Origin of the sequence: Luteibacter sp. (genome assembly GCF_009912395.1) — a bacterium.
Lineage (GTDB): Bacteria > Pseudomonadota > Gammaproteobacteria > Xanthomonadales > Rhodanobacteraceae > Luteibacter.
Map to the genome: position 1 here is coordinate 1 of NZ_WNDO01000020.1, position 56,922 is coordinate 56,922.

51 protein-coding genes and 1 tRNA gene (1 of these 52 only partly in view) are annotated in these 56,922 nt (G+C 66.2%); 21 read left to right on the forward strand and 31 right to left on the reverse strand.

Translation table 11 applies throughout. From position 1 onward, the window contains the following. The first annotated feature begins 941 nt into the window (after positions 1–941). Positions 942–2,552, forward strand: a complete 1,611-nt coding sequence (locus tag GAK28_RS16975) for an ABC-F family ATP-binding cassette domain-containing protein (protein ID WP_291781799.1) — start codon at positions 942–944, stop codon at positions 2,550–2,552. A 9-nt stretch (positions 2,553–2,561) separates the two neighbouring features. Here GAK28_RS16975 and GAK28_RS16980 read toward each other — a convergent pair whose 3' ends face one another. The 6 genes from GAK28_RS16980 to GAK28_RS17005 all read right to left on the reverse strand — a co-directional run bounded on the left by GAK28_RS16980 (position 2,562) and on the right by GAK28_RS17005 (position 12,540). Further along, on the reverse strand, positions 2,562–4,394 hold the full coding sequence (locus GAK28_RS16980) for a beta-galactosidase family protein (RefSeq protein ID WP_291781803.1): 1,833 nt from the start codon (positions 4,392–4,394) through the stop codon (positions 2,562–2,564). A gap of 10 nt (positions 4,395–4,404) precedes the next feature. Then, positions 4,405–7,401 carry a TonB-dependent receptor gene (locus GAK28_RS16985; RefSeq protein ID WP_291781806.1) on the reverse strand — a complete coding sequence of 999 codons (2,997 nt, stop codon included), beginning with the start codon at positions 7,399–7,401 and terminating at the stop codon, positions 4,405–4,407. Positions 7,402–7,531: 130 nt separating this feature from the next. Continuing rightward, positions 7,532–9,442 (reverse strand): enterotoxin, encoded by a 1,911-nt coding sequence (locus GAK28_RS16990; protein WP_291781809.1) that lies wholly within the window; start codon positions 9,440–9,442, stop codon positions 7,532–7,534. Between the two features lie 70 nt (positions 9,443–9,512). Further along, positions 9,513–10,436 carry a 1-phosphofructokinase family hexose kinase gene (locus GAK28_RS16995; protein WP_291781812.1) on the reverse strand — a complete coding sequence of 308 codons (924 nt, stop codon included), beginning with the start codon at positions 10,434–10,436 and terminating at the stop codon, positions 9,513–9,515. Continuing rightward, on the reverse strand, positions 10,433–11,362 hold the full coding sequence (locus GAK28_RS17000) for a carbohydrate kinase family protein (RefSeq protein WP_291781815.1): 930 nt from the start codon (positions 11,360–11,362) through the stop codon (positions 10,433–10,435). Before GAK28_RS17000 ends, GAK28_RS16995 begins: the two co-directional genes overlap by 4 nt. Then, on the reverse strand, positions 11,359–12,540 hold the full coding sequence (locus GAK28_RS17005; protein WP_291781818.1) for an SIS domain-containing protein: 1,182 nt from the start codon (positions 12,538–12,540) through the stop codon (positions 11,359–11,361). Before GAK28_RS17005 ends, GAK28_RS17000 begins: the two co-directional genes overlap by 4 nt. 77 nt (positions 12,541–12,617) lie before the next feature. Between GAK28_RS17005 and GAK28_RS17010 the strand changes: the two genes are divergently transcribed. From GAK28_RS17010 to agaR, 3 genes are read left to right on the forward strand one after another with little or no spacing between them, the layout of a single operon-like run. Continuing rightward, complete coding sequence (locus tag GAK28_RS17010) at positions 12,618–13,523, forward strand: fructose-bisphosphate aldolase (protein WP_291781820.1); 906 nt, start codon at positions 12,618–12,620, stop codon at positions 13,521–13,523. A gap of 10 nt (positions 13,524–13,533) precedes the next feature. After that, entirely contained in the window at positions 13,534–14,760 is a 1,227-nt protein-coding gene (locus GAK28_RS17015) for an amidohydrolase family protein (protein ID WP_291781823.1), read from the forward strand. A gap of 9 nt (positions 14,761–14,769) precedes the next feature. Next, positions 14,770–15,573 (forward strand): transcriptional repressor AgaR, encoded by an 804-nt coding sequence (gene agaR, locus GAK28_RS17020; protein WP_291781825.1) that lies wholly within the window; start codon positions 14,770–14,772, stop codon positions 15,571–15,573. 152 nt (positions 15,574–15,725) lie between these two features. Here the strand turns inward: agaR and GAK28_RS17025 are convergent, their stop codons facing one another. Together GAK28_RS17025 and GAK28_RS17030 are read right to left on the reverse strand one after the other, a co-directional pair. Beyond that, positions 15,726–17,126 (reverse strand): PAS domain S-box protein, encoded by a 1,401-nt coding sequence (locus GAK28_RS17025; RefSeq protein WP_291781829.1) that lies wholly within the window; start codon positions 17,124–17,126, stop codon positions 15,726–15,728. A 71-nt stretch (positions 17,127–17,197) separates the two neighbouring features. After that, complete coding sequence (locus GAK28_RS17030; RefSeq protein WP_291781832.1) at positions 17,198–18,112, reverse strand: LysR family transcriptional regulator; 915 nt, start codon at positions 18,110–18,112, stop codon at positions 17,198–17,200. Positions 18,113–18,226: 114 nt separating this feature from the next. Here GAK28_RS17030 and GAK28_RS17035 point away from each other — a divergent pair, with 114 nt between their 5' ends. Continuing rightward, the gene (locus tag GAK28_RS17035) at positions 18,227–19,462 is read left to right on the forward strand and encodes an MFS transporter (RefSeq protein ID WP_291781836.1); all 1,236 of its coding nucleotides are present in this window, start codon (positions 18,227–18,229) and stop codon (positions 19,460–19,462) included. Here GAK28_RS17035 and GAK28_RS17040 read toward each other — a convergent pair. Beyond that, positions 19,455–19,862, reverse strand: coding sequence for a hypothetical protein (locus GAK28_RS17040; protein WP_291781839.1), 408 nt, complete (start codon positions 19,860–19,862; stop codon positions 19,455–19,457). The two genes, GAK28_RS17035 and GAK28_RS17040, sit on opposite strands and share 8 nt — an antisense overlap. A 131-nt stretch (positions 19,863–19,993) precedes the next feature. Between GAK28_RS17040 and GAK28_RS17045 the strand changes: the two genes are divergently transcribed. Together GAK28_RS17045 and GAK28_RS17050 are read left to right on the forward strand one after the other, a co-directional pair. Beyond that, entirely contained in the window at positions 19,994–20,746 is a 753-nt protein-coding gene (locus GAK28_RS17045; RefSeq protein ID WP_291781842.1) for an AraC family transcriptional regulator, read from the forward strand. A gap of 60 nt (positions 20,747–20,806) precedes the next feature. Then, positions 20,807–21,739 (forward strand): DMT family transporter, encoded by a 933-nt coding sequence (locus tag GAK28_RS17050; RefSeq protein ID WP_291781845.1) that lies wholly within the window; start codon positions 20,807–20,809, stop codon positions 21,737–21,739. 59 nt (positions 21,740–21,798) lie between these two features. Here the strand turns inward: GAK28_RS17050 and GAK28_RS17055 are convergent, their stop codons facing one another. From GAK28_RS17055 to GAK28_RS17095, 9 genes are all read right to left on the reverse strand, one after another. Continuing rightward, positions 21,799–22,464, reverse strand: coding sequence for a DUF1345 domain-containing protein (locus GAK28_RS17055; RefSeq protein WP_291781849.1), 666 nt, complete (start codon positions 22,462–22,464; stop codon positions 21,799–21,801). A gap of 102 nt (positions 22,465–22,566) precedes the next feature. Next, positions 22,567–23,586, reverse strand: coding sequence for a tRNA pseudouridine(13) synthase TruD (gene truD / locus GAK28_RS17060; protein ID WP_291781851.1), 1,020 nt, complete (start codon positions 23,584–23,586; stop codon positions 22,567–22,569). Between the two features lie 11 nt (positions 23,587–23,597). Beyond that, entirely contained in the window at positions 23,598–25,007 is a 1,410-nt protein-coding gene (gene mgtE, locus GAK28_RS17065; protein WP_291781854.1) for a magnesium transporter, read from the reverse strand. Then, positions 25,004–25,480 carry a 2-C-methyl-D-erythritol 2,4-cyclodiphosphate synthase gene (ispF, locus tag GAK28_RS17070; protein ID WP_291781856.1) on the reverse strand — a complete coding sequence of 159 codons (477 nt, stop codon included), beginning with the start codon at positions 25,478–25,480 and terminating at the stop codon, positions 25,004–25,006. Before ispF ends, mgtE begins: the two co-directional genes overlap by 4 nt. Next, entirely contained in the window at positions 25,477–26,166 is a 690-nt protein-coding gene (gene ispD / locus GAK28_RS17075) for a 2-C-methyl-D-erythritol 4-phosphate cytidylyltransferase (protein WP_291781859.1), read from the reverse strand. Before ispD ends, ispF begins: the two co-directional genes overlap by 4 nt. Continuing rightward, positions 26,166–26,492 carry a cell division protein FtsB gene (gene ftsB / locus GAK28_RS17080; RefSeq protein WP_291782058.1) on the reverse strand — a complete coding sequence of 109 codons (327 nt, stop codon included), beginning with the start codon at positions 26,490–26,492 and terminating at the stop codon, positions 26,166–26,168. Before ftsB ends, ispD begins: the two co-directional genes overlap by 1 nt. Before the next feature lie 23 nt (positions 26,493–26,515). Further along, complete coding sequence (gene eno / locus GAK28_RS17085; protein WP_291781861.1) at positions 26,516–27,814, reverse strand: phosphopyruvate hydratase; 1,299 nt, start codon at positions 27,812–27,814, stop codon at positions 26,516–26,518. Positions 27,815–27,949: 135 nt separating this feature from the next. After that, complete coding sequence (gene kdsA, locus GAK28_RS17090) at positions 27,950–28,780, reverse strand: 3-deoxy-8-phosphooctulonate synthase (RefSeq protein ID WP_291781863.1); 831 nt, start codon at positions 28,778–28,780, stop codon at positions 27,950–27,952. After that, positions 28,777–30,456, reverse strand: a complete 1,680-nt coding sequence (locus GAK28_RS17095; RefSeq protein WP_291781867.1) for a CTP synthase — start codon at positions 30,454–30,456, stop codon at positions 28,777–28,779. Before GAK28_RS17095 ends, kdsA begins: the two co-directional genes overlap by 4 nt. Positions 30,457–30,565: 109 nt before the next feature. Between GAK28_RS17095 and GAK28_RS17100 the strand changes: the two genes are divergently transcribed. Then, a complete protein-coding gene (locus tag GAK28_RS17100) occupies positions 30,566–32,371 on the forward strand; it encodes an aminopeptidase P family protein (protein WP_291781871.1) in 1,806 nt (601 codons plus the stop codon). A gap of 189 nt (positions 32,372–32,560) precedes the next feature. Next, entirely contained in the window at positions 32,561–34,450 is a 1,890-nt protein-coding gene (gene parE, locus GAK28_RS17105) for a DNA topoisomerase IV subunit B (RefSeq protein ID WP_291781873.1), read from the forward strand. 103 nt (positions 34,451–34,553) lie between these two features. On the opposite strand, the gene GAK28_RS17110 is transcribed toward parE, so the two are convergent. From GAK28_RS17110 to pcnB, 8 genes are all read right to left on the reverse strand, one after another. After that, entirely contained in the window at positions 34,554–35,390 is an 837-nt protein-coding gene (locus GAK28_RS17110) for an alpha/beta fold hydrolase (protein ID WP_291781876.1), read from the reverse strand. Next, positions 35,387–35,806, reverse strand: coding sequence for a helix-turn-helix domain-containing protein (locus GAK28_RS17115; RefSeq protein WP_291781879.1), 420 nt, complete (start codon positions 35,804–35,806; stop codon positions 35,387–35,389). The genes GAK28_RS17110 and GAK28_RS17115 overlap by 4 nt, the downstream gene beginning before the upstream one ends. A 192-nt stretch (positions 35,807–35,998) precedes the next feature. Continuing rightward, entirely contained in the window at positions 35,999–37,633 is a 1,635-nt protein-coding gene (pgi, locus tag GAK28_RS17120) for a glucose-6-phosphate isomerase (RefSeq protein ID WP_291781882.1), read from the reverse strand. Positions 37,634–37,876: 243 nt separating this feature from the next. Next, the gene (panD, locus tag GAK28_RS17125; RefSeq protein ID WP_166950004.1) at positions 37,877–38,257 is read right to left on the reverse strand and encodes an aspartate 1-decarboxylase; all 381 of its coding nucleotides are present in this window, start codon (positions 38,255–38,257) and stop codon (positions 37,877–37,879) included. 138 nt (positions 38,258–38,395) lie between these two features. After that, positions 38,396–39,241 carry a pantoate--beta-alanine ligase gene (gene panC / locus GAK28_RS17130; RefSeq protein ID WP_291781889.1) on the reverse strand — a complete coding sequence of 282 codons (846 nt, stop codon included), beginning with the start codon at positions 39,239–39,241 and terminating at the stop codon, positions 38,396–38,398. A 20-nt stretch (positions 39,242–39,261) separates the two neighbouring features. Continuing rightward, a complete protein-coding gene (panB, locus tag GAK28_RS17135; protein WP_291782060.1) occupies positions 39,262–40,050 on the reverse strand; it encodes a 3-methyl-2-oxobutanoate hydroxymethyltransferase in 789 nt (262 codons plus the stop codon). Between the two features lie 115 nt (positions 40,051–40,165). Further along, on the reverse strand, positions 40,166–40,651 hold the full coding sequence (folK, locus tag GAK28_RS17140; protein WP_291781892.1) for a 2-amino-4-hydroxy-6-hydroxymethyldihydropteridine diphosphokinase: 486 nt from the start codon (positions 40,649–40,651) through the stop codon (positions 40,166–40,168). Beyond that, complete coding sequence (gene pcnB / locus GAK28_RS17145; protein WP_291782062.1) at positions 40,648–42,006, reverse strand: polynucleotide adenylyltransferase PcnB; 1,359 nt, start codon at positions 42,004–42,006, stop codon at positions 40,648–40,650. Before pcnB ends, folK begins: the two co-directional genes overlap by 4 nt. A gap of 182 nt (positions 42,007–42,188) precedes the next feature. On the opposite strand from pcnB, the gene GAK28_RS17150 reads away from it, so the two are divergent. Continuing rightward, a tRNA-Glu gene (locus GAK28_RS17150) sits at positions 42,189–42,264 on the forward strand. Between the two features lie 26 nt (positions 42,265–42,290). Continuing rightward, positions 42,291–42,614: a ferredoxin FdxA gene (gene fdxA, locus GAK28_RS17155; RefSeq protein ID WP_291781895.1), complete on the forward strand. Its 324-nt coding sequence runs from the start codon at positions 42,291–42,293 to the stop codon at positions 42,612–42,614. A gap of 116 nt (positions 42,615–42,730) precedes the next feature. On the opposite strand, the gene GAK28_RS17160 is transcribed toward fdxA, so the two are convergent. Together GAK28_RS17160 and dapA are read right to left on the reverse strand one after the other, a co-directional pair. Next, positions 42,731–43,318 (reverse strand): hypothetical protein, encoded by a 588-nt coding sequence (locus GAK28_RS17160; protein WP_291781898.1) that lies wholly within the window; start codon positions 43,316–43,318, stop codon positions 42,731–42,733. Positions 43,319–43,356: 38 nt separating this feature from the next. After that, positions 43,357–44,250, reverse strand: coding sequence for a 4-hydroxy-tetrahydrodipicolinate synthase (gene dapA / locus GAK28_RS17165; RefSeq protein WP_291781901.1), 894 nt, complete (start codon positions 44,248–44,250; stop codon positions 43,357–43,359). Positions 44,251–44,412: 162 nt separating this feature from the next. On the opposite strand from dapA, the gene GAK28_RS17170 reads away from it, so the two are divergent. The 6 genes from GAK28_RS17170 to GAK28_RS17195 all read left to right on the forward strand — a co-directional run bounded on the left by GAK28_RS17170 (position 44,413) and on the right by GAK28_RS17195 (position 49,560). Then, complete coding sequence (locus tag GAK28_RS17170; protein WP_291781903.1) at positions 44,413–44,988, forward strand: glycine cleavage system protein R; 576 nt, start codon at positions 44,413–44,415, stop codon at positions 44,986–44,988. A 22-nt stretch (positions 44,989–45,010) separates the two neighbouring features. Beyond that, positions 45,011–45,472, forward strand: coding sequence for a peroxiredoxin (locus tag GAK28_RS17175; RefSeq protein WP_291781906.1), 462 nt, complete (start codon positions 45,011–45,013; stop codon positions 45,470–45,472). Between the two features lie 82 nt (positions 45,473–45,554). After that, on the forward strand, positions 45,555–46,937 hold the full coding sequence (locus GAK28_RS17180) for a PhoH family protein (RefSeq protein WP_291781909.1): 1,383 nt from the start codon (positions 45,555–45,557) through the stop codon (positions 46,935–46,937). A 60-nt stretch (positions 46,938–46,997) separates the two neighbouring features. Continuing rightward, positions 46,998–47,288 (forward strand): GIY-YIG nuclease family protein, encoded by a 291-nt coding sequence (locus tag GAK28_RS17185; RefSeq protein WP_291781912.1) that lies wholly within the window; start codon positions 46,998–47,000, stop codon positions 47,286–47,288. A 470-nt stretch (positions 47,289–47,758) separates the two neighbouring features. Further along, positions 47,759–48,532, forward strand: a complete 774-nt coding sequence (gene thiD / locus GAK28_RS17190) for a bifunctional hydroxymethylpyrimidine kinase/phosphomethylpyrimidine kinase (protein WP_291781915.1) — start codon at positions 47,759–47,761, stop codon at positions 48,530–48,532. 101 nt (positions 48,533–48,633) lie between these two features. Further along, complete coding sequence (locus GAK28_RS17195) at positions 48,634–49,560, forward strand: aspartyl/asparaginyl beta-hydroxylase domain-containing protein (protein ID WP_291782063.1); 927 nt, start codon at positions 48,634–48,636, stop codon at positions 49,558–49,560. A 121-nt stretch (positions 49,561–49,681) separates the two neighbouring features. Here the strand turns inward: GAK28_RS17195 and GAK28_RS17200 are convergent, their stop codons facing one another. The 3 genes from GAK28_RS17200 to grxC form a co-directional block, all read right to left on the reverse strand. Further along, positions 49,682–50,704: an isocitrate dehydrogenase gene (locus tag GAK28_RS17200; protein ID WP_291781917.1), complete on the reverse strand. Its 1,023-nt coding sequence runs from the start codon at positions 50,702–50,704 to the stop codon at positions 49,682–49,684. Positions 50,705–50,830: 126 nt separating this feature from the next. Further along, on the reverse strand, positions 50,831–51,223 hold the full coding sequence (locus GAK28_RS17205) for a carboxymuconolactone decarboxylase family protein (protein WP_291781920.1): 393 nt from the start codon (positions 51,221–51,223) through the stop codon (positions 50,831–50,833). Then, complete coding sequence (grxC, locus tag GAK28_RS17210) at positions 51,223–51,492, reverse strand: glutaredoxin 3 (RefSeq protein WP_291781923.1); 270 nt, start codon at positions 51,490–51,492, stop codon at positions 51,223–51,225. The genes GAK28_RS17205 and grxC overlap by 1 nt, the downstream gene beginning before the upstream one ends. 162 nt (positions 51,493–51,654) lie before the next feature. On the opposite strand from grxC, the gene GAK28_RS17215 reads away from it, so the two are divergent. The 4 genes from GAK28_RS17215 to ppk1 form a co-directional block, all read left to right on the forward strand. After that, on the forward strand, positions 51,655–53,283 hold the full coding sequence (locus GAK28_RS17215) for a M48 family metalloprotease (protein WP_291781926.1): 1,629 nt from the start codon (positions 51,655–51,657) through the stop codon (positions 53,281–53,283). A gap of 106 nt (positions 53,284–53,389) precedes the next feature. Beyond that, complete coding sequence (gene phoB, locus GAK28_RS17220) at positions 53,390–54,079, forward strand: phosphate regulon transcriptional regulator PhoB (protein ID WP_166949978.1); 690 nt, start codon at positions 53,390–53,392, stop codon at positions 54,077–54,079. Between the two features lie 233 nt (positions 54,080–54,312). Continuing rightward, the gene (gene phoR, locus GAK28_RS17225) at positions 54,313–55,425 is read left to right on the forward strand and encodes a phosphate regulon sensor histidine kinase PhoR (RefSeq protein WP_291782066.1); all 1,113 of its coding nucleotides are present in this window, start codon (positions 54,313–54,315) and stop codon (positions 55,423–55,425) included. A 104-nt stretch (positions 55,426–55,529) separates the two neighbouring features. Next, positions 55,530–56,922, forward strand: partial view of a polyphosphate kinase 1 gene (gene ppk1 / locus GAK28_RS17230; RefSeq protein WP_291781933.1) — the 5' portion only. It continues 683 nt past the right edge of the window; 1,393 of the gene's 2,076 nt are visible here — the first part of the coding sequence; the start codon lies at positions 55,530–55,532; its stop codon lies beyond the right edge, outside the window.

Sequence of the window (56,922 nt, forward strand, 5' to 3'; positions counted from 1 at the left end):
CGTTTAGCCGCGTCCGGAAGGGCTCCGGGACGTCCGTGGACCGCGTGGGTCGGGCGGTGGGTGTGAGAATGCCTTAGACTTTGGCTTAGCCATCGTCAACTCCTATGGTTGATTGCTGGTTAGCGGGTCAGAGGTGGTGGTACACCTCTGGCCCGCGCTTCTTACCGCTTACGAGCGATGGTTGTTTGCCGACACGTGACACGAACCCGCAAACAACGCGTGCACGGTAGCAAATTACGTGCGTGCTTGCATATGGAAGGATTCTGAAAAACGCTGCGCGCTTGCGCGCGATCACACGTTATCGATGACCTGGCCCGCTACGCGGGATCGCGCGCAAGCGCGCTCCTACAAGTCACCTCACCGTCGTTCCTGCGCACGCAGGAACCTAGCACCTCGGTTCACCAGCAACATGACGACGCTGCATCGGCCTTTACGTAGGTAACGCACTCGCGACAACCCATCGCATCGCGCTGGATTCCAGCGCCTCGGTTCACCAGCAACACGTCGACGCTTCATCGGCTTTTACGTAGGTGACGTACTCGCGACAACCCACTGCATCGCCCTGGGTTCCAGCGTGCGCTGGAACGACGTGAGGGGGTTTGTAGGTTGCCTCGCTGTTTGCGCGCCCTCCACGTCGCGGGCAGGTTGGCCCTTGGGGCCGCCTGAGCAGAGGGCCGTGTAACGGCCCGCTCCGAAGGACTGCGCCGAAGGCCCCAAGGGCCAATCCGCCCGGGGCACAACGTAACGTCCGAGCGCAAAGCGGCGAACGCCGCTAAACACACGAGCCGCGCAGCGGCTAACCGCATCCCCCTCCCGTGGTACCATCGCGCCATCATCCTTCCCATAGAGGTACTCGTCCAATGCGCCAGTGATGCCGCCGTTACCAACGGCCAGGAAGTCCGCCCCCACGGGCGTCTTTTCGCATCCCTGGAATTCATCGCATGACGACTACTCTTCTGACGCTCGATAGCGTCTCGTATGTCTTGCCGGACGGCCGCGCACTGTTCTCCGGACTCGACTTCTCCTTCGACACCACACCCACGGGCCTCGTCGGACGCAATGGCGTAGGCAAGAGCGTGCTCGCACGCTTGCTGGCCGGCCAACTCACGCCAGCGGGTGGCCGCGTCGTGGCGCACGGCGTGGTGCACTACCTTGCACAGGACATCCCTCGCGATGTCGGACTTACCGTGGCGGATATCGCGGGACAGGGCGATATCGTCCGTGCGCTCGCTCGCATCGAAGCAGGAAGCAGTGATCCCAACGACTTCGACACCGTAGGAGATCGATGGGACGTGGCGCGTCGTCTCGGCGACGAACTGGCACGGCATGGACTCGATTATCTGGATGGCGCCACAGCAGCCTCGTCGCTGAGTGGTGGCGAAGCCACACGTGTCGCCCTGGTGGGTGCATTCCTGTCTGACGTGGACATGCTGATTCTGGATGAGCCCAGTAACCATCTCGATCACGCTTCCCGGCAGGCGCTTGTAGAACGGCTCATGGCATGGGATCGGGGCCTGATCGTCGTCAGTCATGATCGCGCCCTACTCCGTCGCATGGAGCGCATCGTCGAATTGTCCGAGCAAGGGTTACGTGCTTACGGCGGCAACTACGATGATTACGCGCAAGCTCGCGACGCGGAGCGCGACGCCGCAGCGAACCAGTTGGCCCAACGCAAGGCAGAGCGGCGACGCGAGGAACGGTTATTGCGAGAGCGCACTGAACGCGCCGAACGTCGACAGGCGCGCGGTGCCCGTGAGGGACGCGAAGCCAACCAGGCGCCAATCTTGCTCGGTCGGCGCAAAGAGGGGGCGGAAAACTCCGCTGCGCGTTTGCGCGAACAGAACGAGCGCAGCCGCGAAACGCTGGATCAGCGTGTACGTGATGCCGCCATGCGCGTGGACCGACGCCCTGCCCTGCATATGGCGACGTCGTCCACCGGTGAAGGGCCGCAACGCGTGGCGCTTCTGGATAACGTGGTCTTGCCTTATGTAAGGGGTGACGCGCGTGCGATCTCGTTGACCATCCTCGCCGGACAGCGCATCGGCGTCGTAGGCTCGAACGGCTCAGGGAAGTCCACCCTGCTACGTGTGCTGGCCGGGATGCTTGCGCCCTTGCAGGGTGAGCGCCACGTGCCCGTGCCGGTCGCATGGCTCGATCAACGACTGGAAGGCCTCGATCCGGCGCGATCCCTTGTCGATACCATGACGGACGATCAGCCGGGCATCGACGAAGGCGCGTTGCGCAGCCGGCTCGCCCTGATGGGGCTCGACGCGCACGCGGCCATCTCACCCAGCGGATCGCTCAGCGGCGGCCAGCGCCTCGCCGCCTGTCTCGCACGGGGCATCCTCGCCGATCCTCCTGTGCGGCTCCTGCTACTGGACGAACCGGGCAACCACCTCGATCTTCCCGCCCTCGAAGCGCTGGAAGACATGCTGCGCCACTACGACGGAAGCCTCGTCGTGGTCTCCCACGACGAGGTGTTCCTGGAGCGGATCGCGCTGACCCACCGCCTGGAGGTCAGCCCGGATGGCTGGACGCTGGAGCCCTGCTGAAGGCTAGCGTCAGCGCGTGGAGAACACCGGATCGCGCAATCCAGCCAGCTTGCCGGCCGATTTTTCGCCCATCTCCAGCACAACTACGTCGTGACGTCCCTTGCGCAGCCATTCGGCGGGCACGAACAGGGTCTGCTGGGGGCCGATGTTCCAGTAGCGACCAAGGTGGTGGCCATTGATCCAGACGTGGCCCTGCGACCAGCCGCGCATGTCGATGAAGCTACCGCCGGCAACCTTGTCCAGTGCGAAGCCACCGCGCAGGAAGCGCGGGCCCTTCGCGTCGAGGCCGGGGTGGAACGGCAGGGTCGACAGATCGTTCAGGGGTAGCGGATAGACCTGCCACTGCGAGAGCACGTCCTTGCCGATACTCACTTCGTGACGCAGGCCCTTGTACTCGTCGGGCACGGCCGAACCGAAGTTGACGCGGCCCATGTTCTCGACGAGCAGGTCGAGGGTATCGCCCTGCTTCAGCGGCGTGGCTAGGGTGCGCTGCCCCAACCGCCGATCGAGCGTGCCGCGCGGCTGGCCGTCGACCAGGACCGTGGCGAAATCGCGTACTGCGCCGACATTGAGGTCGCCCTTCACGTCGGCGTCGAGACGCTTGCAATAAAGGATCAGGCCGTAGTTCTGGTCGAAGGCTTCCATCGGCCGGACACGCACCGACGCCTGCGGCTTCGACAAGGCGGGCAGCGCGTCCAGCAGCGAAACCGACGCGTCGAGATTGAACGTCGGGATCGCCATCGTCGGCGAGGACGCGGGCAGCTTCGGCAGCGTCTCGCCGGGACTCAGGTGGGCACCAATGAGTTTGCGCAAGGCCATGTACTTTGGCGTGAGGCGCCCGGCTTCGTCGATCGGTGCATCGTAGTCGTAGCTGGTGGTTACCGGCTTGTAGACGTGGTCTTCCTCGTTGGCCCCGGCCATCCAGCCGAAGTTGGTGCCGCCATCGACCATGTACAGGTTGAACGACACCTTGTTGTCGATGAACCAGCCCACCGCGCTTGTCGCCACCGCCGTGGTACGTGTCTGGTGCGGCTCGCCCCAGCGGTCGTACCAGCCGGACCAGTATTCGCCGGTCATCTTCGGGTAGCCCTTCAGGTACGGCGCCGATTCGTCGAAGGCTTCCTTCGCGTCGGCGGCATCGCCATCGAAGTTGATCACCGGCAGCAGGCCCGGCAGGGTGCCGGGCTCCATGCGACCGGGGCCCGGTCCATTGGACATGAACAGGGGTACGTCGAAACCGGCGTCGACGATCTGCTTGTGGATCGCTTCGAGGTAGTCGCGATCCTCGCCATAGGAGCCGTATTCGTTTTCGACCTGCACCATCACGATGTTGCCGCCGTGACTGGAGAGCAGCGGCTCGAGCTCCTTGTGCAGGCGCTTGAACCAGGCGTCGGTGGCGGCGAGGAAACGCGGATCGTAGCTGCGCACGCGAAGTCCCGGCGTGCGCAGGAGCCACGCCGGGAAGCCGCCGAAATTCCACTCGGCGTACACATACGGGCCCGGACGCAGGATCACGTCGAGGCCTTCTTCCTTCGCGATGCGCACGAAGGATGCGATGTCGCCGTCGCCCGAGAAGTCGAACTTCCCGGGCTCGGGCTCGTTGACGTTCCAGAAGGCGTAGGTGGTGATCGTATTGAGGCCCATCGCCTTGGCCTTGCGCAGTCGATCGCGCCAGGCCTCGTGCGGTATCCGGGGGTAATGCATCTCTCCCGAACGGACCAGCCAGGGCTTGCCGTCCCTGACGAAATGGTCGCCATCGATCGCCAGCGGCGACCCGGCCCACGACGGCATCGCCAACGCCATGGCGACGCCGGCCAATACGCTCACTACCCTACCCTTCATCGATCACCCCTTAATAGTCGTACGTGACGGAAAAACGGACGTAACGAGGGTCCTGCAGCACCAGAGGCGTAGGGTACAACGGATTGGGGGAGGCGGTGGCGTCCAGGTAGTAGTGCGGGTTGATGTTGAGGGCGACCTGGTTGTTGGTAACGTTAAAGATATCCAGGTGGAACCCAAGCTTGTTGCCCGCGAAGGCCGGCGCATACTTCACGCCAAGGTCGAGCTGGCGCTGCCAGGGCATGTTGCCCGTGGAGCCCGGAGGCGCCGGGCGGCCATTGCAGAAGTGGTAGTTGGAGTTGTAGCCCGCCGGGTCCTCGTTGTTCGGCCCGAACAGACCCAGGCACACGGCCGGGCTGCCGGAGATCAGCGCGAGGTTCGCCGAGACCAGCCATTCCGGTGTCACCTGGTAATAGCCATACAATTTCAACTGGTGCTTGTGGTTGTTGCCTTGCAGGCCGCCGCTGTAGGTCATCAGCTGGCCGAAGTCCCAGTCCTCGGACTGCGACGGGCCATTGGATTGCACGTTCGACTGGGTCAGGCCTTCGGTGTTGCCGTAGCTGCGCGAGAAGGTGTAATCCACGCGGCCGTACCATTTGCCGTCGAAGGGGTGTTCGAGGAAGGCGTCCAGACCGTAGTAGTTGCGCTTGAGCCGGGGAAAGTCGAGCTGGTCGCGGGTGAGCTTCACGTCGTGCGCCCCACCGGCCGCGTCGAGCACCACGAAGGTGTTGCCCTTGCCGCCGTTGACCAGGTAGCAACTGTTGACCGAGGCCGCCTGCACGCCCTGCGCGCGGGCTGCGTCCTTGATGCGGTCCACGTCACAGAAGTCGTCGATGGCGGTGCGCAGCACGCGCCGCGAGAGCTTGGCGCCGTACACCCATTGGTCGCCCATGCTCTTGCTGAAGCCGAGCATGTATTCGTCCTGGTACTCCGACTTCAGCCCCTTGGCGGTGACCGTGCGTGGATCGGGCAGGATACCGAAGGCGTTGTTGGCGGAGACGGGGCCGGACATCTGGGTCAGCCCGATGGGCAGGCCTTCGGGCGAGATACCGGAATACGTGAAATATTGCGTGGTGCTCGTATAGGCGCCCGCCGCGCTGAGCGCCGGAGCCAGCGGCGAACCGAGGAAGTAGCGTCCCACGTTGCCGTACACCTTGAACGAGGCGTCACCATTGACGTCCCAGCTGAAGCCCAGGCGCGGCGCCCACTGTGGCTTCGTCTGTGCGATATAGGCCTGGCCGTTGGCGTTGTAGTTGGTGAACTGGTCGTTGCGCAGGCCCAGCGAAAGCAGCAGGCGGTCGTTCACCTGCCACTGGTCCTCGATGTACTGCGCGCGTTGGCGCGAGCGCACACTCGCGACCGAGGACGACACGTTCTTCATCACGTAGTAGCCGCCCGCCCCGTTCGGGAACGCGCCGGGCGCACCGACGCCCAGCTTCGGCGCGAGGGCGTTGCCGGGATTGGTCGTGTAGCCGTACGACCAGGAATACCCCGGACCGGCTGTCTTCGAACCCTGGTCGACGGCCTGCGAATCCAGGTTGTCGATACCGGCCGTGATCGTGTGGTCGCCGATGGCCCAGGCCAGCGACACGCGCAGGTTCGACGAGCGATTGCCCTGACCGGGGTCGTAGATGCTCGATACCGTCTGGCCCATCGTGCGCGGCGAGCCACCGGTGTAGAGCGGGTTCTGGTTCTGCGTGCCGCTGATATAGGTCAGGCCGTCGTTGTAGCCCACCGGCAGCACGTAGTTGCTCGTGCGCATCTTGCCGTACTGGGCCGAGAGGGTCAGCGCGTCGGTGAGGTAGCCCGTGTACTTGGCGTTCCACAATGTGCCACCACGCTTCACGTCATCGGAGTGGCCCAGCAGGTCGCCGCGACTCAGCGCGTTGTAGTCGTAGCGATAGATGTCGCCGCTGGTCTGGCGCTTGTTGGAGGCGCCGGTGAGTTCGAGGATGTTGTTGTCGTCGATGTTCCAGTCGAGCTTGCCGTACCACTTGGGCATTTTGTACGTGTACGAGGTATAGGGACTGGTCGAGGTCACGTCGCCCAGACGCTTGCCTTCGCTCTTGGCCCATTCGGCGCTGGCGAAGAAGAACAGCTTGTCCTTGACCAGCGGGCCGCCGACATAGGCGTCATACACCGTGTTCCAGGTGGTGTTCTTGCTGCGTGGTACGTACAGCGAACCGGCGACCGGTACCGGTGGCAGGCCATTCTGGTAATAGGTGTTGTTGTAAGACGCACGCGTCGAGGCCGGGTCCCAGCTGACCTTGCCACCGAAATGCCAGTCGTTGCTGCCACGCTTGCCGACCATGTTGAGCACGCCGCCGTCGGAGCGACCGTACTGGGCGCTGTAGCCGCCGGTATAGACCTGCTCCTGCTCGATCGAACCGTACGGCAGCGTCAGGCCACCGGCGGACTGCAACGGGTCCGTCGTGTTGAAGCCATTGATGTAGTACGCGTTCTCGTTGGCGGCCGAACCGCCGAAGCTGATCAGCGAATTGCCCGTCTCACTGGTGAAGCCACCGGCATTGCCAACGACACCCGGTGCAAGCCTCGCCACCGATTCGGCCGAGAAACCCAGCGGCAGGCGCGCCATCTGCTGGGACGTGATGACGGTGCGCGAATCGACACTGGTCACGTCGATCGGCGGGATCGCGTTGGCCGATACGGAGACGCCTTCGAGGTTCTGCGCCGGGCCGGCGGCCTGGAAGGACACGTCGGTGGCGACACCCACCCGCAAGGTCACGTTGGCGCGGGACTGCACGGCGGCACCGCCCTTGCGCAAGGTCACCGTATAACTGCCCAGCGGTAGCTGGGGAATGGCGTAGCGGCCCCTGGCGTCGATCGGCACGTCGCGCTGGAAGCCGGTATCGCTTTCGATATGCACACTGTCACCGGTGTCCGGCGCCACGCTGCCAGCGATGCTGCCTGTGGTGGACTGCGCGAAGGCATGCCCCGCCGCCAGCCCGACCGCGATCATCAACGCCAGCCTACACTTTCGGTACCTCATCGTTTGTCTCCCCGGTGTGGATGCCCTGATCGGCCTGCCCTGATCGAGGCAAAAGCCGGCCCACCGCGGCGTCTCCCCCGCGTTGCGATGAGCCAGCGATGGATGCGCTCCCGGGATCGGGAGCGCGGTGCTACGGCGTCAGTTCCAGGGTCAGTACCTGGAACGGTTCGAGCGTGATCGTCTGCGGCTTGTCGGCATCCAGCGTCAGCGCGGGCTTGCCGGCGTCGGCCTTCCACGGGCTGCGGGCCTGGAAGGCACGCTTCGCGCCGGGCGGCAGTTCGAGCTGGCGATCGAGATCGATCACCGCCAGCTGTGGTTTATCGGAGGGGTTGCGCAGGGTCAGGATGGCCTTGGCCGGCGTCCACGATGCCCATCCGTAGACATCGAGGCGTCCCGGATCGCCGCCGACCCAATGCGTGTCGCGCAGCACGCCCGCATTCGCGCGCGACCATTTCGCCGCTTCGGCCAACGTGTCCCAGTCCTGCGTGGTGAGCAGGTCCGGCGTGATGTACAGCTCTTGCAGGGCCGTACCGCTGCCGAAGTACGAGTGCACCTCGTTGGCGAAGTCATGGCCGGGATCGGTGTTGAGCTTCTTGTTCTCGCGCGCGTAGATGATCCCGTGCAGCATGAGCGAATTGAGCGGGAACAGCGGGCCCTTCTCCACGATGTTGTGGAAGGTCTCGCGATCGCGATAGGTGATCCAGCGTTCGCGCTTGCTGCCCACGCCCACCAGTTCATCGTCTTCGCCATCGCGCCAGATAGAGTCCGCGTACAGCAGCCAGAACGGCGAGGCAAGCGTGCCCGTGGTGAGGTTGATGAACAGGTCGGGACGCGCCTCACGCAGGTCGTCGATAAGGTGGATCGCGGCATCGAAGTCGCTGTCAAACACGCTGCCAGGGAACACCTTGTTCGCGTTGCCCGTGCCGTCGAACTTGAACTGGTTGATGCCTTGTTCTTTCACCAGGTTCATCGTGACATCGTGAAAACGCTGGTAGTACTTCGGTCCGGACAGCGCCATGCCATGATCCACGATCTCGTAGCCGGCCTCGCCCGCGCGCTTCGCGCGCTCCTTGGCGGGCGGACCATAACCGCCCCACGGCGACAGCCACATACCCGGCGCGGCGCCGAACTTCTTCGCGGCCTCGGCCAGCGGATGGAAGCCGTTGGGGAAGTCCTTGCTGAAGGCCCAGCTACCGCTGCGATCGTCCCAGCCATCGTCGAACAGGAATGAATCGAGCTTCACGCCACGCTTCGTCGCCAGGTCGTTGCCGATGGTGTTGATCCGCTCCACCGCCTGATCGGCCGTGTACGGGGTGAAGTAGCCGATGTCGTACCAGGAGTTGTAATGCAGGAAGGTGCGGTACGGATGTGCGCGTTCGCGTTCCACGTAGGTGAGGAAATCGCGACGCAACTGGTTGTCGTGCGTGGCGCCAACCGCGGCGGAATACGTCACCGACTGCCCCTTGCGCAGCGGCAGCTCACGTTCGACCCACAGCTTTACCTGCGTGCCGCCACGGACTTCGCTCTTGGACAGCGGATTCTCGAAACCGAACCAGTCGCGGCCGGACACCACGGGCGAGCCGTCCACCGAGCCCATGACTTCGGAATCGGGCACCTTCGCGCCGAGCAGGTCGACACGACGGATCGCCTCGTCCGCGCGCAGGGCCGTGATAGTGACGATTTCGCGCAGGTAGTCGGAGCCGTCGCGCTGCACCCAGGCCAGGTCGATACGGAAACGACCTTCGCCATCGGTGAAGCGGGCGGTGATCGTCTTGCCGGGAAGACGTTCGGCGCCGCGCGACGCCTTGGGGTCGGCGCGCAGCGTGGACTCGGTCACCTTGCCGTCGATGCGGAAGTCGGCCGGACCGAGGACCTTGCCGTCGGCGAGGGTCAACTGGAACGGCACCGTGATGGGCAGCTCGCGGGTATTGATCCGATCGGTGACGACCACGTCACCGAGGTGGCCCTGGTCGAGCGTCCAGCGCAACGACACGCCACCCTTGCCGAAGTCCTCCGCACTCGCCGTGGTCGCCAACGCCATGGCGCACGCCGCCACCAGCAAACGAAGCCCCTGACTCGCCTTCCCCATCGTGTTTTCTCCCGCTGTGGTTCTATCGATCGATGCGATGGAGACGGACGCGCGGCAACAGCTCGCGCACCGTGTCCATTCTTATGTATCCCGTTTCGTCACCCAGCGCGTTCGCCGCGCCGCAGGCCACCGCAAGGCGCAAGGCCTCGTCCATCCCCTCGCCGCGCAGCAGCGCGACGACCATGCCGGCGAGGAAGCAATCCCCCGAACCGACGGCGTTGCGCACGCCTTCCACGTCCAGGCGCGCATGCCAGACGCCGTTCGCGTCGGCACCCACGGCGCCCTGTCCGCCCAGCGTGACCACCGGATGCCGCACGCCGCGTTCGCCCAGATCGGCCACCACGGCGGCGGCGTCTTCCACATGGTCGATAACGCGACCGACGAGTTCGCCGGCCTCCTGTGCGTTCGGCTTCAGCAGAAAAGGCTGCGCGGCCGCCGCAGCATGCAGCGCGGCGCCACTGGCATCCACGAAACACGGCACCACGGCATCGCGGGCGAGCGTGGCGTAGTAATCGGTGCAAAAACCCGGCGGCAGGCTGCCCGTGCAGACGAGCGCCATGGCCTCGGCCAGCCAATGGCGCAAGCTCTGGTCGAGCACGAGGCGAACGTCTTCGCCGGGATCGACGCCGGATTCGAGGATCTCGGTGGTGCGACCGTCGGCTTCGCGGAGGGCGAGACACTGTCGCAAGGGCGTGGTGGTGTGCACGCCACGAAAGCGCACGCCGCGCACCGCCAGCCATTCTTCGAACCAGTGGGCGTTGGCCGTATCGCAGAGCCCCACCAGCGTGCAGGGCACGCCCAGCGCGGCGATGGTCTGGGCGACATGCACCCCCTTGCCACCGGGACGCGCCACCACGTCACGGGCACGTTGCACGGTGCCGGGCCGCAACGCGTCCAGGTCGACCAGGCGGTCAACGGCGCTGTTGAAGCCGGCCACCGTGATCATGCGGCGATACCCTCCAGCATGGCCCGCACTTCGGCCGTATCGGCCTGGGCAGGCGTGCCACCCAGCGCGCGCGTCGACAGCGCGCCGCATGCGGCGCCCCAGCGCATGCATTCATCGAGAGGACGATGGGCCAGCCACGCATGCAGGAAACCCGCGTCGAAGCTGTCCCCGGCCCCCGTGGTGTCGACGGCCTGCACGAGGAAGGCGGAAACGCGACGGACGATCCCCTCGCCATCGATGCCGATGCAGCCCTTCGCGCCGGTCTTCACCACTACGGTCTGACACATGCCCGACAGCACGCGCAGCGCGTCGTCGACGTGGTCGGTACCGGCGATCGCACACGCCTCCACCTCGTTGGGCAGGAACACGTCGAGCAAGGGCAGCACTTCGCCGATGTCCGTGCCCCACATGTCGTCGGGGTCGTAGCCAGGATCGAGCGAGACGCTGAGGCCTGCGAGGCGCGCCCGCGCGATGAGATGCGGCAGGCCGTCACGAAGGCGGCGCTGCAGGAAATACGAGGATACGTGCAGGTGCGACGCACCTTGCAGGGCCGCGTCGGTCACATCGTCCGCCGCCAGCGCGGCGATGGCGCCGGGATAGGTCACCAGCGCGCGGTCGCGCTCGGACGACAGCGCCACGGTCAACCCGGTTTCCAGCGTGTCGTCCACGATGACGCCTGCCGTGTCGATCCCTGCACGATGCAAGGCGTCGACGCAGTAGCGGCCGCGCTCGTCGTCACCCACGCGACCGACAAAACGCACGGCGGTGCCGAGTTTCGCCAGGCCCATCGAACAGATCATCGACGAGCTGCCCGGCGTCTTACAGAGCCCTTGCGCCAGGATCTCCCCGCCGAACACCGGCAGGCCGTCGACACCGGTGAGGATCAGGTCGACGTTGAGTTCGCCGGCGACGAGGACGGGCTTCACGCGTCGCCCTCCGGCGCATGCAGCGTGAATTCGCCCACCACGCGGGTCAGCACGCCTTCGGACGGCGTGTCCGGCTTATGGCCGAGTTGCAGGCAACGGAAGAACGCGAGCCACTGCCCCACGAAGGTGTGCACGAGCAATTGCTGCGCGGGCGGCAACGCGTAGAGTCCGGGAAGATCGACCGCCAGGCCCGACGGGCCGACGAGTTCGGGGTCGATGTCCTGCCCCACCACCACGCGCGTGGCACCGAGCTGCTTAGCATTGAGTTCGCGCAGCAGGTCGCTCTCGTAGGCGCGTGTCGCGGCATCGCCGGACAGGAACGCCACGAGCAGGCCGTCGCGGTTGAGCCAGGCCATGGGACCGTGACGGAAGCCGAGGAAGGATTCCGCGAGCGTCACGGTATCGCCGCCGCTCATTTCCAGCATCTTCAGCGCCGCTTCGCGCGCCGCGCCGAAGGCGCCGGCACTGCCGAGGTACACCGCCGTATCACGACCGCCCGCGATGGCACCCAGCGCATCGACGTAGATGTCGACGATGCGCTCGGCGAGCGCGGCCACGCCGTCGGCCGGTGCCGCGGCGCCGGGGGCGATCTCGCTCGCGGCGAGCAGCAGGTTGGTGAAGCTGCTGGTCATGACCAGGCTGCGGTCGTTGGTACGGTCATCAAGGACGATGGCGTCCACCCGGGCGTCGTCGGTGTAACGCGTCGCCAGCGCGCCTTGCGCATTGCAGGTGATCGCCAGGTGGTGCCACGAGGGCGCATGGGCCAGCACGGCGTCCACGGCACCCACGCTTTCGGGGCTGTTGCCCGAGCGGGCGATGGACACCAGCAGGCCGCGACCTTCGGCGAGCACGCCTGCGCGATGGGTCAGCAGGTCGCCGGCCGGGATCGCACGGACCGGCACGCCCAGTTCGGCCTGCAACACCGGGGCGACGGCATCGCCCACGTACACCGAGCTGCCGGAGCCGGTGATGACGATGTGCTCGGGACGGAACGCGATCAGGCGCTCGATGAGATCGCGGTGCGCGGCGGCCTGGGAGCCCGCCGTAACCCGCCACGTGGCGGGCTGCTGGAGGATCTCGCGCAGGGTATCCACGTACCCGAGTTCACGCTGGCGGGCGTCCGGCGCGGCACGAAGCGTGGCGAGCTCGGGAACGACATGTTGAGGTTGGACGGTCATTGGGCTTGACTTCGGTATGCCTGAAAACGAAAGATAACGAAACTTTCGATTGCAGGGTATCTCCGAGGAAAACCGACATGCAAGCCTTTTCGACCGAAACCCCCACGCTCGCCAACCTCGACCTGCCCCCGGGCAAGCGAACCCGCCTTCAACGCATCCTGTACGGCCACGGCCCGGCCAACGGCACCCTGCTGGTACTGCCGCTCGACCAGGGCCTGGAACACGGCCCCACGGACTTCTTTCCCCATCCGCCCGCCCTCGACCCGACGTACCAGTTCCGTCTGGCCGAGGCCGGTGACTTTTCCGCCATCGCGCTCGGCATCGGCCTAGCCACCAAGTACATGGGCCAGCATGCCGGTCGCGTGCCGCTGATCCTCAAGCTCAACGGCAAGACCAACATCCCGGGTGACGGCGACGCCACCTCGCCGCAGTTCGCCTCGGTGGAGGATGCCGTGCGCCTCGGCGCCGACGCCGTCGGCTACACGCTGTACGTGGGCTCCCCGCGCCAGCACGACGAACTGCGCCAGCTGCGCCAGGTGCGCGAGGACTGCGATCGCTACGGCATGCCGCTGGTGCTGTGGTCGTACCCGCGCGGCTCGGCCATCGACGCGAAGGGCGGCAAGGGTTCGCTCTACGCGCAGGACTACGCCGCGCGCGTGGCCCTGGAAGTCGGCGCCGACATCGTGAAACTGCACGAGCCAGACGACCGTCGCGATGGCGCGCCCGCGCCGTACGACTCGCTCGCGGAAGACGCCGCGGCGCGCACCTCGCGGGTGGTCCGCTCAGCTGGTCGTACCATCGTGCTGTTCTCCGGTGGCGAAAAGAACGATGACGACGCGGCCGTGCTGCGCAAGGTGGAGTTCTACATGCAGTCCGGTGCCACGGGCGTGATGTTCGGCCGCAACATGTGGCTGCGTCCGTTCGAGCAGGCCGTGGCGCTGACCCGCCAGGTGCATGAGATCATGAAGCGTTATCCGCGATAGGAACCGGCCTGTGACCGACGAGCGCCACGACGAAGCCTGGGCCGGCTGCCTGTGCTGTTCCCCCCCTGTGTCGAAGGCACAGGCGAGCGCGGCACGGGCGTCCGGGAAGAACCCGCTCGAAACGGCGCCCGTCGTCGCCGACCTGCGGCTGGTGGATTTCGCGCCACGCAGCATGCTCGGCGGCAAGGCCACCCGCGTGGAGGTGCCACGCTTCCCCGTGATTGACGTGCATACCCACCTCACGTGGATGCGCAACACACGGGGCGGCGTGTCGCTGGGCGAGGACATGCTGCAGTTTGTCGAACCCGGCGCGCTGCTGCCGTTGATGGACCGCAAGCACATCCATTGCATGGTGAACCTCACCGGTGGCGTCGGTCGTGGCCTGGAGGATTCCATCGCCCGCTTCGACCGCGTCGCGCCGGGACGCTTCCTCACCATGACGGAGCCATCGTTCCACCTGTTCGGCGAGGCCAACTATCCGGCGTTGCAGGCCGATGCGCTGGAACACGCTGCGCTGGCCGGTGCCTGCGGATTGAAGCTGCTGAAGACGCTGGGCCTGTACCTTCGTGAAGGCATCGACAGCGGTGCGCTGGTGGGCCTCGACGACCGTCGCTTCGACCCGATGTGGGAAACCTGCGCCGCCTTCGGCCTGCCGGTGTTCCTCCACACCGCCGATCCCCTGGCCTTCTTCGAGCCCACCGACCGGCACAACGAGCGCTACGAGGAACTGGCCCAGCATCCGGACTGGTCGTTCTACGGCGCCGACTACCCCAGCCACGCCCAGTTGATGGCGGCCCGCGACCGGGTGATCGAACGCCATCCGCGCACCACCTTCGTGCTGCTGCATGTGGGCAACCAGGGCGAACGCCTCGACGATCTCGAAGCCACCCTCGCCCGCTATCCGAACACGATGGTGGACATCAGCGCCCGTATCGGCGAACTGGGCCGCCAGCCGCGACGCAGCCGCGAGTTCATCGAGCGCTACCAGGACCGCGTGCTGTTCGGTACCGATGCCGTGCCGCCGCCCTATGGCGATTCGGTGCCCCAGCAGTTGCTCTGCGACGAGCTGTACGAGATCTACTACCGCTTCCTCGAAACCGAGGACGAATACTTCGACTACGCCCCGTCGGCCGCCCCGCCGCAGGGTCGCTGGTCGATCTACGGACTGGGCCTGTCTTCGGCTATCCTGCGCAAGGTCTACCACGACAATGCCGCGCGCCTGCTACGCCTGGACTGATACGACGACATGAGCGAACGACGCGGAACGACGCGACCGAAAAAACTGCTGATCGAGGAACGGCGACGCGACATCGTCGACCGGGCACGCCAGGAAGGCCGGGTCACCGTCGACGACCTCGTCGATCGCTATGGGGTCTCCGCCGTGACGATCCGCGGCGACCTGGAAAACCTCGAACTGGCCGGCCTGCTCAAGCGCTCGCACGGCGGCGCCGTGCCGCAGGACGCCTCGCAGCAGGACACCCCGCTACCCATCAAGGAAACCCGCCGCCTGGCTGAAAAGCGCCGGATCGGCGAGGCCGCCGCGCGCATGATCGGCGACGGCGAGACGGTGATCCTCGATTCGGGCTCCACCACGGTGGAGATCGCTCGCTGCATCCGCCAGCGCAAGTGGGGCTCGCTCACGGTGATCACCAATGCGCTGAACATCGCGCTGGAGCTGAGCGGCCTGCCCACCGTGCGGGTGATGATGCTCGGCGGCATGCTGCGCCAGACCTCCTATTCGCTGGTGGGCCTGGACGCCGAACGCGCCCTCTCGCGCCTCTCCGCCGACCGCCTGTTCCTGGGCGTGGACGGCCTGGATACCACCGTCGGCGTCACCACCCCCGATCCGCAGGAAGCGTCACTCAACGCCATGATGGTGAAAGCCTCGCGCGAGGTGGTCGCCGTGTGCGACGCGAGCAAGCTCGGCCAGCGCAGCCTGGCCGTGATCGCCCCCATCGGCGATCTGAACGTGGTGATCACCGACACCAGCGCCGGCAAGGCGCACGTGGCCTCGTTGCGTGAACAGGGCGTCGAGGTCGTCTTGGTGTAACGCTCGGGGCCTCGCGACGGCCCCCCCCCGAACGATGGGGCGGCGCGATTGCTCTCATTGAACGTTTGGGGCTCGCGACACCCTCCCCTGTAGGAGCGCGCTTGCGCGCGATGGGGCTCTATCGCGAGCACCCGTCGCGCGCAAGCGCGCTCCTACAAGGGTGTTTCTTCCAGGCGCATGCGCGCCGAGGCCAGCAGGCGGCTGATTCGGTCCGCGGCTTCCTTCGACTGCGACGCGAGCACGCGCACCTCCTCCGCCACGACACCGAAGCCCTTCCCCTCCGCGCCCGCACGCGCTGCCTCGATGGCTGCATTGAGCGACAGCACATGCGTCTGGAAGGAAATCTTCGACACCGTCGAGGCGATCGTCTCCACGCGGCTGGTCAGGTCGAGCACATGGTGGTCCGTATCATGACGCGCGGTGACGTCCTGCCCGTGCATGACCAGGCGCGCCGAGCGACCCTCGGAATCGCGAATGACGCTGACCGTGGCCGTCACGCGCAGATCGCCGCCGTCGTGGCGCTCCAGCACCATCGATGCCGGTGCGTCGCTCTGGCGGTCCAGGGCCGCGCGTCCCGCCGCACCCACCGCCTCGAGGATGTTGGCGCTTCCACGCGGCGCATCACCGCCCAGCAGGTCGCGCAGCAGCGGATTGCCGTTGAGCCAGCAACCATCCAGCGCCCACTCGGCGACGAGGTTGCTGCGATCGATCGCTTGCAGGCGGATGCGATCCTCTTCGCTGCGCAGCTTGGTGGTGGTGATGTTCGCCATGATGGCGACGAACTTCTCGATCATCCCGTTCGCGTCGCGCACGGGGTTGATTACCATCGACACCCAGTACGGTTCCCCATCCTTGCGGTAGTTCAGGATTTCCTCGTAGATCGCCTGCCCCGCATGCAGGCGCTGGCGCACCCCGGCCACCGTACGCGGATCGGTCGCCCGTCCTTGCAACACCGCACCGGGGCGGCGCCCGATGATGTCATCCGGTGCGAAGCCGGACATGCGCTCGAAGCCATGATTCACGTACTCGGCGATGCCGGCGGCGTCGGTGATGATCACCGCGTTGTCGGTGTGGTCGGCCACCATCGACAACAGGCGAAGCGCATCGCGTCGGGCCACCTCGGCGCTGACATCGCGCACGAAGGCCGTGTAGTGGATGCCGTGGTCCAGATGGATGCGCGACATCGCCAGCGACGCCCAGAGCGTGGTGCCATCGGCCCGTTCCAGAAGCACTTCGCGACTGGTGCCCACGATGCGATCCGGCTGGCCACCGCGGTTGGCATCGATCAGGGCATCGTGACCCGCGCGCAGCGCGAAGGGCACCAGCATCGACACGTTGCGACCCAGCACGTCGGCGCGCGGATACCCCCACAGGCGCTCGGCCGCCGCGTTGTAGAAGATGACGCGGTTCGACGCGTCGATGGTGACCACCGCGTCGAGCGCCTGTTCGAGGGTCTGCTCCAGCGTGCGGAACGCGGTGTCGTCGTGCGGCGGCGCGACCGCCTGCGGCAGGTCGAGCCACCGTGCGAGCCATCGCGAAAGCTGCTTCTTCATCGCCGTAACGCTCCCTGATCCATGTGGTGTGCGCGGTTAACGGCATGCCGTCGTGACGGCTTGATGCGATGTCAGGTGGCTGCGACCTTCCGCCACGCCGCATCGGGACAAGGAAACATGTGCTCGCTGATGAAGTCGATGAAGACGCGCAGTTTCGGCAACACATGCCGGCCCGAGGGCCACAGCAGGTTGAAGCAGCTCGATGCGTCGAGGTAGTCGTCGAGAATGGTGACCACCTCGCCGCGTGCCAGCGCACCACGCGAGGAATGATCCGGCACGAACGCGATGCCCTGTCCCTGCGCCGCGAAGCAAATGCGCGTCTGTACGTCGTTGCAGACCATCGACTCGGGGAGACGCAGTTCGGGGCCATCATGACGCAACGGCCATACTTCCAGCTTGCCCGTGCTTGGATAGCGATAGTGCAGGCACAGGTGGCCGAGCAGGTCGTCCGGCGTCTTCGGCTCACCGTGCTCGCGCAGGTACGCTGGCGAGGCAACGAGATGGCGGTCGAAGCTTCCGAGATAGCGCCCGGCCAGGCGCGAGTCGGTGGGCTTGCCGACGCGAATGACGGCGTCGAACCCTTCCTCCACCACGTCAACCATGCGATCGGTGAAATCGAGATCGAGCACTACCTCGGGGTAGCGCCGCGCGAAGCCGGCGAGCACGGGCAAGGTGAGGTCGTTGATGGTGGGCAGGCTGATCCGCAATCGCCCCTGCGGCGAGCCCACGCGTTCGGACAGTTCCACGCGAGCCGCTTCCGCCTCGTCGAGGATGCGCCGGCAACGCACCAGGAAAAGCTGGCCCTCGGCAGTAAGCGTGACGCTGCGCGTGCTGCGATGGAACAGGCGCACGCACATGTCCTGCTCCAGCCGCGCGATGGCCTTGCCGACGGCGGCGGCGCTCACGCCCAGCGAGCGGGCGGCGTCGACGAAACTGCGTGTCTCGGCGACGCGGACAAAAGTCTGGAGACTGCCCAGGCTGTCCATGGGGCGATCCTGATTGCGGACAAATCTGTCCGGATACTGGCGAACTCTACCCGTCTTTTTCCGCAATGAGCGACTGCCTAAGGTGGCGGGCATTCGTTTCCGGAGTGTTCCGCCATGTCTTCCCAACCTTTCGGCGAGCCGACGATCGGCCCCGATGGCAGTCTCTGCGCGACGGCGGACGCCGCCCGCACCGACGCCGCGCCGCTACCGCTGGCCGGCCTGCTTGCCCTGGCCTGCGGCGGCTTCATCACGATCATCACCGAGGCGTTGCCCGCCGGCTTGCTGCCCACGATGAGCGCCGGACTCGGCATCGGCGAGTCGTTGGTGGGCCAGCTTGTCACCGTCTACGCCATCGGTTCGCTGCTGGCGGCGATTCCCCTCGTCGCCACGACTCGGCACTTCCGCCGGCGGCCACTGCTCATGGCCGCGATGGCCGGCTTCATGGTCGCCAACACGATCACCGCCCTGTCGTCGTCCTACGCCTTGATCCTCGTGGCGCGTCTGGTCGCCGGGGTGAGCGCGGGACTGCTCTGGGCCTTGCTGGCGGGGTATGCGATCCGCATGGTGCCGCCTGCGCAACAGACCCGCGCCATGGCCATCGCCATGGTCGGCGCACCCCTGGCGCTGTCGCTGGGCATTCCCGCCGGCACCTTGCTCGGCCAGCAGATCGGCTGGCGCTGGAGCTTCGGCGTGATGTCGGTGATGAGCTTGGGCCTGCTGGCCTGGGCCCGTGCCGCCCTGCCTGACTTCCCGGGCCAGGCGGACGCCGGCCCCCTGGACCTGCGCCGCGTGTTCCACCTGCCCGGCGTGGCCCAGGTGCTTGGCACCATGCTGGTCTTCGTCCTCGCACACAACGTGCTCTACACCTATGTCGCCCCGGTGCTGGCCGTGGCGGGTGTCGCGGACAAGGTGGATCGCTACCTGCTGCTCTTCGGCCTCGCGTCCATCGTGGGCATCTGGCTGGCCGGTGTGCTGGGGGATCGCCTGATGCGCCCGATGGTGATCCTGGGCATCGTCGGCTTCATCGCCGCCGCGTTGATGGTCGCCCTTTGGCCGGCATCGCCGACCCTGCTCGCCATCGCGCTGGCCGTCTGGGGCCTGGCGTTCGGGGGTGCGCCGGCCCTATTGCAGACGGCGCTGAGTCGCAATGCCGGTGCATCCGCCGACATCGCCCAATCGCTTTTCGTCACGGGATGGAACAGCGCCGTGGCCGGTGGCGGGCTGCTGGGAGGCGTGGTACTCGACCACGCGGGCGCGACGACGCTGGCCTGGACGGTGTTGCCCATGCTCGGGGTGAGCCTGTGGATCGGCTGGCATCCGCGCGGCTGGCGGACGCCGGACCCTATTTGACTTCGGCCACGTCGCGCACGCTGTAGACGTCGATCACATACGGCGAACTGGCGTCAGTGGACGGGTGGAAACGTCCGAACACCGTGGCGCTGGCCTGGGCGCCGTTCGAGGCGATGGCCCGACGAAACGCAGCCACGTCGCGCTTATGACTGTTGGTCTCGTCGATGGCGAGGTCGATCTGCCCCTTGCACTGGCCGTCGCTCAACGTGGCAATCTTGCCCTGCGAGGTGGCGACGGCGCGCACAGTCACGGTGGTGTCGACATAGCGACCGGCGGTACCCAGGATCGTACAGACACTGTCCGGCGGCGTTTCGTCCACCGAACGGGCCTCGACCTGGCCCGATATCAGGGCCAACAGGAGCGCGGCCCCCGCCGCCCTCAGGAATGGATGGATATGCATGGTTTTCCCCCTTGCTCGTATCCGCCCGGCGCACGGCGCAGGGCATGGGGAAGATCGGCCGGATTGCGGCATCGCGTCAATAAGAAAATTGCCGATTCGGCGGCGCGGGCCCTGCGTGCTTAGAATGGTGCATGGCTCCGCACCCCCATCTCAACGTCCGCAGCTACGACGGCGACACCGGCAGCGACCGGCATGAGTACGCCCAGATCGTGCTGCCCGTACGCGGCCTGGTCACGCTGGACATCGACGGCCGCGAAGGCCGGGCCGGCACTGCCGTGGCCGCCTTCGTCGCCCATGAGACGCGCCACACGACCATCGGCGAGGTACCGAACCGCTCGCTGATCGTCGACCTCGACCCGTTGCTGGTACCCGACAGCTTCGCCGACCGTCTCGCCGGACGCCCCTATGTGCCGATGACACCGGCGGCGATGGCCCTGGTGGACTACATGCGGCTCACCATCGACGAGGGCCGGCAGACGCCCGAAGGACTCGCCCAGTGGCTGCCGCTGCTGCTCGACGCCCTCGTCCGCGAGGCGCCCCGGCCGGTATCGCGGCTGGCCCGGGTGCTGGCCGAGGTCGAGCACGCGCCCGGCCGCCCCTGGACCACCGCCGACATGGCCGCTCGAGGCGCCCTCAGCGTCAGTCGCCTGCACGAGCTGTTCCGCAGCGAACTGGATACGACACCTCGCACGTGGCTGGCGAACCTGCGCCTGCGCCGCGCGAGCGAGCGCCTCGCGCGGGGCGACGAAGCCATCGCGCGGATCGCGGTGGAAACCGGCTTCGCCGACCAGAGCACGCTCACTCGCGCCATGCGCGACGCCATGGGAATCACCCCCGCGGCCTACCGTCGCCAGCATCGCGAGTCCGGGCCTAAAACCGCGTAGCCGCCGACAAGCCGCCGGCTTGCCCGCTTGGCATGCTGAACGGCCCTGACGGAGGTTTCCATGGCGGTTACGACGAAAACCTGGCTCGGCATCGGCTGCGGCGTGCTCGCCGGCGCCTTGTGGGGCTCCGTGTTCGTCGCACCGGAACTGGTGGGCAACTTCTCCCCGCTGCAACTGGCGGCGGGACGCTATCTCGTCTACGGCGCGATATCCGCGATCCTGCTGCTCCCGCGCTTGCCCTTGCTGGGCCCCTGGCTCACGGCGTCGCACTGGCGCACGCTGGCGATGCTCGGCCTGCTCGGCAACGTCATCTACTACGTCGCCCTCGCCGCTGCGGTGCAATGGGGTGGTGTCGCGGTCACCTCGCTGGTGATCGGTTTCCTGCCGGTCTGCTTGACCCTCGTCGGCAGTCGCGACCATGGCGCCGTCCCCTTGCGGCGATTGGCACCATCGCTGTTGCTGAGCCTTGTCGCCATCGGCTGCATCGCCTGGCAGTCATTCGCGGCCAGCGGCACCGAACGTCCCGCCTTCGAACGCATCGGCGGCCTGCTCTGCGCCGTGATCGCGCTGATCTCATGGACGATCTACGCCATCCGCAACGCGCGCTGGCTGGCCCGGCTGGAGCATGTGTCCGTGCACGACTGGAACCTGCTGACCGGGGTGGCGACCGGCGCGATGTCGCTGCTGCTGGTGCCTGCCGCGCTATGGTTCGATGCGCATGCGCACGATACGTCGGCATGGCTGCGTTTTGCGGCCGTCAGTACGGGTGTGGCGGTGTTCGCGTCGATCGTGGGCAACGGCTTGTGGAACCTCATGAGCCGCCTGTTGCCCCTGACCCTCGTCGGCCAGATGATCCTGTTCGAAACGCTGTTCGCCCTGCTCTACGGATTTCTGTGGGAGTCGCGCTGGCCGCATCCGGCCGAGTGGATCGCGATGGCAGCGGTATCTCTGAGCGTGGTGCTATGCGTGCGGGTGCATGCAGAAAGCACGTAGGAGCGCGCTTGCGCGCGATGGGTGCTGGCGATAACCCCCGATCGCGCGCAAGCGCGCTCCTACGCCTTGCCAGCCGCGATATTCACGCTGATGGCGATGATGAAGACGTTGAAGAAAAACGCGATGGCGCTATGCATGAGCGCGATACGGCGCAGGTAGCGCGTGGTGATCTGTACGTCGGAGACCTGGAAGGTCATGCCGATGGTGAAGGAGAAGTACGCGAAGTCCCAGTAATCCGGATCGTCCGTCTTCGGGAAGTCGAGGCCTTGGTGCTGCTTGCCGAAGTCGCCGTAGTACCCGTGCGCGTAGTGCAGCGCGAACAAGGTGTTCATGAACGCCCAGGAGAGCACGATGGTGAGCGCGGCGACGGCAATGTCCATCACGCCGCCCTTCGACGACGACTGCAACTCCGTGCTTACCGCCGCCAGTACCACGCCGGAAAGCGCGACGCCGCTCAACAGGGTCGTCCACCGGCCACTGTCCTGCACGCGGGCCTGCCGGCGCATGTGGACAGCGTCGGCGTCGCGGAAGATCAGCAGGATGGACACGAGGTAGACGATGGCGCCGAGGTCGAAGCCGAGCAGCAGCGACAGGCGTGGCTGCACGCCGAGCGACGACATGAGCACGCCCGCGACGATGGCGATCGCGGCGGCGATCAGCAGGCGCGGGCGGGCGCGGATGTAGCGCAAGGGGCCCCAGGGTTTACGTGGCGTCACGGTGGTCATGCGGCACTCCTGAGGGCAAGCCCGGAATATATCGTGAGCCTGTAGGAGCGCGCTTGCGCGCGATGGGGGTTATCGCGAGTCCCATCGCGCGCAAGCGCGCTCCTACACGAGGTCTGTCGCCAGTTCGCGCATCACCGTGGTCGCATAGGCGCCGGCCGGTAAGGCGAAGGTGACTTCGAGCGCGTTGTCGTCGAGCCAGCGCCAGGCGAAGTCCGTCGGCTTCAGGCGCAGCGCACGGCGCTCCTGGTCCATCCGCGCCCCGGCAAGGCCCGTCACGATCTCCGGATCGCGCGCCGCGACGGCACGCTCCAGTTCACCCGCCGCGCCACCGGCCGGCGTCTCGCCCTGCCCCCACAACGGACCGGTGGGGTGGATATCGAACCGGGCCAGGCGATCGGCCAGCTTTTCGTCGAAGGCCTCGGGGCCGAACCACGAGCGGGAACCGTCCAGGCCCCAGATTTCGCCGTCGAGCGGCGCGTCCCAGGTGCCGGCCTGCACGCGCTCGGCCAGCACGCCATTGAAGATGTGCGAGCGCGCGGCGGAGAGCAGGATCGAGCGCTTGTCGCGATCCACCCGGCGACCGGCGAACATGGCCTTGGCCTGCTCGACGTTACGACCACCCAGCCCGAAACGCTGTTCGCCGAAGTAGTTCGGCACGCCACGCTCGGCGATCGACGCCAGACGCGACTCGGCTTCTGCCCGGTCGCCTTCCACCTCGCGCAGCACGAGCACGAACCGGTTGCCACGCAGCGCGCCGCGCTTGATCTTGCGCGAATGCCGGCCGAGCGAGGTCAGCGTCACATCGGCATGCGGAAACGTGGACCAGTCCGGATCGGCCTTGCCCGGCAACTGCACGGTGAAGATCTGCGTCGTGACCGCGTGGCGGTCCTTCATGCCTGCGAAACCCACGTTAAGCGGGGGCACGCCGGCGAACTTCGCAACCTCGCGGGCTATCCAGTCGGTGTTGGCGCCGCGTTTTTCCACGCGCAGGAAGACATGCTCGCCCGCGCCATCGGGCTCGTAGCCGAGCATCTCGTCCACGCGGAAGTCATCCGGCGTGGAGCGCAGGCGGGCGCGAAGCGGCGGCATGCCAAAGGCATGGGGAAGGATGTCGTCGGTCATGGTCAGGCGCCTTACAGCAGGAACAGGGTGGCCAACCCAAGGAAGATAAAGAAGCCGCCACTGTCGGTGACGGCGGTGATGAGCACGCTGGAGCCCAGCGCGGGATCGCGGCCGAGGCGAGTCATCAGCATGGGAATGCCCACGCCCATGAAGGCGGCAAGCAAGAGGTTGAGTGTCATGGCTGCCGTCATCACCACGCCCAGCGAGATGCTGCCGTAGAGCAGGTAGGCGACGACGCCGATCGCACCACCCCAGACCAGGCCGTTGAACAGGGCCACGCCCAGTTCCTTGCGCCACAGGCGACCGGCCTGCGAGACGCCAACCTGTTCCAGCGCCATGGCGCGAACGATCATCGTGATGGTCTGGTTACCGGAGTTGCCGCCGATGCCGGCGACGATGGGCATGAGGGTCGCCAGCGCCACCAGCTTCTCGATGGAATGCTCGAACAGGCCGATGACGCGCGAGGCGATGAAGGCGGTGACAAGGTTGATCGCCAACCAGGCCCAGCGATTGCGCACCGACTTCCACACGGAGGCGAAGATGTCTTCTTCCTCGCGCAAACCGCCACGCGACAGCGCCTCGGTCTCGCTTTCCTCGCGGATGAAGTCGAGCATCGCGTCCACCGCGATGCGCCCGATCAGGTGCATGTTCGCGTCGACGACCGGGGCCGTGACGAGGTCGTAGCGCTCGAAGGCCTGGGCGACGTCGTAGGCGTCGTCTTCAGGACGAAAGGTGTTCACGTCGGGCGCCATGATCTCGTGGACCATCTTGTCCGGCGAGTTCACCAGCAGCCAGTGCAACGGCAGCACCCCGGTCAGGACGCTGTCGGCGTTCACCACGAAAAGCTTGTCGGTCTGCGCGGGCAGTTCGTCGAACCGGCGCAGGTAGCGCAACACCACCTCGAGGCTGATGTCCTCGCGGATGGTGACCATATCGAAGTCCATCAACGCGCCGACCTGGTCGTCCTCGTAGGACATCGCGGCCTGCACGCGCTCGCGCTCCTGCGCGTCGAGGCTTGCCATCAGCTCAGGCAGCACCTCGGTGGGCAGGTCGTCGACGAGGTCGGCCAGTTCGTCTGCGTCCAGCGGCTCGACGGCCGCGAGGATCTCGCGGTCGTCCATGTCCGCGATTAGCGATTCGCGGACCGAGTCGGAGACCTCAAGCAGGATTTCGCCGTCCTGGTCGGATTTCACCCGCTGCCAGACGGCGAGGCGATCCTCCAGCGGCAGGGATTCCAGCACATCGGCGAGGTCCGCCGGATGCAGTTCGTCGAGCCGGGCCTGGAGCGACGCGTCGAGCTCCGCAAGGGTGTCTTCGGCGGCACTTTCCAACGCATCGTCACGCCGCCGCAGCAACGTGACGATCGTCTCCAGCCTGTCGTGCAGACGGGACGTCGACGACCGGGCCTCGACTTCGCTCACAAGCGCTGGACCAGCACGCTGGCCATCGCCGCGATACCTTCGCGACGACCGGTGAAACCCAGCGTCTCGGTCGTGGTGGCCTTGATGCTGATGCGGTCGATATCCGTCTCGAGGTCGGCGGCGATCGCCTCGCGCATGGCCTGCGCGTGCGGGTTCACCTTCGGTGATTCACAGATCACCGTGATGTCCGCGTTGCCCAGCACGTAGCCACGCTCGCGCAGCATGTCGCGCACGGCGCGCACGAAGGCCCGGCTGTCGGCGCCACGCCACTTCTCGTCGGTGGGCGGGAAATGCTTGCCGATGTCGCCCAGCGCGAGCGAGCCGAGCAGCGCGTCGCACAGCGCGTGCAGCACCACGTCGCCGTCGGAGTGGGCCAGCAGGCCGTGCGAATGCGACACGCGCACGCCGCCGAGCATCACATGGTCGCCCTGCCCGAAGGCATGGACATCGAATCCCTGGCCGATGCGGATCATCGTGTTCTCTCCAGCAGGAACTCCGCCAGCGCGAAATCCGCCGGCGTGGTCACCTTGATATTGTCTTCCGAGCCTTCGACCAGCAGTGGTGCGTGGCCTGCCCGCTCCATCGCCATCGCTTCGTCGCTGACGACGATACCGTCGGCCGCGGCAAGGCGAAGTGCACGCGCCAGCTCGCCACGACGGAACATCTGCGGCGTGAAGGCGCGCCAGCGACCATCGCGCGGTTCGGTGGCGACACTGTGACAGTCGGCGTCGGCCCGCTTGAGGGTGTCACGCAGCGGCGCACCCAGCAGGCCGCCGCCGGCCGCGCCGGCGAGATCGATAAGGCGTGAGATGTCCGCCGCGCGTACGCACGGCCGAGCGGCATCGTGCACCAGCACGAAGGCGTCGTCGGATACGCCGGCCGGCAAGGCATCGATGCCCGCCAGCACGGAATAACTGCGTTCGCTACCGCCGACGGCGGTGAGCAACGGCTTGCCCAGGATGCTGTCCGTGGCTGCGAAATGCCGGTCGTCGGCCGCGATCACGATGAGCAGGCCGGCGATGCGCGGGTGCGCGGCCAGCCGTTCGAGGGTGTGGTCCATCAGCGGCCGCCCCGCGACCGCCTGGTATTGCTTCGGCCGGTCGCCGCCGGCCCGGACGCCCTTGCCGGCGGCCGGTAACACGCACCAGAGCGCGTCCATCACTGGCCGCCGGTGACGGGCGGCGGAGGCGGCGGCGCGCTGGTCGCGGCCCCCGGCTCCACCACCTGGTAGAACGTCTCGCCGGGCTTGATGAGGCCCAGTTCCTGGCGGGCACGGGCTTCCGTGGCCTGCTCGCCGTGCTTCAAGTCTTCCACGTCGGCAGCCAACGCCTGGTTGCGGTTCTGCAACGAGACGTTTTCATCGGTCTGCTTCTTGACCGACGCACGCAAGGAGTCGACCTCGGCCATCCCCCCACCGCCGACCCACAGCTTCAGCTGCAGCGCGATGAGGATGATGACCAGGATCAGACCGACCCAGCGAAGGATGGCCGCGTTGCTCAAGGCCCGGCTCAGCCCGGCAGCTTGGACAGGTTCGGGAACGCGTCGCGACCGGCGTACTTCGCCTTGGCGCCGAGAGCTTCCTCGATGCGCAGCAGCTGGTTGTACTTGGCGACGCGATCGGTACGGCAGAGCGAACCGGTCTTGATCTGCGTGGCGGTGGTGGCCACCGCGATGTCGGAAATCGTGGTGTCTTCCGTTTCGCCCGAACGGTGCGAGACGATGGCGGCGTACTTGGCGCGGTCGGCCATGGCGATGGCTTCGAGCGTTTCGGTGAGCGTGCCGATCTGGTTGACCTTGATCAGGATGGCGTTGGCGATCTTCTTGTCGATGCCTTCCTGGAAGATCTTCGGGTTGGTCACGAAGAGATCGTCGCCGACCAGCTGGATGCCGCCGTTGACGACCTTGGTGAGGTGCGCCCAGCCGTCCCAGTCGCCTTCGGCCATGCCGTCTTCGATGGTGACGATCGGGTACTGCTTCGCCCACGAAGCCAGGGTGTCTACCCACTGTTCCGGCGTGAAGACCTTGCCTTCGCCTTCCAGATCGTACTTGCCGTTCTTGAAGAACTCCGAGCTGGCGACATCGAGGCCGAGCAGGATATCGCTGCCCATCTTGAAGCCGGCGGCGTGCACCGCTTCGAGAATGGTGTCGAGCGCCGCCACGTTGGACTTCAGGTTCGGCGCGAAGCCACCTTCGTCGCCCACCGCGGTGTTCAGGCCGGCCTTCTTGAGCACGGACTTCAGCGAGTGGAAGATCTCGGCGCCGTAGCGCAGGGCTTCGGCGAAGCTCGGCGCGCCGACCGGCAGCACCATGAACTCCTGCACATCGACGTTGTTGTCGGCATGGGCGCCGCCGTTGATGATGTTCATCATCGGCACCGGCAGCGAGCCGCCGCCGTCGACCATCAGGTACTGCCACAGGGCCTGCTTCTTCGAGGCGGCCACAGCGTGCGCGGCAGCCATGGAGACGCCGAGCAGCGCGTTGGCGCCCAGGTTGCCCTTGTTGTCGGTGCCGTCGAGCGCGATCAGCTTGCCGTCCAGGCCTTTCTGGTCGGCGGCGTCGTAACCGGCCAGCGCCTTGGCGATGGTGGTGTTGACGTTGGCGACCGCCTTGGTCACGCCCTTGCCGCCGTAGCGGGATTTGTCGCCGTCGCGCAGCTCGACCGCCTCGCGCGTACCGGTGGACGCGCCGCTGGGCACGGCCGCGCGGCCAAACGAACCGTCGGCGAGAGTGACCTCGGCCTCAAGCGTGGGATTACCGCGGGAATCGAGGATTTCGCGGGCGTGAATCTTGGTGATGGACGTGGTCATGCGCTTCCCGTTACGAGTTGGAATGACGGAACACGGCCGCGGCGCGCATGAGCGCGCCGCGGCCGGAGACAGGGGGAATATATGACGATGCGACGCGCACGGGCCAGTAGGGTCGGTGCGCGGGCACGGACATCGTCAGGCGTGGTCCTTGAAACCGCGGCGCTTCACGGCCTGGTCGAGCTCCATCAGCGTTTCGAGGAGTTCTTCCATCTGGTCGAGCGGCCACGCGTTGGGACCGTCGCTGAGCGCCTTGGCGGGCTCGGGGTGCGTCTCGGCGAACAGGCCGGCCACGCCCACGGCGACTGCCGCACGCGCCAGCACCGGCACGAACTCGCGCTGGCCGCCCGAGCTGGTGCCCTGCCCACCGGGCAGCTGCACCGAGTGCGTGGCGTCGAACACCACCGGGCAGTTCGTCTCGCGCATCACGGCGAGCGAACGCATGTCGGAGACCAGGTTGTTGTAGCCGAAGCTCGCACCGCGCTCGCAGACCAGGATGTCGTGGTTGCCCACGTCGAACGCCTTCTGCACGACGTTCTTCATGTCCCAGGGCGCGAGGAACTGGCCCTTCTTGATGTTCACCGGCTTGCCGGCGCGGGCGACGTTCTGGATGAAGTCGGTCTGGCGGCAGAGGAAGGCCGGCGTCTGCAGCACGTCGACGACCGCGGCCACCTCGTTCATCGGGGTGTACTCGTGCACATCGGTGATGACCGGCACGCCGATCTGCTTCTTCACCGCTTCGAGCACCTTGAGGCCTTCTTCCAGGCCCGGGCCGCGGAAGCTCGAACCCGAGGAACGGTTGGCCTTGTCGAAGCTCGACTTGAAGATGAAATTGACGCCCAGGCGACCGGTGATCTCCTTGAGCTTGCCCGCTACATCAAGCTGCAACTGCATGGACTCGATGACGCAGGGACCGGCGATCAGGAACAGCGGCTGGTCGAGACCGACCTCGAAACCACAGAGCTTCATGCGGCGGACTCCTCGGAACGGCTGGCCAGCTTCTCGCCGTCGCGCACGGCCTTGAACTCGCGCGCGGCGCGCACGAAGCCGATGAACAGCGGATGGCCGTCGCGCGGGGTGGAGGTGAATTCCGGATGCGCCTGGCAGCCGAGGAACCACGGGTGGATCTGGCGCGGCAGCTCGACAACCTCGACCAGCAGATCGTCCATCGACTTGCCGGAGATCACGAGGCCCTTGTCTTCGAACGACTGGCGGTAGCGGTTGTTGAATTCGTAGCGATGGCGGTGACGCTCGCGGACGACGTCTTCGCCGTACATCTCACGCGCCAGCGTGCCGGCCTTGAGGCGGCATTCCTGCGCGCCCAGGCGCATGGTGCCGCCGAGGTCGGAACGCTCGCTGCGGGTCTCGACTTCGCCCGAGGACGTGGTCCACTCGGTGATGAGGCCGATGACCGGATCGGGCGTGTTGCGGTCGTTTTCACTGGAGTCGGCCTGGGCGAGGCCGGCGATGTTGCGGGCGAAATCGACCACGGCCGCATGCATGCCGTAGCAGATGCCGAAGTACGGCACGCCGTTCTCGCGGGCGTACTGGGCGGCCAGGATCTTGCCTTCGAAACCGCGCTTGCCGAAGCCGCCCGGGACGAGGATGGCGTCGACGCCGCCGAGCACGTCGCGCGCGCCGCGCGCTTCGACCTCCTCGGAATCGACCCACTGCAGGCTCACACGGGTGGCCTGCTTGATGCCGCCGTGGCGCAGGGCTTCACCCAGCGACTTGTAGGCGTCCTTGTGTTCGACGTACTTGCCGACGATGGCGATGGTGACCTCGTCGCGCGGATGCTCCACGGCTTCCACCGTGCGGATCCAGCTGGAGAGGTCGGCCGGGCCGGCGTCGAGGCCGAGGCGCTTGATGACCAGTTCGTCGAGGCCCTGGTCGTGCAGCCACATGGGCAGCTTGTAGATGACGTCGACGTCGATCGTGCTGATGACGGCGTTCTTCGGCACGTTGGTGAACAACGCGATCTTGTGGCGCTCGCCGTCGGGCAGCGGCTCTTCGCAACGGCACAGCAGCACGTCGGGCTGGATACCGATGGAGCGCAGCTCCTTCACGGAATGCTGGGTCGGCTTGGTCTTGATCTCGCCAGCAGCCTTGATGAACGGCACCAGGGTGAGGTGCACGAACATGCACTTCTCCGGGCCATGCTCGATGCGCAGCTGGCGGATGGCCTCGAGGAACGGCAGGGATTCGATGTCGCCCACGGTGCCGCCGATTTCGACCAGCGCCACGTCGAAGCCACGGGTGGCTTCGTGGATGGCGTGCTTGATCTCGTCGGTGATGTGCGGGATGACCTGCACGGTGGCGCCCAGGTAGTCGCCGCGACGCTCCTTGCGGATCACCGATTCGTAAATCTTGCCGGTGGTGATCGAGTTCTTGCCCGTGAGACGGGTGCGGACGAAGCGCTCGTAGTGGCCCAGGTCCAGGTCGGTCTCGGCGCCATCGTCGGTGACGTAGACCTCACCGTGCTGGAAGGGGCTCATGGTGCCCGGATCCACGTTGATGTACGGATCGAGCTTCATCATGGTGACGGAAAGACCGCGCGCCTCGAGAATGGACGCGAGCGATGCCGCTGCGATGCCTTTCCCGAGGGAAGACACCACACCGCCAGTGACGAAAATCAGGGGAGTCATGCGAGCAGCCAGTGCTGGAAATTTGTATTTTACCCGAGTGCGTCGGCGCTCGCGAGGGGTTGGCTGAACGTTCTCCACCCCATGGCGCCATCGTCGTACCATCGGGTGCATGAGCACCCACATTTCCCCCGTTCCCGCCCGTCTCCAGGCCCTGCGCGCCGCCATGGCCCGCGAGGGTGTCGCCGCCGTGGTCGTGCCGACCGCCGACCCGCACCTGTCCGAATACCTGCCGCCACGCTGGCAGGCCCGTGAATGGTTTTCGGGCTTCACCGGCTCGGCCGGCCTCCTGGTGGTAACCGCCGAGGGCGGCGGCCTCTGGACCGACTCCCGCTACTTCTCCCAGGCCGAGACCGAGCTGGCCGGCAGCGGCCTGCCGCTGATGAAGCAGAACGTAGGCGACACCCCGGATCACGCGACCTGGCTCGCCGAACGCCTCGGCGAGGGCGACAGCGTCGCGCTGGCCGGCGACAGCGTGTCGGTGACCGCCGCCGAATCCCTGGCCCGACGCCTGGAAACAGGCGGCAGCCGCCTGCGCACCGACCTCGACCTGCCTGCCGCCGCATGGCCTGACCGCCCCGCCCGTCCGGATGCGGCGGTCTTCGCCCACGCCGCCCCCTTCGCCAGCGTGACGCGCGCCGAGAAGCTGGCCCAGGTCCGCCAGGCCATGCGCAAGGCCGGGGCGACCCATCACCTGGTCTCCAGCCTCGACGACATCGCGTGGCTCACCAACCTGCGTGGTGCCGATGTCGACTACAACCCCGTGTTCCTGGCTCACCTGCTGATCGGTGCCGACCGGGCCACGCTCTTCGTGGACGCCGCCAAGCTGCCAGTCGACGTGAAGGCCTCCCTGGCCGTCGATGGCGTCGCCGTCGCCGACTACGGCACCGCCGCCTCGGCCCTCGCGGCCCTGCCGGACGACGCCGTGCTGCTGATCGACCCCGCCAAGGTGGTCGTGGCGGTGCTGGAAGGCTTGCCGACCGCCGTGAAGCAGGTGCATGCCGCCGCCCCGTCCACGGCCCGCAAGGCTCGCAAGACCGGCGAGGAGCTGGATCACATCCGCGAGGCCATGCGTCGCGATGGCGCCGCCCTGGCCAAGGCCTTCCGCCGCATCGAGGAAACCCTGGCGGTCGGCAAGCCTGTGTCCGAGTTGGATGTCGACACCTTCGTCCGTGACGCCCGTGCCGCGCAGGCGGGCTTCGTAGGCGAAAGCTTCTCGACCATCGCCGGCTACCAGGCCAACGGCGCCCTGCCTCACTACCGAGCCACGCCGACGCACTTCAGCCCGCTGGCGGCCGAAGGCCTGCTGCTGGTCGACTCCGGCGGCCAGTACCTGGGCGGCACCACCGACATCACCCGCATGCTGGCCCTGGGGCCGGTCACCGACGAGCAGCGCCGCGACTCCACCCTGGTGCTCAAGGGCATGATCGCCCTGTCCCGCGCCCGTTTCCCGGCCGGCACCAACGGCCCCCAGCTCGACGCCCTCGCCCGCGCGCCACTCTGGGCCGCCGGCATGGACTTCGGCCATGGCACGGGCCATGGCGTGGGTTATTTCCTCAACGTACACGAAGGCCCGCACGGCATCCGGCCGCCCCGGGCCGGCGTGCCCCTGGTGGCGCTGGAGACGGGGATGATCACGTCGATCGAGCCCGGCCTGTACAAGCCGGGCCGCCATGGCATCCGCCATGAGAACCTCGCCGTGGTCGTGCAGGCCGATACCACGGAGTTCGGCGATTTCTACGCCTTCGAGACCCTGACGCTCTGCCCGTTCGACCGGCGCACCCTGGACGCACGCCTGCTGGAGCCCTCGGAACGGGCCTGGCTGGACGACTACCACGCCATCGTCCGCGCAGCCCTGTCGCCGTTGCTGGACGGCGAGGACCGGGCCTGGCTGGAATGGCATTGCGCCCCGCTGTGAACCTTGTAGGAGCGCGCTTGCGCGCGATCCCGCGAACGCGGGCCAGACTGCCGCTGCCGCGGATCGCGCGCAAGCGCGCTCCTACAACGATCCATCGTCGTCTCATACGGTGATACGGCGAACCGCGAGGCTTGACCGATCCGGTGGGCCTCGCCCATCCTGCCCGGCTACGAATGACCGCGACACCCCATGAATACACGCTATAACGCCTCAGACATCGAAGTCCTCAGCGGCCTTGACCCGGTCAAGCGCCGGCCGGGCATGTATACCGACACCTCGCGCCCGAACCACCTGGCGCAGGAAGTCATCGACAACTCCGTCGACGAGGCCCTGGCGGGCCACGCCAAGACCATCGACGTCACCGTCTTCAACGACGGCTCGGTGGAGGTCACCGACGACGGTCGCGGCATGCCGGTGGACATCCACCCGGAAGAGAAGGTGCCCGGCGTCGAGCTGATCCTCACGCGCCTGCACGCGGGCGGCAAGTTCTCGAACAAGAACTACGCTTTCTCCGGCGGCCTGCACGGCGTGGGCGTCTCGGTGGTGAACGCGCTGTCCACCCGCGTCGACGTGACCATCCGTCGCGAGGGCCAGGAATTCCGCATGAGCTTCGCCGACGGCGACCGTGCGAGCGAGCTCGAGGTCATCGGCACCGTGCCGAAGAAGAAGACCGGCACCACGCTGCGCTTCTGGCCAGACCCGAAGTACTTCGATTCCCCGCGCATCCTCGTTTCCAAGCTCAAGCACCTGCTGCGCGCCAAGGCGGTGCTCTGCGCCGGCCTCACCGTGCGCCTCACCGACGAGTCCACCGGCGAGACGGTGGAGTGGTACTTCGAGGACGGCCTGTCCGACTACCTGCGCGGCGAGTTGCAGGGTGCCGAGGCACTGCCCTCCGACCTCTTCGTGAAGCACTTCGCGCGTGACACCGACGCGCTCGACGTCGCCCTTGCCTGGCTGCCGGAAGGCGAGCTGGTGCAGGAGAGCTACGTCAACCTCATTCCCACCGCGCAGGGCGGCACGCACGTGAACGGCCTGCGTTCGGGCCTCACCAACGCCATCCGCGAGTTCTGCGACTTGCGCAACCTGCTGCCGCGCGGCGTGAAGCTCGCCCCGGAAGACGTCTGGGAGCGCCTGGCCTTCGTGCTCAGCGTCAAGCTGCAGGATGCCCAGTTCGCCGGCCAGACCAAGGAGCGCCTGTCGTCGCGTAACGCGGCCGGCGTGGTCGAGGGCGTGGTACACGATGCCTTCAGCCTGTGGTTGAACCAGCACGTCGACCTCGGCGAGAAGATCGCCCAGCTCGCCATCGAGCGCGCCAGCGCGCGCCTGAAGGCCGCCAAGCAGGTCGTCCGCAAGAAGATCACCCAGGGCCCCGCCCTGCCCGGCAAGCTCGCCGACTGCGCCGCCACCGACCTCACCCGCACCGAGCTGTTCCTGGTCGAAGGCGATTCGGCCGGCGGCTCGGCCAAGCAGGCCCGCGACAAGGATTTCCAGGCGATCCTTCCGCTGCGCGGCAAGATCCTCAACACCTGGGAAGTCGAGTCCGGTGCCGTACTTGCCTCGCAGGAAGTGCACGACCTCGCGGTCGCCATTGGCTGCGACCCGGGCAAGGACGATCTCTCGGGCCTGCGCTACGGCAAGGTCGTGATCCTCGCCGACGCCGACTCCGACGGCCTGCACATCGCCACCCTGCTTTCGGCGCTGTTCCTGCGTCACTTCCCGTCGCTGGTCCGCGAGGGCCACGTGTTCGTCGCAATGCCGCCGCTGTTCCGCGTGGACGTGGGCAAGCAGGTGTTTTACTGCCTCGACGAGGAAGAAAAGCGCCTGATGCTGGAAAAGGTCGAGCGCGAAAAGATGAAGGGCGCCGTCTCGGTCACCCGCTTCAAGGGCCTGGGCGAGATGAACCCCGCGCAGCTGCGCGAGTCCACTATCCATCCGGATACCCGTCGCCTCGTCCAGCTCACCGTCGAGACCGACGACGGCACGCAGAAGCTCATGGACATGCTGCTGGCCAAGAAACGTGCGAGTGATCGCAAGCAATGGCTGGAAGAAAAAGGCGATCTCGCCACGCTCGAAGTCTGAAGAAAAGGCCCGGCATCGCCGGGCTTTTTTGTAGGAGCGCGCTTGCGCGCGATGGGCTCGCGACACGTCCCATCGCGCGCAAGCGCGCTCCTACAACAGCCTGTCACTCGTGAAGGAACGCCTGGATCGTTCCGGCTTGATGGGGCAGGTAATGACGCCCGTCCTCCACGAAATGGACCCGCCCTCGCGGAACGCGCGTCATCACACGCTGACGCGTGACACGCGAATCCAGCATCACATCGCGACCACCTACGATCACCAGCAACGGCATCGGCAGCGCCGACAAGGCCTCGTCGCTCACGATGGGCAGGCGCATGGGACGCGGACGCACGCCGGTCCGCACGCGTTGCAGGAAATCCAGCAATCGCCTTGCCTGAGGTGTCGACGCCTTCGGCGAGGGGCCCATCACCATTGCCCGCACCTTCGCCGCTCCCCACGACCCCAGTAGAAGCAAAGGCAGCGCTTTCCAAAGAAACGCCTTCTGCGGTCCGATACCCGACGGACACAGCAACGCCAGTCGGGACACGCGTGTGGGACGACGGCATGCATAGTCCAGCGCGATCCAGCCCCCGAAGGACATGCCGACGAACGCCGCGCTGGTCACGCCCAGGCCGTCCAGCACATCGTCGAGCCAGGCGGCCCATCCATCGCTGTCGAGCGGAGGATGCGACGGCGCGCTCAATCCAGGCTCGCCGATAACATCGACGACATGCACCCGAAAATCCCGAGACCAAATCTCGGCGTCGAAAAGCCAACTCGCCGCATTGGTCAGCGCCCCATGAAGAAGCACCAACGGCGGCGCGTCCGTCCGGCCACAGCTGAGCACGAAGGTTTCGCCTTCGCATGTATCGATGGTTCGGCGATCGTGCCTCAGGGGCCAGCCATCGAGAAGCGCAAGGTAGTCGTCGCGCAGGGCCGGGGAAAGCATGCGCGCGCTCATCGCACACTCTCCAGCAGCTGGCTGACGCTTTCCATCCAGGCGGCCACATCCGCCGGCGACCCGATGACGACGAAGCGTAGCTGGCGATATGGCGCATCGTACGTCGCCGTGAACTGCATGGCGCCATCGCCCTGCCCGCGCGACAGCCACAAGCCCTGCGTCGCCGTGACGAGTCGATCGGCCGCCACGGCATCGATGCCGGGCACGTCGACGATCGAGGTCGCCCGCGGGGGCATGGGCGGCACATCCGTGGGTTCGACGCCCGCGAAGGCGTCCAGATCGGCGGGAAGGATGCGGTACGACTTGCCGATACGGGTGGCACGCAGGCGGCCCTCACGGATCATCCGGTGGACCGTCCTGGGGTGGAGGCCAAGGCGGGTGGCAACGTCTTCGACGGTGTGGAACGCGGTCACCATAATTACCTATTGAAACCAATAATCAAAGAATACGTATCAATAAGTAACTTTTGCAAGCAAAGAAAAGCCCGGACATGCCGGGCTTTTCTTGAGCTTTTGTAGGAGCGCGCTTGCGCGCGATCCCGCGTAGCGGGCCAGATTGCCGCTGCCGCGGGATCGCGCGCAAGCGCGCTCCTACACCAACGGTATCGATTACCGGCGGTCGCGGATCGCCTCGATCAGGCCGCGCGTGGCGCCGTCGAACTGGCCGAGGTCACCGGCGCTCTTGTCGTTCGCGAGCGAGGGGTAGATCTGCTTGGCGATGACCTTGCCCAGCTCCACGCCCCACTGGTCGAACGCATTGATGCCCCAGATGTGACCGAGCATGAACACCTTGTGCTCGTAGAGCGCGATGAGCGCGCCCAGCGAGTGCGGGGTGAGCGAGTCGAGCATGAACACGGTGCTGGGTCGATCGCCCTTGAAGGTGCGCTGCGCGGCGAGCGCGCGACGCTCCGCCTCGGTGCCCGTCTTCGCTTCGGCCAGCGCTTCGTCGAAGGTCTTGCCGAGCGAGAGCGCGGCGGCCTGCGCGAGCAGGTTCGACAGCAGCACGTCGTGGTTTTCGCGCAGGGTGTGCGCCGGCTTCACCAGGCCGATGAACTCCAGCGGCACGGTGTCCGTGCCCTGGTGCAGCGCCTGGAAATAGGCGTGCTGGGCATTGGTGCCGATGCTGCCCCAGACGACAGGGACCGTGGAGCCCTTCACTTCGCTGCCGTCGTTCGGATGCACGTGCTTGCCGAGGCTTTCCATCTCCAGCTGCTGGAGGTAGGACGGGAGGTCGCCGAGCGAATCCACGTACGGCACCACCGCACGGCTGGAACGACCGAGGATGTTGCGATTCCACAGTTCGGCGATGGCGAGCAGAACGGGGATGTTGTCCTGCCACTGCGCCGTACGGAAATGATCGTCGGCTTCGGCGGCGCCCGCGAGCAGTTCGCGGAAGCCCTTCATGCCGATCGAGAAGGCGATCGAGGCACCCACGGCGGACCAGAGCGAGAAGCGACCACCGACGTAGTCCCACATCGGCAGGATCTGCGAGGCACCCCACTTTTGCACGGCCTCGACGTTGGAGCTGACGGCGATGAAATGCTTGGCCGTCTTCGCTTCATCGCCGTTGTTGGCCTTGAGGATCCAATCGCGGAAGACGCCGCCGTTGAGCAGGGTCTCCTGCGTGTTGAAGCTCTTGGAAACCAGGATCACGAGCGTATGCGCGGGATCGAGCTTCTTCATCAGGTCCGCCGCGGCCTGGCCGTCGACGTTGGTGAGGAAGTGGCTGGTGATGCCCTTTACATGGAACTGTTCGAGCGCGTGCACGGCGAGGCGAGGACCAAGGTCCGAGCCGCCGATGCCGATGTTCACCACGTCGGTGACGCCACCGATGAGGCCCACCGATTCGCCTTCGCCGCGATGCACGGCGTTGACCAGGGTTTCCATCTTGTCCAGGGCGTCGGCGACCTCCTTGCGGACATCGGCCGGCGCGGCCGGATGGCGCGACGCACCACCGCGCAGGGCGGTGTGCAGCACGGCACGATCTTCGGACGTGTTGATGTGCTTGCCTTCGAACATCGCATCGCGCGCGGCCTTCCAGCCGGTGCCTTCGATGTAGTGGCCGACGGCGTCGAGCGCGGCGACATCGAGCTTCTGCCGAGTGATGTCGAGCAGGATGGGCCCGACGCGCTTGCGCAGATGAGGCGCGCGAGCGTCATCGTTGACCAGCGTGCGGAGATGGGTATGCGAAAGGCGTGAAGCGTGCTCTTCGAACGAAGGCAGGGGGGCGTGCTTTGAATCCATGGCTTCCACTTTGGCTGCGACGGAGGGAAGCGCTGATATTACCGCAGTGCAGCGTAAGTGGATCGTGTGGAGATGACGGAAAAACTCACGCATCCCTGATCGTCAGTTCCCGCGAAGGCGGGAACCCCGGCGAGTGACGACAGACTTTTGCGCGGGGGCTACCTGCGCAAAAGCCGATGAGACGTCACGCTGCTACGGGGTGACCGGGGCGCTGGGTTCCTGCGTTCGCAGGAACGACGGCGATCAGGCGGCCTGCTTGGGAATCGAATGATTCGTGTGCGTGATGCGGTTGTCGGCATCCACGTAGACCAGGTCCGGCTGGTACTTGGCCAGCTCGGCCTCGGACAGGCCCGCGAAGGCGGCGATGATGACCAAGTCGCCCACCGACACGCGACGCGCGGCGCTGCCGTTGACGGAAATGATGCCCGAGCCCTCTTCCGCGCGCAGCGCGTAGGTGACGAAGCGCTCGCCGTTGCTGATGTTCCAGGCGTGGATCTGTTCGTACTCGCGGATGCCGGCGGCGTCGAGCAGGTTGCCGTCGATGGCGATCGAACCTTCGTAGTTCAGCTCGGCGTGAGTCACCGTGGCACGGTGGATCTTGCACTTGAGCATGTTGAGCTGCATGGCGGTCTCTGGGGAAGTGGCGATAGCAAAAACGCCCATTCTAACGGAGGTTGCCCGCACCGTCGCGAATGGGCTCCTCTGTCGGGCGCTTTATGGGGCGTTCCGGTCCGAAACGCAAGTCCCGGTATGTGAAGGCTTTCAGTCGAACGGGAGGTTGTCGATGAGACGCGTGGCGCCGAGGCGGGCCGCCACCAGGGCCACCAGGCCCTCCCGTTCGTCCGCGGCCGGCTCGGCCAGGTCCTCGGCGCGACGGATGGCCACGTAATCGGGCACGAAGCCCGCCCGCTCCAGCCGGGCCTTCGCGGCCTGCTCCAGCGCCTGCCACGCGTGTCCCTGGCGGAACAGCTCGCGCATCTGGGTCAGGGTGGCGTGGATCTGGGGCGCCCGCTGGCGCTCCGTGGCCGACAGGTACTGGTTGCGGGAACTCATGGCCAGGCCGTCGTCCTCACGCAGGGTCGGGCCGGACATGACCTTCACCGGCAGGCCGAGGTCGCGAACCATTCGCTCGATCACCTTGAGCTGCTGGAAATCCTTCTGCCCGAACACGGCGAAATCCGGCTGGACGAGGTTGAACAGCTTGGTCACCACCGTGGCGACGCCGTCGAAATGCCCCGGGCGATGGGCGCCTTCCAGCGTGTCGGTGATCACCGGCAGATGGATACTGGCGCTGGCGGCCGGGCCAAACGGATACATCGTGGCGACATCCGGCGCGAACAGGATGTCGCAACCGGCTTCGGCCAGCCCCACCTGGTCCTGGACCAGGGTGCGCGGATAGCGCTCGAAATCCTCGCCCGGACCGAACTGCGTCGGGTTGACGAAGACGCTGGCGACCACGCGATCGGCACGGGCGCGGGCGAGCTTCAACAGCGAGTGATGGCCGGCATGGAGGTTGCCCATGGTCGGCACGAAGCCCACGGCCTGGCCGGAGGAACGCCATCCACGGATCGTGGCGCGAAGGGCGGCGGCGTCAGTGACGGTCTGCATGTTGGGGAGGGCTCTCTTCTCTAGCTGAAGCTGTGTTCGGGACCGGGGAAGCGCTGTTCGCGCACATCCTCGGCATAGGCGACGATGGCGCCCTGGATGGAATCGCGACCGGCGAGGAAGTCCTTCGAGAACTTCGGCCGTTTGCCCGGCGTGATGCCCAGCATGTCGTAGATCACCAGGACCTGGCCGTCGCAATCCACGCCGGCACCGATGCCGATGACGGGTACGTCCACCTCCGCGGTGATACGCGCGGCCACGGACGAAGGCACACATTCCAGCACGACCATGCCCGCACCGGCCGCCACGACGGCCTTGGCGTCGGCGACCAGCTTCGCGGCGGCCTCCTCGCCCTTGCCCTGCACCTTGTAACCACCGAAGCGGTTCACGGACTGCGGGGTAAGGCCCAGGTGGCTGCACACGGGGATATCGCGCTCCACCAGTGCAGCGATGACCTCGCAAAGACGGCCAGCACCTTCGATCTTGACCATCGCGGCGCCGCCTTCAGCCACCAGGCGGGCGGCCGAGGCCATCGCCGTGGGCACGTCGCGGTCGCTCATGAACGGCAGGTCGGCCACCAGCAGCGTGGCCGACAGGCCGCGTGCCACGGCGGCGGTGTGATAGACCATCTCGTCGATCGTGACCGGCAAGGTGCTCGAACGGCCCTGCACCACCATGCCCAGGGAGTCGCCGACCAGGGCGACATCGATCGCGGCGGCTTCAAGGTGGGCGGCGAAACTCGCATCGTAGGCGGTGAGCATCACGATCTTCCGGCCTTCGGCTTTCATCACCTTCAGGCCCGGCACGGTCACCGGCTTACGCGCCGGCGCACTCGTTTTTTCAACGTACACGCTCTTGTCGCCTTGTGGGGTAAAGGGGAATTGTCCTCCCGGAATCGCCGGGGCTCAACTCATCGACGACGATCGGTCACGGCAGAGGCTCGCACCCGGCGGCATCGATAACAGCCAGCAGGTCGCCGACACGCCCCATGCCTGGCAGTTGGGTACCGGCAGCGATATCCACCAGCGGCAGGAGTACGAAGGCCCGCTCGGGAATGCGCGGATGCGGCACCGTCAATCGCTCGTCGTCGATCACCGCCTCGCCGTAGGCAAGCAGGTCGAGGTCGAGCGTACGCGGCCCCCAGCGCTCGCCATCACGCACACGACCGAACGCACGCTCGGTGGCCAACATGGCGTCGAGTAGCCCATGGGCATCCAGCGAGGTCTGCACAGCGATTGCTGCGTTGACGAAGTCGGGCTGATCGACATTGCCCCAGGGCGGCGTGCGATAAAAGCGCGAGCGCGCCGTCACCTTCACGCCTGGGACCGCGTCCAGCGCCGCCATGGCGGCGCCCAGGCGAAGCCGGACATCGCCCAGGTTACCCCCCAGGCCAATCAGGGCGGTGACGCTCACGTACCGCCCGTATCGCCTTTGCCGCGCCCGGCCGGCTTGCGCCGGCGCCGACGCTTCCGTGCCGGTGCAGCCGCGGCCACGGTGGCCTCGCTCACCGGCACGCCACCGCCCAGCGCGGCCGCCAGCATGTCAGGCGGAAGCTGCTGTGCGTGGTTCCACCATTCGCCCAGTTCGCGCATGCGGGGGGACTCGTGGGCGCGCAGCAGCAGGAAGTCGAACGCCGCGCGGAAACGCGGATGCGACATCAGGCGGAAGACACGCTTGCGATGGATATGCTCGAAACGCGGCTGCAAGGCCCAGATTTCTTCCATCGTGAGCGTGAAGCGACGCGGAATCGCGACCCGCTGGCACTGCTCGCCCACAACGTGGACAGCGGCCCGCTGCCACGCGTCGTTGTCGTCGACGCCCTGCATGATCCAGCCACGCGCCTGGTCACGCACCTCGCCCCACAGGAGTACCGCGTAGAGGAAGGCGGGCGTCACCGACTTGCCCGCCGCGATGCGGGCATCCGTGTTCGACAGGCCCTGCTCGACCAGCGCCCGCAGGGCGTGATCGCCGCGCTCAAGCGCACGGGCGGTGGCCGGGAACATGAATTTCAGCAGTCCACAGGCCTCGAGCATCTTGAAGCTCTTCAGCCCATGGCCGGCCAGGAAGAGCTTGAGCGACTCATCGAACAACCGGGCCGGCGAGGCCTCCGTGAGGAGGTGCCCCAAGGACGCGAACGGCGCCGAGGCGGCCGGGTCGATGGTGAAATCGAGCTTCGCCGCGAGACGCACCGTACGCAGCATGCGCACCGGGTCTTCGCGGTAGCGCTGCTCCGGATCTCCGATCAGGCGCATGCTGCGGTCTTCGAGATCCTGCATGCCCCCGACGTAGTCGCGGACGCTGAAATCGGAGATGTCGTAGTACAGCGCGTTCACGCGGAAATCGCGGCGGATCGCGTCTTCCTCGATCGAGCCCCAGATGTTGTCGCGCACGATGCGGCCATCGACGATGTGGCGATCGCCACCCTCGCCGTCCTCGCCGGTGCCCCGGAAGGTGGCCACTTCGATGATCTCGGGACCGAACACCACATGGGCGAGACGGAACCGTCGACCGATCAGGCGGCAGTTGCGGAAGAGACCCTTGACCTGCTCGGGCGTGGCGTTGGTGGCCACGTCGAAGTCCTTGGGATGGCCACCGAGCAGAAGGTCGCGCACGGCGCCACCGACCAGGTACGCGTCGAAACCGGCTTCATTGAGCCGGTAAAGCACGCGCAACGCGGCCTTGCTGATGTTCTTGCGGGAAATGGAGTGCTGTTCTCGCGGGACGATACGCGGTACCGGCGGAACGTCGCTCCTGGATACGGGATTCAAGCGGTTGTGGTCCTGGCGGGCGCCAAGGCGTCCGGTCAAGTGGCTCCCGACCGGCGGCCCGTGTCAGGTTCGAATGGGTTAAATGTAACGAATTCGCCGCCATCCGACGACCCGGAAAAAAAACCATTGCCGAGCATCGGAAGTTGGGTATACTAGCGCGCTTCGTACTCTTGGTACGACCCGCTCCCTTCGTCTAGTGGTCTAGGACACGGCCCTCTCAAGGCTGGAACACGAGTTCGAACCTCGTAGGGAGCGCCACTTTCTTTCGGCGTCGAACCTCTCGCATGACCTTTGTCGTCACCGACAACTGCATCAAGTGCAAGCATACGGATTGCGTAGAGGTTTGCCCCGTCGATGCCTTCCACGAAGGCCCGAACTTCCTGGTCATCAATCCGGACGAGTGCATCGACTGCACCCTCTGCGAACCTGAATGCCCGATCAACGCCATTTATCCGGAAGACGATGTTCCCGGCGGCCAGGAGGTGTTTGTGGCGTTGAACGCCGATCTGGCGAAGGAATGGCCTGTTCTGACGGTGAAGAAGGACAGCCTCCCCGACGCCAAGGAATGGGAAAACAAGCCAGACAAGCTCCCCCTCCTCGAGCGCTGACCACGGCAACCCTATTCAAGAGAACGGCCTGACGGCCGTTTTTTTATGCCTGCCGGAAACGCACGCAAAAAAAAACGCCGCCCGGAGGCGGCGTTTTTGATTCACGACAAGGTGAATTACTTGGCGCCCAATCGCGACTTCAGTGCATCAACTACGCGACGCACGCCATCGGCGTCGCCCTGTGCACGAACTTCGCTGCCATTGCCGCTGGCGTTGATGGTGACCACCACGTTGCGGGTCTTGCCGCCGCCCGACTTGGACGACGACGCACTATCGGCGTCACGGTTCTTGCCGCCACCGAACATCCGGCGGAACAGGCCCGGCTTTTCGGTGGGCATGCCACCGTTGACCGCCACCTGGTACGTATGGGACGTGTCGTCATGGGCGGTCACGCTACCCAGGTCGCCCACGCTCAGTGCCTCGCCGATGCGGCGATAGGCGGCGTCGGCGTCATCGGCCAGCACGAAACCGTCGGACACGGGCGCCACGACATCCGCACCGCCGGCACCCGCACCGGAGCCAACGTCCGGAATGACCAGCGCGGCGCTCGTCGACGGGGTATCGAGGCCCGGCGGGATTTCCAGCGGAGCTTCCTGCTGGGCCCTCTCCCAATCCTTCTTGGAGCGGAACGCGCCGCAACCGGAGACGACCAGGACGGACAGGAGCAGTGCCGGGACGACCAGCGCGTACGAGGTTTTCTTCATGAACGAGAGTTCCGTTGGATCCGTTGAATGGAAAGGCTTCAGGCGGCAGACGCCAATGGTGCCAGAGCCGCGAGCGTTTCGCGCACCTTCGCCAGCGCCGGACCCGCCTCCAGTTCCACCAGGGGCAGGCGCGGTGCCGCCAGACCCAGTCCCAGCGCGGCCAGGCCGGCCTTGACGGGAATCGGGTTCGGTGCGCAGTTCAGGGCGTCGATCAGAGGGGCCAGACGGGCCGCGGCAGCCGCCGTGCGCTGGGCGTCACCCGAACGGGCGACGTCGCAGAACTCACGGAAAGGCCCCGGCACGAGGTTGGCCACCACCGAAATGGTGCCCGCGGCGCCGGCAAGCATGGCCTGGTGGGCCGAACCGTCGTCGCCGCTGAGGTAGACGAAATCCGGGCGCACAAGTTCCGCGATGGCCTTGATTCGCTCCGCATCGCCCCGGGCTTCCTTGATGCCGACGATGGCTGGATGGTCGCGCAGCACCGCCACCGTCTCCGGCGCGATGTCGCAGCCCGTGCGCGGCGGCACGTTATAGAGGATCACCGGCAAGCCACCCGCGTCCGCGACGGCCAGGAAATGGCGACGGATGCCCTCCTGGGTGGGGCGGACATAGAACGGGGCCACGACCAGGGCCGCATCGGCACCCAGCTCCTTCGCCAGGCGCGTGGTGGCGATGGTCTTGGCCGTGCCCGCCTCGCCCGTGCCGGCGATGACCGGGATGCGTTTATCTACGTGCTTCACCGCGAAGGCGAGCAGGCGTTTGTACTCGTCGTGCTCGAGGAAGTGTGACTCGCCCGTCGAGCCCGCGACGACCACGGCCTGGGTGCCGCCAGCCAGCTGCTGGTCGAGCAGTCGGCCGAACGCGTCGAGATCGAGGGAACCGTCGGCGGCGAACGGCGTCGCCAGCGCGGTGATGCTTCCGGAGATATCCAAGGTGAAACCCGTTGAGTAACCAGCGCTTCGCATGTTACCGGGGAGCCCCCTACACGTCCATTCGGCCTCTCCCGACCGTTTTTCCTGCCGAGCTTGCTAGTGCAGGACACGCCCCGTTAAGCTCGGGCCCGTAGCGACGCCCCGCGCCCCGCGGGTCGCGCCATGGGTAGTGAAGCCTTGAATCGTTCCGCAGCACGCAGCGTCACCACCGATAACCAGCTCCTCATCTCGACGCTGTCGCCGGCGCACCGCGCGCCGATCCTCGCGCTGGCCAAGCGCATCGCCGACTCCGGCTGCAACCTCGCTGACGCCCGTGTCTCCACCATCGGCAACGACACCTCCGTGATGCTGCTGGCCTCCGGCTCGTGGGACGCCGTCGCCAAGCTGGAAACCGCCTTGGGCAAGCTCGCCCGCGATGAGGACCTGCAGATCGTCCATTACCGGACGGCGCCGCGCGAACCCACCACCCACCTGCTGCCCTACCTGGTCGAGGTGATCGCCGCCGACCGGCCGGGCATCCTGGTCAAGATCATCGAGTTCTTCTCCCGTCGCGACATCAGCGTGGAGCAGCTCTCGTCGATGCGTTACCAGGCGATGCAGACCGGCGCCGAGATGTTCCAGGCGCAGATCACCATCGGCATTCCGTCGGAGACCCATATCGCGGCGCTGCGCGACGACTTCCTCGAGCTTTGCGATGGCCTCAACCTCGACGCCATCATGGACCCGGTGAAATTCTGAACGGACACCAAGAAATCTACGCATGATCGGCAAGGGCAAGAAAGTACCAAAACTCGAAGGCACGCTCGGCGACGGCAGCACCCTGTCGCTGTCCTCCCTCTCCGGCCGCTGGGTCGTGGTGTTCTTCTATCCCAAGGACAGCACCCCGGGCTGCACCAACGAGGCGAAGGATTTTCGTGACCTCTATGCGCAATTCCAGGCCCGCGGCGCCGAAGTGATCGGCGTCTCCCGCGACTCGGTGCGCTCGCACGCGAATTTCGCGACCAAGCACGAGCTGCCCTTCCCGCTCGTATCCGACGCCGACGAAGCCTGGTGCCAGGCCTTCGACGTCATCCACGAGAAAGTGCTCTACGGCAAGCGCTACATGGGCGTGGTCCGCAGCACCTTCCTCATCGGCCCCGACGGCAAGCTCGCCGCCGAGTGGCGGGGCGTGAAGATCCCCGGCCACGCGCAGGCCGTCCTCGAGAGTGTTCCCACCGCGTGACGGATACCGCGTCACGCGGCTCCCTCCCCCGGCCGTCGCCGCGCGGCCGGGTATCGCAACCTCCGCATGAGGTCACTTCCGCATGAACGGAAGCAAGCGCATCTACGCCCTCGATACCAACGTGCTGCTGCACGATCCGACGTCGTTGTTCCGCTTCGAGGAGCACGACGTGTTCATTCCGATGACGGTGTTGGAGGAACTCGACGAGAAGAAGAAAGGCGGCTCCGAGGTTTCGCGCAACGGCCGCCAGGTCAGCCGCTTCATCAACGAGCTGATCGAGCGTGGCGGCAACCTGAAGGACGGACTCGAACTGGCCAATCCGCAGGGCATCAAGCTCAAGCGCGGCGCGGTGGGCAGACTGTTCTTCCAGCAGCGGACGACCCACGGCAACGGCAAGGCAGACAACCAGATCCTCGCCTCCGTCATCGACCTGCGCGATCAGTTCCCGGACAGGCCGGTGATCCTGGTCACCAAGGACATCAACCTGCGCATCAAGGCCTCGATCTTCGGCATCGACGCCGAGGATTACGAGAACGACCGCGCGCTGGACGACTTCGCCCTGCTGTTCACGGGCACGGAGCAGCTGCCCGAGGATTTCTGGACGAAGCATCCGGAACTGCGCTCCTGGAACGAGCGCGGCCGCACCTATTACGAGATGGATGTCCACGAGGACGAGCCCTGGTATCCGCACCAGTGCCTGTACATGCCCGGCGAGAACGACGTCGAACTGCGCGTGCTGGAGATCACCGGCGACGAGGATGCGCGTCGGGTAAAGCTGGTGCTGTTGGACGACCACAGCCATGCCGCGCATGGCGTCTGGGGTATCGCGGCGCGTAATCGGGAGCAGAACTTCGCGCTGAACCTGCTGATGGACCCGGACGTCGATTTCGTCACCCTGCTCGGCACCGCCGGCACGGGCAAAACCCTGCTGGCCCTCGCGGCCGGCCTGGCCCAGGTGATGGATCAGCAGCGTTATCGCGAGATCATCATGACCCGCGCCACGGTGTCCGTGGGCGAGGACATCGGCTTCCTGCCCGGCACGGAGGAAGAAAAGATGACCCCGTGGATGGGCGCGCTCACTGACAACCTCGAGGTGCTCGCCAACCCCGAAGAGGGCGGATCCTGGGGGCGCCAGGCCACCAACGACCTGCTCGCTTCACGTGTGAAAATTCGTTCGCTGAACTTCATGCGCGGACGCACTTTCCTCAGCCGCTACCTCATCATCGACGAGGCGCAGAACCTGACGCCGAAGCAGATGAAGACGCTGATCACGCGCGCGGGTCCCGGCACCAAGATCGTTTGCCTGGGCAACGTGGAGCAGATCGACACGCCTTACCTCACCGAGACCACGTCCGGCCTCACCTATGCGGTGGACCGCTTCAAGATGTGGTCGCATTCGGGGCATATCACGCTGCGGCGCGGTGAACGGTCGAGACTGGCGGATTTCGCTTCCGAGGCGCTGTAAACAAGCACTACGGCCGCGGGCATGGAGCTCGCGGCCTTCTACTGACAGGGAGTTTTTTTCGTGGAACGGATTCCGTGCGTCTATCTGCTGGTCAGCGGCCGGAACGGCACGCTGTACCTCGGCGTTACCAGCGACCTGGTCAAACGGGTCTGGCAGCATCGAGGGAAGTTTGTTGATGGGTTCTCCGCCAGATACGGAGCTAGCCGCCTTGTATGGTTCGAGACGCATCCGACCATGGAGGCGGCGATCTTGCGGGAAAAACAGCTCAAGGCGTGGAAGCGCGCTTGGAAGCTGGAACTGATCGAAGGTGAAAACCCGACCTGGAGCGATCTGTACCCTGATCTTTGCTGACTCGGCGCGGGAGTCCCGTCGCTCCAGCGCCCCGGCTCACCAGCAGCGCCTCGACGCCTCATCGACCCTTGTGTAGACGGCGCACTCGCGAAAACCTACCGCACCGCACTGGGTCCCTGCTTTCGCAGGGACGACGTGAGGCACCACACGACACCGTCGTTCCAGCGCACGCTGGAACCCAGCGCCCCGGTTCACCAGCATCGCCTCGACGCCTCATCGGCCATTGTGTAGGCGGCGCACCCGCGAAAACCCACCACATCGCACTGGGTCCCTGCGTTCGCAGGGACGACGTGAGGCACCACACGACACCGTCGTTCCAGCGCACGCTGGAACCCAGCGCCTCGGTTCACCAGCATCGCCTCGACGCCTCATCGGCCTTTGTGTAGGCATCGCGCTGGGTCCCTGCTTTTGCAGGGACGACGTGAGGCATCATCGTTGTATCCGTGAATCCCAAACCCCAGAAGCCGCCCATGTCGACAAAGCCCAACACCCTCACCATCGCAGGCTCCGACTCCGGCGGCGGCGCTGGCATCCAGGCCGACCTGAAGACCTTCCACTCCCTCGGCACCCACGGCCTCACGGCGATCACCGCCGTCACGTCGCAGAACACCCGAGGCGTCACAGCGATCCACCCCGTTCCTGTGGCGCATATCCGCAGCCAGATCGACGCCGTGTTCGACGACTTCCCCATCGCCACCGTGAAGACCGGCATGCTTGGCAGTGCGGCAGTTACCCGGCTAGTCGCCAGGGAGATAGCCCGGCGCAAACCCGCGTGGCTGGTGGTCGATCCGGTGATGGTCTCCACCAGCGGCACCCGCCTGCTCGACGACGACGCGCTTGGCGCGCTGGTCGAGCGGCTCATTCCCCTGGCCGACGTTTTCACTCCCAACCTGCCCGAGGCGGAGGCTCTGCTCGGGCGCTCTATCGGGAGGGCCGTGGATGAAGCCGGAGCCGACCTCCTCGCCCTCGGCGCCGCGGGCGTCCTGCTCAAGGGCGGCCATGGCAAGGGCCGGGTGCTGGTGGATCGGTACTACGACGCCAGCGGCGTCATCGAATTCCACCACGACCGCCTGCCCCTGGAAGGTCACGGCACGGGCTGCACCCTGGCCTCGGCCGTGGCCGCCGGCCTTGCCAAGGGCAAATCGCCGCACGCCGCTGTCCGCGCGGCCATCGCATGGCTGGACAAGGCCTTGCGACGCTCCTGGCGCGCCGGTAGCGGCACGGCGCACGTGCTGGGGCACTGAGGGCGGAGTATCCTATCGGCGTTGATACAGGCCGTTTCCGGCCGCACGTATCGCCTGTCTATGCCGAGTCCGATTCCATGAATTTCCTGGGACCCCGCTTCATCGTCCTCTATGTGCTGATCCTGTTCGTGCTTTGCGTGCTGCTGGTCCACCTGCGTGGTCGTTCGCGCCTGCGCTTCAGTCGCCAGCTCGTGGACCACTCGGCCGTGTTCGCGCCGTACAACCTGCTGATGTACGCGTTCTCGGCCGTGCCGGCGCGCCCGATCCTCGATCGTCGCGGCTTCCCGCAGCTCGACCTGCTCCAGGACAACTGGCAGGCGATCCGCCAGGAAGCCATGCACCTGTTCGACGAAGGCTTCATCCGTTCGGCCGAAAAGCACAACGACGCCTCGTTCAACTCCTTCTTCAAGCAAGGCTGGAAGCGCTTTTACCTGAAGTGGTACGGCGAGCCGCTGGCTTCCGCCGAGGCCCTGTGCCCTGAGACGGTGAAGCTACTCAACTCGATCCCCAGCGTGAAGGCCGCGATGTTCGCCCTCCTCCCGCCGGGCAGCAAGCTCAACCCGCACCGCGACCCGTTCGCCGGCTCATTGCGCTATCACCTCGGCCTCATCACGCCGAACTCCGACGACTGCCGCATCTTCGTCGACGGCGAGATGCATGCCTGGCGCGACGGCAAGGACGTGGTGTTCGACGAGACCTACGTGCACTGGGCCGAGAATCGCACCGACCAGACCCGCGTGATTCTTTTCGCCGACGTGGAACGCCCGTTGAAGAGCCGCCTGATGACGGCGGTGAACAAGCGTGTCGGCGCCTTCATGGGCTCCATCACCGCGTCGCCGAACAGCGACGACGGCAAGGAACAGGTGGGCTTCGTCAATCGCATGTTCGCGCTGAACCAACGCAGCCGCGAGCGCTCGCGTCGGTTCAAGAAATCGAATCCGAAGCTGTTCCGCGTGCTGAAGTACATCGGCATCGTGCTGGCGATCTGGGTGATCTTTCTTGCGCCGTATCCGTTTGTGCGGGGGTGATGCTTCGCAGGGGTCGCGCGCGAGGCGCGCTCCTACAGGGGAGCGTCTGTACCTGATCGGTCGAGGATTGCGCGCGACCGCCCCAAAAAAAAGCCCCGCTTTCGCGGGGCTTTTTGTTTCATTACGCCGTGGCGCGGATGCGCTCGACGATGGCGTCACCGAAGGTGTCGGTGGTACCGGTGCCGCCGACGTCCGGCGTGGTGCGGTCGCGGGCGTTCATCACGTCGCTGATGGCGTTGCGCAGGCGGGTGGCCTTGGCGACCATGTCGAGGTGGTCGAGCATGTCGGCCGCGGCCAGCAGCAGCGCGCAGGGATTGGCCTTCTTCTGGCCGGCGATGTCCGGAGCCGAACCGTGCACGGCTTCGAAGATGGCCGCGTCCTTGCCGATGTTGGCACCCGGGGCCAGGCCCAGGCCGCCGACGAGACCGGCGCAGAGGTCGGAGAGGATGTCGCCGAACAGGTTCGTGGTGACGATCACGTCGAACTGGTACGGGTTCATCACCAGCTGCATGCAGGCGTTGTCGACGATCATTTCCTGGAACTCGAGGTCCGGGAAGTCCTTCGCCACTTCACGCGCCACGTCGAGGAACAGGCCCGACGAGGTCTTCATGATGTTGGCCTTGTGCACCGCCGTGACCTTCTTGCGGCCCTTCTGCTTGGCCATTTCGAAGCCGTAGCGACAGATGCGCTCCATGCCCGGGCGGGTGTTGCGGATCACCGACACGGCGACTTCGTTCTCGCCGGTGCCTTCGCGCGTCTGGCCTTCGGCCATGTACGCACCCATGGTGTTCTCGCGCACCGTGATGATGTTGATGTTGTCGTAGCGCGCCTTGGTGCCCGGGAAGCTGATCGCCGGACGGACGTTGGCGTAGAGGTCGAACTTGCGACGCAGCGTGACGTTGATCGAGGTGAAGCCACCGCCGATCGGGGTGGTCAGCGGGCCCTTCAGCGCCACGGTGTGCTTGGCGATGGCGTCGATGGTGCCCTGGGGCAGCAGGTCGCCGTGCTTCTCGAGGGCCACCATGCCGGCGTCCACGAAATCGTAAGTGAGGCCACAGTCGAGGGCATCGAGGACGCGGATGGTCGCGTCCATGATTTCGGGACCGATACCGTCGCCGGGGATAACGGCAATGGTCTTGCTCATGGGGATACTCCTGAAGGGAAGCGGGTCGCGGGAGCGCACGCGGGGGCGTGCGCGGGGAGAAAAATCGCCTGATTATCGGCGATCCGGCCCACTTCCTTCAAGGATGCCGCCCCATGGGGCGGCGACTCAGGCCTTGGCGTGGTCGGCGCAGCAGGCCGCGTCAGAGGCCTCGCCGCCTTCCAGCGAGTCGAGGAAATCGACCGCGCGGCGCAGGTGCGGGATTACGATGGAACCGCCCACGACCAGGCCCACGCTGAAGACCTCGAAGAACTCGTCGCGGGTCACGCCGGCTTCCTTGCACTGCGCCACGTGGTAGCTGACGCAGTCGTCGCAGCGCAGCACCATCGAGGCCACCAGGCCCAGCATCTCCTTGGTTTTGACGTCCAGGGCACCTTCGCGGTAGGTCTGGGTGTCCAGCGCGAAGAAGCGCCGCACGACCTGGTTGTCCTCGGCCAGGATGCGTTCGTTCATCCGCTTGCGGAACGCGGTGAACTCCTCCACGCGGTTGTCGCCGGCCATCAGTGCGCGGCCCCGAGGATCTCGGCCAGGCGGCCGCTGCGATCGGCGGCGGCGAGGTCATCGAAACCGCCCACGTGGGTGCCATTGATGAAGATCTGCGGCACCGTGCGGCGGCCACCGCTCTTCTCCAGCATCGCGTCGCGCTGGGCCGGATCGGTGTCGATGCGGACCTCGTTCCAGCCCAGGCCCTTGGCCTTGAGCAGGTTCTTGGCGGCCACGCAGTAGGGGCAGACAGCGGTGGAATAAATGGTGATGTCGGGTGTGGACATGGTGCCGTTTCTCTGAAAACGTCGATGGGGCAGAAAATGGCCCCGGATCGCCTATTTTACAAGGCTGGCGAACCCCTGCGCAGTCCTGTTGTCCAACCCGGCCCAGGCTCCCCCGGAAGGGCGGTCAACCGGTCTTCAGGTAATGGTATCGTCGTCGGACCTATGCGCACGTTCCTGCCCCGTATCGCCCTTTTCGCCGCCACCACCGCCGCCACCTTCGCGGCCGGGGCGCAGGACAATATCCGCCTGCCCGACCTGGGCAGTTCGGCCAACGCGCTGATCAGCCCGCGCGAAGCCGACCAGTACGGCGCCATGATGCTGCGCCAGATGCACGCACTGGACATGATCGTCGACGACGCGCTGCTCGACCAGTACATCAACGACCTGGGCTTTCGCCTGGTCGCGGCCAGCGAACGTCCGAAGGACCACTTCACCTTCTTCATCGTGCGCGATACCCAGATCAACGCCTTCGCGGCGCCGGGTGGCTACGTGGGCGTGAACGCCGGCCTGATCAACATCACCAACACCGAAAGCGAGTTGGCGGGTGTCATGGCGCACGAAATCGGCCATATCAACCAGAACCACCTCTATCGCGCCTTCGAGGATTCGAAGAAAAGCGCCCCGCTCATGGCCCTGGTGCTGCTGGGCGCGATCGCGGCGGGTGTCGGCGGCGGTGGCGACGCAGCTCCCGCCGTGCTCATGGGCGGCCAGGGCCTGCTGATGCAAAAGCAGATCAACTTCACCCGCAAGGACGAAGCCGAAGCCGATCGCGTCGGCATCCAGACCCTCGGCAACGCAGGCTTCGACCCGGAAGCCATGGCGGATTTCTTCGGCCGCATGCAGGACACCCTCCGCGTCGGCCAGGGCGAGGAAGCATTGCCCGCCCTCCTCCAGACCCATCCCGTGACCCTGACGCGCATCAGCGAAGCCAAGGCGCGTGCGCGTACGCTGGAAGAAAAGCTCGCCACCCGCCCCAGTCAGCCCACGCTGGACAAGGCCTCCTGGGAAAAAAGCACCGCGCCGGTCCTGTACGTGAAGGACCCCACCACGCTGGTCACGGCAGGCGGCAAGGTCGCGCCCAACAGCGCTGCAGACACTTATGCCCTGATGCGCGAGCGGGTCCGCGTGCTATCCGGCGACGTGCAGCAGCTGTCCACGTTCTACGCCACCAATCTCAAGCGCAAGGACTTCGACACGGCGGCCAATCGCTATGGTTACGCGCTGACGTTGATCAAGACCAATCACGGCAGCCAGGCCGTTGAGCAGTTGCAACCACTTCTGGCCAGCCAGCCCAACAGCCTCGTGTTGCGCCTGACCATGGCTGACGCCTATGTGGATGCCGGTCGCAACAGCGATGCCATGGCGATCTACAAATCACTGCACGCCAATTCGCCGCGCAACAAGGCGGTCATCCTCGGCTATGCCAAAGCGCTTGCCGGCACGGGACGCACCGACGACGCCCGTGCCGCCGCGACGATGATGCGCCCCCTGCTCGACGACAGCGACGATCCGGAATTCTTCCGCACCTACGCACTCGCCAGCGAGCGTTCGGGCGACAGCGTGCGTGCTGCCGAGGCGTATGCCGATAGCGCATATCTGGCAGGTCGGCCGTTCGACGCCATGGAGCAGCTACGCCGCCTGCTAAAACGCGACGACCTGGATTACTACCAGCGCTCGCGCATCCAGGCCCGAATCAGCGACCTGACGCCGCTACTGATGGAATTGCGCAAGAAGCGGGTGGCCACGGACGACAACCCGGATGGCCGCAGCCAGTGGGTTCCGACGCCGTAAAACATCGTCGCAGTCACAATTGAGACCCTAATTGTGACGATTGTCATTGCCGTGTAACACAGCATGGCTGCAATATGACCGTCACAGCCAACGAGCGGTCCCAAGCGTGCACAAGCGCATTCTTATCGTGGAAGACGAAGCTTCGATTCGCGACATGGTCGCCTTCGCGCTTCGCAAGGCGGGTATGGACGCGGCTCACGCCGCCGATGCCCGCGCCGCCCAGATGGCCATCTCCGAGCGGGTCCCCGACCTGATCCTGCTCGACTGGATGCTTCCCGGCACCAGCGGCCTGGAACTGGCCCGTCGCCTGCGTCGCGAGGAGCTGTCCCGGGAAATCCCGATCATCATGCTCACCGCGCGCGGCGAGGAGATGGATCGGGTGAATGGCCTGGAGGCCGGGGTCGACGACTACGTCATCAAGCCGTTCTCCACACGCGAGCTCATCGCCCGCATCAAGGCGGTGCTCCGCCGCAGCCAGGGCGACGACGGCTCGGGCGTGGTGGAACTGGGCGGCCTGCGCATCGACGGACCCGCCCACCGCGTGTTCGCGGGCGAGGAAGCCGTGCCCATCGGCCCCACCGAGTACCGCCTGCTGTTCTTCTTCATGACCCACCCCGAGCGCGTGTACTCGCGAGCGCAGTTGCTCGACCACGTGTGGGGCGGCAGCGTGTACGTGGAGGAGCGCACGGTCGACGTCCATATCCGCCGTCTGCGCAAGACGCTGGAACCGTGGAAGCTCGACGAGATGGTCCAGACCGTCCGTGGCGCGGGTTACAGGTTCTCCGCCAATACCTAGGCTAGCGCGGGGTCGCCGCGCTATGGTGGCAACACCAGACCGTCAACGGCCGCTCCGACATGCCCCCTAGTAGTTTCCTGACTTCCTGGCGACTGCCCGTCGCGTGTGCCGCCCTGCTCGTGCTGGGCGGCATCGCCGGTGCGCTGGCGGAGGCGACCCTGGCCGGCGTGACATGCGTCGCCGTCGTGGAAATCGTCGTTCTGCTGTCGCTGTTCCGTCACAAGTCGGGGCCAATGTTGCAAACACCCACAACGCCCCATCCTGAGCATGACCGTCTGATGACCCGCACCCGCCGTATCGCTTCCCGCCTGCGCGACCTGCGCAGCGCGGCCGGGACCCTTCCCGACGCGGTGGTCCTGCTGGACCACTCGCAGCACGTCCGCTGGTTCAACCATGCGGCGGAGGAACTGCTCGGCCTGAAGCGGACGCGCGATCGCGGCCGTCTGATGGGCGAGCTGCTGCGCAACACGGAACTCACCGAATGGTGGGCCGAAGGCGCGCGCGAGCCGCTCAACGACGTCACCGCCCCCGGTCATCCCAACCGTCATGTGACAGCCACGCTGCTGCCGTTCGGCAGCCGCCAGCGTCTGTTGCTGGCCCGTGATACCAGTCACCTGACCCGGCTGGAACAGATCCGCCGCGACTTCGTGGCGAACGTGTCGCACGAGCTGCGCACGCCGCTGACCGTCATCCACGGCTACCTCGAACTGCTCGATCCGGAAGACGTGCCCGAACTGGCGCCCGTGCTCGACGAGATGCGCGCCCAGTCCAAGCGCATGGGCCAGATCGTGGAAGACCTGCTCACCCTGTCGCGCCTGGAAACCCAGGACCACGTGGCGGAAGAACACGTGCAGATGGCGCCTCTGCTGGCCAGCCTGCGCAAGGAGGCCGAGGCGCTGAGCCAGGGCCGCCATACCGTGTCGCTGGATATCTCCACCCCATTCGACCTGATGGGTTCGCCGAAGGACCTGCACAGCGCCTTCTCCAACCTGGTCAGCAACGCGGTGCGCTACACCCCGACGGGCGGCCGCATCGCCATCCGCTGGTCGCAGACCGACGACGGCGCCACGTTCGCGGTGCAGGACTCCGGCTTCGGTATCCCTGCCGCCCATATCGCCCGCCTTACCGAACGCTTCTATCGCGTTTCATCGAGCCGTTCGCGCGACTCCGGTGGTACCGGCCTGGGCCTGTCCATCGTCAAGCACGTGCTGAACCTGCACCAGGCCCGCCTCTCCATCGAGAGCGAGCCGGGCAAGGGCTCGACCTTCGCCTGTGTTTTCGGCAGCGAGCGCCTCGTGGACGGCAGCCGGCCGCCGCAGGAGCTGGCTGGCGCGGCGGGTATCTAAACGGATCCATGGCGGACGCCCGCCGCCGTCTTGCTGCGTCGCCGCTTTCCGGCATCATGGCCGCTACGTCACCATCGGCTGTCGTGAAAGGAAAAGCGAAAAGAATGAGCGAGTCTGTCGACCTCGGAGCCTCCGGCCTTTACATCAACCGGGAGCTGTCGGCGCTGGAATTCAACTTCCGGGTGCTCGCGCAAGCGCGCGACCCGGACGTTCCCGTCCTCGAACGGCTGCGTTACCTGACCATCGTCAGCAACAACCTCGACGAATTCTTCGAGGTGCGTGTCGCCGTGCTCAAGCACAAGCACGCGCTGGGTGCCGCCACGCCGGGCGCCGATGGGCTGTCCTCGGGCGACATCCTCTCGCGCATCCGCGAGCGTGCGCTGGAGCTGGTGGCCGAGGTCTACACCATCTGGCACGAGGAACTCGGCCCCGCGCTGGAAGACGAAGGCATCCGCTTCCTCACCCGCGACCGCTGGACGGACAAGCAGCGCCGCTGGCTGCTGGGCTACTTCCAGAACGAGATCATGCCGGTGCTTTCGCCGCTGGGGCTCGATCCGGCACATCCCTTCCCGCGCATCCTCAATAAGACGCTCAACCTTGCCGTGGTCCTCAAGGGCCGCGACGCGTTCGGCCGCGAAGGCCACATGGCTCTCGTGCGCGCGCCACGTTCGCTGCCCCGCATCATCCACGTGCCTGCCGAGGTCTCCGAGAACGACGGCGATTTCGTCTTTCTCGCCGAAGTGCTTCAAGCCTTCGCCGACGAAATTTTTCCTGGCTTCGAGGTCTGCGCCAGTTACCAGTTCCGCGTCACCCGCAACAGCGAACTGGTGGTGGAGGAAACCGAAGTCGAGAACCTCGCTCGCGCGCTCAGCGAAGAACTGGCCGGACGCGGTTATGCGCGGCCCGTGCGCCTGGAGGTCGGTGCCGACTGTCCGCGCGCGATCACCGAGATGCTGATCGACAACTTCCAGCTGGAAGAACACGACGTCTACCGCTGCGACGGGCCGGTCAACATCATCCGCGCCGGTCTGATCTACGACCAGGTCGATCGCCCGGAGCTGAAATTCCCGCGCTTCACCCCGCGCCTGTGCCCTGCCTTCGGCAAGGGCGTGAACGAGTTCGACGTGCTGGGCACGCGCGACGTGCTGCTTCACCACCCCTACGAGTCCTTCGCCTCGGTGGTGGAACTGCTCCACCGCGCCTCGCAGGACCCGGGCGTGCTGGCGATCAAGCAGACCCTCTACCGCGCCGGCAAGGACTCCGCGCTGGTCGACCTGCTGGTGGAAGCCGCGCGTAACGGCAAGGACGTCACCGTGGTGATCGAGCTGCGCGCCCGCTTCGACGAGGAGGCCAATATCGGTCTGGCCAATCGCCTGCAGGAAGCCGGCGTGCAGGTCGTTTACGGCGTGGTGGGCTACAAGACCCACGCCAAGATGCTGCTCATCGTGCGCCGCGAGGGCAGCGGGCTGCGCCGCTACGTGCACCTGTCCACCGGCA

What these genes read in the sequence shown, in the direction of transcription:
- panD (WP_166950004.1), bottom strand. Translation starts at nt 38,257, where the DNA reads ATGCAGCTCAACATGCTCAAGTGCAAGATCCACCGTGCCACGGTGACT.
- ispD (WP_291781859.1), bottom strand. Translation starts at nt 26,166, where the DNA reads ATGGACGCGCTCTGGTGCGTGTTACCGGCCGCCGGCAAGGGCGTCCGG.
- GAK28_RS16995 (WP_291781812.1), bottom strand. Translation starts at nt 10,436, where the DNA reads ATGATCACGGTGGCCGGCTTCAACAGCGCCGTTGACCGCCTGGTCGAC.
- agaR (WP_291781825.1), top strand. Translation starts at nt 14,770, where the DNA reads ATGAGCGAACGACGCGGAACGACGCGACCGAAAAAACTGCTGATCGAG.
- GAK28_RS17215 (WP_291781926.1), top strand. Translation starts at nt 51,655, where the DNA reads ATGCGCACGTTCCTGCCCCGTATCGCCCTTTTCGCCGCCACCACCGCC.
- GAK28_RS16985 (WP_291781806.1), bottom strand. Translation starts at nt 7,401, where the DNA reads ATGAGGTACCGAAAGTGTAGGCTGGCGTTGATGATCGCGGTCGGGCTG.
- grxC (WP_291781923.1), bottom strand. Translation starts at nt 51,492, where the DNA reads ATGTCCACACCCGACATCACCATTTATTCCACCGCTGTCTGCCCCTAC.
- GAK28_RS17205 (WP_291781920.1), bottom strand. Translation starts at nt 51,223, where the DNA reads ATGGCCGGCGACAACCGCGTGGAGGAGTTCACCGCGTTCCGCAAGCGG.
- GAK28_RS17050 (WP_291781845.1), top strand. Translation starts at nt 20,807, where the DNA reads ATGGCGGTTACGACGAAAACCTGGCTCGGCATCGGCTGCGGCGTGCTC.
- parE (WP_291781873.1), top strand. Translation starts at nt 32,561, where the DNA reads ATGAATACACGCTATAACGCCTCAGACATCGAAGTCCTCAGCGGCCTT.
- fdxA (WP_291781895.1), top strand. Translation starts at nt 42,291, where the DNA reads ATGACCTTTGTCGTCACCGACAACTGCATCAAGTGCAAGCATACGGAT.
- kdsA (WP_291781863.1), bottom strand. Translation starts at nt 28,780, where the DNA reads ATGAAGCTCTGTGGTTTCGAGGTCGGTCTCGACCAGCCGCTGTTCCTG.
- GAK28_RS17005 (WP_291781818.1), bottom strand. Translation starts at nt 12,540, where the DNA reads ATGACCGTCCAACCTCAACATGTCGTTCCCGAGCTCGCCACGCTTCGT.
- eno (WP_291781861.1), bottom strand. Translation starts at nt 27,814, where the DNA reads ATGACCACGTCCATCACCAAGATTCACGCCCGCGAAATCCTCGATTCC.
- GAK28_RS17115 (WP_291781879.1), bottom strand. Translation starts at nt 35,806, where the DNA reads ATGGTGACCGCGTTCCACACCGTCGAAGACGTTGCCACCCGCCTTGGC.
- GAK28_RS17025 (WP_291781829.1), bottom strand. Translation starts at nt 17,126, where the DNA reads ATGAAGAAGCAGCTTTCGCGATGGCTCGCACGGTGGCTCGACCTGCCG.
- phoR (WP_291782066.1), top strand. Translation starts at nt 54,313, where the DNA reads ATGTTGCAAACACCCACAACGCCCCATCCTGAGCATGACCGTCTGATG.
- GAK28_RS16975 (WP_291781799.1), top strand. Translation starts at nt 942, where the DNA reads ATGACGACTACTCTTCTGACGCTCGATAGCGTCTCGTATGTCTTGCCG.
- GAK28_RS17175 (WP_291781906.1), top strand. Translation starts at nt 45,011, where the DNA reads ATGATCGGCAAGGGCAAGAAAGTACCAAAACTCGAAGGCACGCTCGGC.
- GAK28_RS17170 (WP_291781903.1), top strand. Translation starts at nt 44,413, where the DNA reads ATGGGTAGTGAAGCCTTGAATCGTTCCGCAGCACGCAGCGTCACCACC.
- GAK28_RS17200 (WP_291781917.1), bottom strand. Translation starts at nt 50,704, where the DNA reads ATGAGCAAGACCATTGCCGTTATCCCCGGCGACGGTATCGGTCCCGAA.
- GAK28_RS17100 (WP_291781871.1), top strand. Translation starts at nt 30,566, where the DNA reads ATGAGCACCCACATTTCCCCCGTTCCCGCCCGTCTCCAGGCCCTGCGC.
- GAK28_RS17095 (WP_291781867.1), bottom strand. Translation starts at nt 30,456, where the DNA reads ATGACTCCCCTGATTTTCGTCACTGGCGGTGTGGTGTCTTCCCTCGGG.
- GAK28_RS17030 (WP_291781832.1), bottom strand. Translation starts at nt 18,112, where the DNA reads ATGGACAGCCTGGGCAGTCTCCAGACTTTTGTCCGCGTCGCCGAGACA.
- GAK28_RS17040 (WP_291781839.1), bottom strand. Translation starts at nt 19,862, where the DNA reads ATGCATATCCATCCATTCCTGAGGGCGGCGGGGGCCGCGCTCCTGTTG.
- GAK28_RS16990 (WP_291781809.1), bottom strand. Translation starts at nt 9,442, where the DNA reads ATGGCGTTGGCGACCACGGCGAGTGCGGAGGACTTCGGCAAGGGTGGC.
- GAK28_RS17055 (WP_291781849.1), bottom strand. Translation starts at nt 22,464, where the DNA reads ATGACCACCGTGACGCCACGTAAACCCTGGGGCCCCTTGCGCTACATC.
- ispF (WP_291781856.1), bottom strand. Translation starts at nt 25,480, where the DNA reads ATGATCCGCATCGGCCAGGGATTCGATGTCCATGCCTTCGGGCAGGGC.
- GAK28_RS17010 (WP_291781820.1), top strand. Translation starts at nt 12,618, where the DNA reads ATGCAAGCCTTTTCGACCGAAACCCCCACGCTCGCCAACCTCGACCTG.
- thiD (WP_291781915.1), top strand. Translation starts at nt 47,759, where the DNA reads ATGTCGACAAAGCCCAACACCCTCACCATCGCAGGCTCCGACTCCGGC.
- pgi (WP_291781882.1), bottom strand. Translation starts at nt 37,633, where the DNA reads ATGGATTCAAAGCACGCCCCCCTGCCTTCGTTCGAAGAGCACGCTTCA.
- GAK28_RS17180 (WP_291781909.1), top strand. Translation starts at nt 45,555, where the DNA reads ATGAACGGAAGCAAGCGCATCTACGCCCTCGATACCAACGTGCTGCTG.
- GAK28_RS17160 (WP_291781898.1), bottom strand. Translation starts at nt 43,318, where the DNA reads ATGAAGAAAACCTCGTACGCGCTGGTCGTCCCGGCACTGCTCCTGTCC.
- GAK28_RS17110 (WP_291781876.1), bottom strand. Translation starts at nt 35,390, where the DNA reads ATGAGCGCGCGCATGCTTTCCCCGGCCCTGCGCGACGACTACCTTGCG.
- truD (WP_291781851.1), bottom strand. Translation starts at nt 23,586, where the DNA reads ATGACCGACGACATCCTTCCCCATGCCTTTGGCATGCCGCCGCTTCGC.
- GAK28_RS17045 (WP_291781842.1), top strand. Translation starts at nt 19,994, where the DNA reads ATGGCTCCGCACCCCCATCTCAACGTCCGCAGCTACGACGGCGACACC.
- GAK28_RS17035 (WP_291781836.1), top strand. Translation starts at nt 18,227, where the DNA reads ATGTCTTCCCAACCTTTCGGCGAGCCGACGATCGGCCCCGATGGCAGT.
- GAK28_RS16980 (WP_291781803.1), bottom strand. Translation starts at nt 4,394, where the DNA reads ATGAAGGGTAGGGTAGTGAGCGTATTGGCCGGCGTCGCCATGGCGTTG.
- panC (WP_291781889.1), bottom strand. Translation starts at nt 39,241, where the DNA reads ATGCAGACCGTCACTGACGCCGCCGCCCTTCGCGCCACGATCCGTGGA.